Origin of the sequence: Mesorhizobium sp. WSM4308, from assembly GCF_002294905.1 — a bacterium.
Classification (GTDB): domain Bacteria; phylum Pseudomonadota; class Alphaproteobacteria; order Rhizobiales; family Rhizobiaceae; genus Mesorhizobium.
The window spans coordinates 1-48,027 of record NZ_NSFW01000029.1 but is presented as its reverse complement, the minus strand read 5'-3'; the positions used below and the strand labels follow the sequence as shown (position 1 = coordinate 48,027).

Here is a 48,027-nt window from a genome sequence, read left to right as displayed (position 1 = left end):
GGGCAGGTTACTGCGTGGCTATTCGACAACAAAATGGGCTTTTGCTTGTGCGTATGAGTGAAAACTCGGCAATTTTCAAGCTTTCGTATGACATATTCAAGCTTTCGTATAATATATTTTAGAAAAGTAGAGCTCATTTTGCCCGGAAATTTGGAACTTTTACCCAAATCCTGCCGTTACGCCCTTGATCGTTGCTTAGACGATCACAAAGCAACAGGGAAGGATCCTATCATGAAAATCAAGATGATCTGCCTTGGCGCCATAGCGCTTTCGATGGTCGCCGGCTCGGCTCTCGCCGCATCGGGCGGCAGCGGCACGCCCGCTCTCGACGATCCGGCCAAGATGCAGCCCTTCTACACGGACTCCACCATGAAGAAGATGCGCAGCGATGACGAGTTCACCAAGGCCTGGAAAGCACTGACACCCGAAGACCAGAAGATGATGATGACGGCCTGCGCCGACGAGGTCAAGAACGCCAACCCCACCAACACCCATCCGGAATTCTGCAGCAACGTGAAAAAGATCGGCGGCAGCAAGTAGACGATGCCTCCATGCCGTTGAAAAGCAGCCCCGTTCGCGGGGCTGTTTTGTGGACGGCGGATTTGAGCGGTCGCCGCCGCAAACCCTTGCCGCCTCAACGCCCCCTCGGCGATAATCCGCCATCTCGCGGAGAACACCGATGTCGCTCAGCCCTTTATTCAACGCCTCGCCCGTCATCCAGCTCCACGCGCTGATCGCCATCGCCGCATTGCTGCTCGGCGCCGCGCAGCTCTGGCGCACCAAGGGCGACCGGCTGCACCGCGCGCTTGGCCGCGTCTGGGTGGCGCTGATGGCGACGGTCGCCGGCTCCGGCCTGTTCATCTGGACGATCCGGCTGTGGGGGCCGTTCAGCCCGATCCACCTTCTGTCGCTGCTGGTGCTGGTGATGCTGTGGCGTGGCGTGCGCGCGGCGCGCGGCGGCAACATTGCCGCCCACCGCCGCATCATGCAGGGCACCTACATTTTCGGCCTCATCATCACCGGGCTTTTGACCTTCATTCCCGGCCGCACCATGTATGCCGTCGCCTTCGGCCCGCAGGGCGCGACAGCACAGAAGCTGGCGATTTTCTCCGCTTTGGTTATCCTCGCGGCAGCGGCAGGCCTCTACGCCGCGCGCAGAGCGCGGGTGCCGGGCTGAGTGTCGGTCGGCGAAGCCGCCGTCCTCTCCAATCCTTTCCTTGTTCTGGCCATGTTGCACTGCGAAAAGCATATTGCATTGCGATATCGGCCGACCAGGGCCGCGATGCGGGGCGGGCTTGAAGTAACGAAGGAGCTGTCGTGGCGGCATCGTTTCGGCCTGATATACAAGGATTGCGCGCGCTGGCGGTCGGCGGCGTCGTGGCCTATCATTTCGGCCTCTCGGCCCTCCCCGGCGGCTTTGCCGGCGTCGACATCTTCTTCGTCATCTCCGGCTGGCTGATCACCACGCACCTTATGGGCGAGATCACCGAGACCGGCCGGCTTGACCTCTGGCGCTTCTATGCGCGGCGCGCCCGGCGTCTCTTGCCGGCGGCCCTGTTCGTGATCCTAGCGACGCTTGGCCTCGGTTATTTCATCCTGGCGCCGCAGGAGCAGGCGCTCTATTCGCGCGGCGCCATGTTCGCCTCGGCCTATGCCATCAACCTGTGGCTGCTGCGCTGGTCGTTCGATTATTTCGCCGCGGACGCCTTGAGCAACCCCTTCATCCACTTCTGGTCGCTGTCGGTGGAAGAGCAGTTCTATCTCGTCTGGCCGGCGCTGCTGCTGTTGGCCGCCTGGCTGCGCCCGGGTCGGCGCATGGCTGTCGTGGTGATCGGCGTCGCCGGCCTCGCCTCCTTCGCCGCCTGCCTGTGGCTGACCAGCCTGTCGCCGGCCTGGGCCTTCTACTTCTCGCCGCTGCGCGCCTGGGAGTTCGCCGCCGGCGGCCTGGCGACGCTGGCCCCGGCGGCCTTGTGGCAACGGCGGCCATGGCTGCGAACAGCGCAGGGCTGGCTCGGCCTGGCGCTGATCGCGACGGCCTATCTCTGCTTGAGCGAAGACCTGCCCTTCCCCGGCTGGTACGCGCTGCTGCCGGTCGTTGGCACGGTGCTGGTGCTGCTGAGCGGCGCGGGCGACAAACACGACCAGCAGGCAGCGGGCCCGGCCCGTTGGCAGTCCCTGACGCCCGCCTCCGCGCTGTCGCTGCCGCCTCTGCAATGGGTCGGCACGCTCTCCTATTCGCTCTATCTCTGGCACTGGCCGGTCATCGTCTATGCCGGCATGTTGGTGCCGGATCTCAGCGTCGTCCAGCGCCTCGGCTGCGGCGCGCTGTCATTGGCGCTGGCATTCCTCACCTATCATTTGATCGAGAACCCGGCGCGGCGCGGCGGCTGGCTGCCGGCGGGCGCGCGTGCGGTTCGTTTTGCCGCAATTCCCCAGGGAAAACCGCTTCACACTTTTCCCGGAATTGCTCTGGTTCCCGCGCTGGCGCTGACCGGCGTGGGCGTGGCGGCGGCCTATGCCAATGCGCATCTGGCGACGCGCAACATCGACCCCGCCCAGCGCGGCATCGAACAGGCCGCCGAACAGCCCTCCATCGCGCGTGCCGTGGACAAGAACTGCCTGCTCGACTTCCACACGGTGAAGCCGAAACCCTGCACCTTCGGCCCGGCCGACGCCGCCCACACCATCGTGCTGTTCGGCGATTCGCACGCCGACCATTGGTCGACCCCGCTGGTCGAGGCTGCCAGGCGCAACGACACCAAGGTGGTCACCTATCTCAAATCCTCGTGCCGCGCCTCGCGTCTGTCGACCTTCAACACCGTGCTGAAGCGCGACTACACCGAATGCGACGCCTGGCGCGAACAGGCCATCGCCGACATCATCCGCCGCAAGCCGCGCCTTGTGGTGATCTCGGAATTCTCGATCGGCAATCTGACGCGCGACATGCCCGCCGCCGGCCGCAAGGCCGAGACGGCGCGCTGGCAGGCCGGCCTGCGCTCCACACTGCATGCCTTCAGCCAGGCCGGCGTCGAGACCGCCGTCATCCGCGACACGCCGATCGGCGACAGTTTCGCCGATTCCTGCGTGGCGCGCGCCCTGTGGTGGCGCGAGGCGCCCTCGCGCTGCGACACGCCGCGGGCGCAAGCCGCCAATGACGGCGCGGCGGCGCAAGAGCGCGCCGTGGTCAAGAGCGTGCCCGACACGCGCTATGTCGACCTCACCGACCGCTTCTGCGGCCCCACACAGTGCCACGTGTTCATATCAGGCAAACTGGCATTTCGTGACCGGCATCATCTGGCGACGGCCTTTGCCGAGACCTTGGAGGGGCCGCTGGAGAAGGCGCTGTTCTAGAGCAATTCTCCGTTCGGAATTTCAAGAAAAACAAAGAGATAGAGCGGGTAGGCCTTTCCATGAACGATAACCCGCTCCAATGCATGTCGTGCAAAAGTGGATCCAGCTTCAACGCGGCGCGCCTTAGGTTTGAGGTCGAGACAGCGGCGTCTGACCGCAACAGCCCGACGATTTGGCCCGGCAGCGCATTGACGAGGCGGCGGTCGAAGCCTTAAGCCCGCGCTCACCCGGCCCCGCGCAGAAGAGAAAGACATGACAGACCCGATCGTGAGAGACAGCAACGGCAGCCAGTTGAACGAGGGGGACTCCGTGACCCTGATCAAGGACCTGAAGGTCAAGGGCACATCGGAGACGATCAAGCGGGGCACGCTGGTGAAGAACATCCGCCTCACCGGCAATCCAGGCGAGATCGAATGCAACACCAAGCAGGTGAAGGGCCTGGTGCTGAAAACCGAATTCCTGAAAAAGGCGTGAGCCGCCGCGTTGCGAGGGCGCGCTAAGTCGGCGCCCTCGCAGACCCCGATTGGCCTTGCGGCCCCAAGGGCGGGACCTGCCCGTTGGCCAGCCTATCCCGACGACGCGCTCGATCCTGCGCATTCCCCCGCCTGTCGCCGTCACCGTGAGAAACATTGGTTTACCGGCTTCATTGGAACAGGGCTGCGCCGGCGGCGTTTATTAGGCAGACCTTGAAGAGGAGGTTGTCATGAAGAAACTCTTGCTCGCATCCGTGATCGCGATTGCGTCGGCCGTGTCGGTGATTGCACCGGCGAATGCCGCCAGCATCACGCTTGGCATCGGCAACGGCTATGACGACGACTATTACGTTCCCAGATATCGTTATCATCATCGCGACTACAACGACGACGGCTACTATGGCCGATACAGTATGTATGACGACGAAGGCTACCGGCCGCGTTACTACGGCATGTACCATCACCGTTACTACGGCATGTACCATCGCCGCTGTCACACCGAGGTGATCAGGCACTGGCGTCACCACCATCGCGTCATCGAAACAGTCCGCGTCTGCAGGAACTGACTTGCGAATTGATCCGGCTGGCACCATGCCGGCCGGATTGCCCTTTGACATTCGCTTGCGCATCGCTCCCGGATGACGGCGCCGCTATCCGCGCCCCATCATCATCCCATAATGCACCGCCAGCAGGTCGAGCCCCACCTTCAACAGCTTCGTCACCACATCGCGCCCCTCGCCCGTCTGCTCCGCCAGGCTCTTGATCGAGCCGCCCGCGCAGCAGACTTGCCGCACCACCGCCACGACCTCCCAATGCCCCAGCGCCCTTGTGGCGGCGGCATGCGCGCGGCCGGCGTCGAGCACGCTGTCGGCGATGCCGCCGCCATGGCGGCCGCTATCGACGCGCTCGCTCCAGCGCATCGGCTTCACGCTCGCCTGCTGGCTGCACTGGAAATCCTCGCGGTAGCGCTGGCCGGCCTCGCGCTGCTGGCGCGACAGCGAGGTGATGCCGACGAGCGGGTCGACATTGCGCACCCGCACGATGCCGCCGGTGGACGTGTAGCCGTCATTCGACACCTCGTAGACGCGCCGCGCCTCAGCCGTGCCGGCGGCCAGCCGCTTGCGGCCGAAGGCGTCGTCGCTAAGCGCGAAATCATGGCCGAGCTCGCGACGTATGCGCACTTGCTCTGCCTCGCCCTTCGGCAATTTCGGCGCCTGCGGTTTGGCGGCTTTGGCTTTTTTGGGCATGGAGTGGCTCCTTGGGTTTGGGGTGTGGTGTTTTTGGAAAGGTCGGCGGGGCAGCGCCCCCCTCTGCCCTGCCAGGCATCTCCCCACGAGGGGGGAGATCAGATGTCGTGTCGGCTTTCGCCAATCATCAGCGTTGCAGGAAAGGCGGCGCAGGCGACGCTGCCAACCTCCCCACCCGTGGGGGAGATGGCCGGCAGGCCAGAGGGGGGCGCTGTCCCACCGACCTGTCTGATCATCCCGTCACCAGATTCGCGGGCGCTTGCGCCGCCCGCCGCGCCATCAACTCGCGCATCGTTTTCCGCTCCCGCACTTCGATGCAGAGCTGCGCGCTGGACGGGCAGAACTGAGCGTTGCCGCTCCTCACCTCGCCGCGCACGAAGCGCTGGATGGCGGCCTGCAGATCGGCAAGCTCGGCGTCGCGCACCGCGCCGAGATAGCCGCGCATCTGCATCTCGACGTCAGTCAGGGCGGATTGCGGGAAGCATGAGAACATCGCCGCCAGCGCCTTCGTCGCCTGCTGCAGTTCGGCTGCGGTCATGGCTGCGGATCTCCTCGATGATGGCGTTGGCGGCGTCGGCATGGGTTCTCGGCCGCTGCCAGCCGGGCGGTTTCTTGGAACTGGCCGCGCGCGATGAAGAACGCTGCGCACCGTCGCGACAGAACGGCTCTCGTTGTCCTTGCGCCGAAACATGCCTGTTGTTTTCGCCTGAAAAAGCGGAAGCTTTTTCACTCTGGTTTCTGGAGTCTGGAGAATGCCGCGGCAAAGCGCCGGCACTTGCCGCCCCATGCGCCTTTGTTTTCAAGGCGGTGACGGCACCGCCGCGTGCGCCGGCGGCGGCCCTCGCCTCGCTTTTGACCTGCGCCTTGTGCAATTCCCTGGTCAGCCTCTTGTGGCCGATCTCGCCCGCCTGGCGCTCGAAGAAACCCAACAGATCGGCGCTGATGGCGCGCCATCTTTTCAGGGAAAGGCGCGCGACCCGCGCGAGCTTGGCGTCGTCATCGGGCAGCCGGCCGCCGGCGTTCCACATCGCCATCAGGATGAGCATGTAGGCACCGATCTGCTCGGTGGAGAGTTGCAAGGTGTCGCCGACGAAATCGGAGACGTAGAGCTGCATGAAGGGCCGCTCGCTCATACCATGCCTGCACGCAAGCTAATGGAACCAGCCGCCGGCCCGCACGTTATGACGCGTCGATGCAAAGGGGAGGTTTGCCGATGACGGCGTTCATGCCGATTACGCTGCGCTTTTGCAACAACAAGACCATGCTGGTCGGCTCGGTGGCCGACGCCGAAACGGCATTGCGACAGCAATGGCCCGACAAGACCGCACCCGCGTACATCGAAGCCGCAAGGCTGGTCCGCCTGGCGGTCGAGGGCAGTTGCTGCCCGCGCACCGCCTTCGAGGCCTTCAGCAAGGCCGCCAGGCAACAGGGCATCTTGGTGGTGAAGCCGAGAAGCCGCGCGCATGACTGGCTCGACGCCGCCGCCGGCCAGTGACGCCGGGGCGATGCAACCGCGTGGCGGCCTTGCGCGTTTATAAGCGCGGGCTTTATAGTCTCGCTGAGATCGAAGGTGAACGCCGTGGGTACGCTGAAAACCGGAGTGCCGCTCAAAGTAAGCCTGGAAGGACATGTCGAGGAGATCGACAGCGCCAGCGATGCCGCCGATTTCCTGCAGCGCTGGCCGATCGAGCGGCGCGGTCACGTCTACCGCAGCGCGCTCAACGCCTGCAGTGCCGCGATCGCCGCTCAGATCTCCGAATCCGACGCGATTAAGGTGTTCACCGGCTTTGCCCGCGTCTCCGGCATCCTGGTTGCCGAAGGCGGCCCGGCCATGCGGCTCGAGGCACGCAGCGTGCAAAGCCGCATGCCCAAGCAGGGCCGGCAGATACCGAAATAAGCTCACTGGCAAACCCGCCGCTGAAACCGCGCCTGGTGGTAGCCGCAGTAGCTTTTCTGCGCTTTCGTTCGCATGCCGCAGCACAGCATGTCGGCGCCGGGCCGGCCGCCCGGCGCCTCGTTCTCCGGATCCTCTTCCAGCGTGAGATCGAGCGGCGCGCGGCAGCGGTCGAACAGGCAGTCGATGAAGCGCATCGCCACGCCATGCGGCTGGCGCCCGATCGGTCCACGCTGCGGCGCCGGCACCTGTAGACGGTAGGCCTCGCCATCGGCGATCAGCACGCCCACCTCGCGCACGAACAGGCGCGGCGGCAGCCACGCCGGCGAGGAATCGCGCCTGGTCCGCGTCTTGTTCCTGCGCGCGCCCCCGGCGGCATGGACGCCGGCGCGTTGTTGCGCCACTGCCTTGCCGCTGGGCTTGCCATTTGCCTGCTTTGCGGCCGCCGGCTTGCATATTGCCTGCTCGCCGGCGGCTTGTCTCGCGGCCGGCGGCATCCCACGGCCATTGGCAAAGCCGATCGCGCCCAGCATGGCGTTGCGGTGGACGATGCCGATGATGGCGTTGCGTGACACCGGGCTGCCGCGCAGCGCGCTGAACGCCGCCGCGATCCTCGAGGCCGAAAGCCCCTCCTGCAGCCAGCGGGCGATCTCTTGCAGTTCGGCGTCGCTGTAGCTTGCCATCTCCAGGCTCCATCCAGGGGTCCGCCTTCGGCAGCGAGAGCGCGCCGTCGGCCAGGCGTCAGGGTTCGGGCCCGATCCGGGCCACGGTCAGGGTGTTCGGTGCGAAAGCCGGCTCGCGGGCCGGATCAGCCGGGGCGGATCGCGTGCCCGGCGGCCAGGCGCGCCAGTCGCGCCTCGGCGGTCTTCCTGTCGGGAGCGGAAACCGCCCTGCCCGTCATCGGTTCGAGCAGGATGACGGTGCCGTCCTGCGTGCTGATGCAGGAGCGCGCATAAGGACCGGCGGACAAAACGGGCCGGTCGAATTGGGGGCCGGAGCCGAGGGGAGCGGCGGCTCCGGCCGTTCCGGCCGCCGGGGACGGGCGGGCCGGACCCGAGGCATCAAGGCGCTCGGGCTTCGCCTCGGCCGGGGAGGAGGACGGCCGGGACGGAAGGGCGGCGACATCGGTCGCCTTGTTTGCCTCGCGTGAGGCCGGCGCTACCGCGCCATGAAAGCTGGACAGGTTTTGCATGGCCGGATATAAGCATAACTCAAAAATATATGCAAGCCATTCTTTCATAGACGAGGGCCGCTTTCATCGCTCACATGGGTGCCATGGCCAAAACGGAACTGTCGATCAAGGTCGGGGCGGCGATACGCCAGGCGCGCAAGCAGCGCGGCCTGGTCATGCGCCACATTGCCGAGCACAACGACACCGATGTCGCTGCCGTCGGCAATTGGGAAACCGGCCGCAACCTGCCCAAGACCGAGAACCTTCTGAAGACCGCCGCCTTCCTGCGCGTCGACCCCGTCGCGCTCGGCCAAGGGCAGGTCGTCTTTCTCGACGATGCCGGCCCGGTGGCCGACGCCGAGATCGTCACCGATGCCGGCCCGATGCCCGCCGGCTCAATGGATATCGAGGTGCTGGGCGCCGCGGTCGGCGGCGATGACGGCGACTTCACCTTCAACGGCGAGCCCGCCGGCTATGTCCAGCGCCCGCCGGGCGTGCGCAACCTGCCGAAAGTCTTCGCGCTGCATGTGCTGAGCGACTCCATGGTGCCACGCTACGAACCCGGCGACCTCATCTATTGCGGCGGCCGCGACGCGATCCCCGGCGACCATGTGGTGATCGAGACGTTCCCGGAAGAAAACGAGCGCAACGGCAAGGCCTTCATCAAGAAACTGGTCAAGCGCACGGCGGGCGAGCTGGTGGTCGAGCAGTACAATCCGCCCAAGACGCTGACCTTCAACCGCTATGCGATCAAGCATGTCTGGCGGGTCATCCCGCTGAAGGAATTGCTGGGATATTAGGCCCTTTTTCCTTCTCCCCTTGTGGGAGAAGGAAGAACCAGCCCCCTCAAGCCCGCTTCGCCCCCTCCACCAGCACCTCGCGCTCGCTCAGCATCTGCGCTTCGCTGCGCACGCGCTGGCGCTCGTCGAGGAAGGCCGCCTGGATCGAGATCGCCGTGCCCGGCAGCCCGTCGGCGCGGCAGGCCGAGCAGACGATGCGGCCAGAAAGCTCCGCCAGCGGCGTGCTGCCCGTCACCCCGAAACGCCGGAGTTCATCCGGTTTCCACCATCTGTTGCGGCCGCAATCGGCGCACTCGACCGATATCGAGACGACATGCGCGATGACTGGTTTCCTGCCGGGCAATGCCATTGCCACTCCACCCCATTTGTTCCTGATTTGTTCGCATAATCCTGCGTTTCAGCCCTGAAGTCGAGTCGCAGTTTTAACACTTTCCCAAAAGTTTCCCTTTTTATCAATTTTTGAGTTACGCTTCCAAAAACTCACAAATGTGAGTCGCCTGCCGCACCAGACCCGGAGCAATGATGGATGCCGCCGATTTCGCCCGCGCCTGCGGTTACACCGGCGACAGCCCTGCTCTGCTTGAAGCCTTCGAGGCGATCCGCCGCAACGGCATCGCGCAGGCCCGCCAGGAGCATTTCCGGCGCAAGGCCGTCATCGACGAGTTGAAACAATCCGAATCGCTGTTCCTGGCGGCGATCGGCCCGGCGCTGTCGGCGCAGGAGGCCATCGAGGACACTGCCCGTTTCATCGCCTGCTGGCGCAACATGCCGCGCTGGCGCCAGGAACGGCGCCTGCCCGACCTCGTCCGGGCGAGGCAGCAGCGTCTGGTGGCCCGCTTCTTCCGCCGCCACGGCCATCGCCTGTGGGCGCGCGAAGCGGCCTGAAGACCGGCCATGTTGGACCAGCCATTTGCGGGTTCCAATCGGTTCTGTTTCTTTCTAGATTGTGCGTGGGTGGCTGTTCGACGTGCATGATTTGGAATGTTCAGGACTGCCCGCTCAAAAGTTCAAACCTGGATCACGGCCGGCGCGGGGACCATCGCGGCGCTGTTCGTCGCCGGTCTGATGGGCGCTTTCGGCGCCCTGCCCGCCCACGCTCCGCCGCAATTGCCGCTTGATGCCGCCATCGATGCCGGGCGCTGGCGCGTCCAGCCGGTGCGCGCCTATGTCAGCCACGCCAGAACCTATGGCGTGCTCTTGAAGCCCGGCCAGAAGGCGCTGGTGCTGGAGGCCGACATGACCAACCGCACCGCGCAATCCGATAAGGCCTATTTCGATGTCTTCAAGCCGGACGGCATCACCTTGCCCGACCCCATGCCGACGATCGCGCTAATCCGTGATTCGACGCTGACGCCGGAACTGCATCCCGGCATGACCGAGCGCATGGCCTATGTCTGGCCGCTGGCCGGCGACGCCGCTGTCCCGGCCAGCTTGAGCTTCGGCGTCACCGCCGAGATCTTCAAGCCGCGCGACAACCTCTACGGCATGCCCGGCTGGTTCAATCCCTACCGGCTCGGCACCATCACCTTGCCGGTCGCCGACGTGCCGGCGCCGGGAACCGGCTCATGAGAATCCGCATCCTCGGCAATCTCGTCATCCTCGCCAGCACCGTAGCGCTGAGCTACGGCATGCAGGTGTCGAAACCACATTATGCCGACCTCACCGCGCCGATCCCGGTCGATGGCGCCATGCGCGACACCGTGCGCGCGCGCAGCTTCGATGTCCGGCTCGACAAGGTCGTCTTTGCCCGCGCCCTGAAAACCGACCAGTTCGGCCAGGAAAGGTCTTTGACCACCAGCGGCCTTTGGGCGGTGGTGTCGACCAATCTCACCGCCACCGCCGCCTCCACAACGGTTGCCGAGGGCACCTGGCAAGGCCCGACCGGGCTGCGCTACCACCAGACGGAGCGGCTCGGCTACCGCCAGGACATGCCGCCGCATGGCGTCGATCCGGGCCTGGAGAAGCGCGGCCTGTTCGTGTTCGAAATACCGCCCGACCAGATCCGCGGCGCCAGCCTGCTGATAGCAGCGCGCCAGTTCGCCCCGCTCGACGCCCAGGCGCGCATCAGCCTCGATGGGGTGCCGACAAGCGCCGACGGCCAGCCGGCGGACGTGCTGCCGGAATATGACCTCGACGCCCCGCAGGCCCGGACACCTCAAGGCAAGTCATGAGCGCCGTTTCTACCGGACCGATCGCCGGCGAAGACCGGCAGCCCGAGAAAAAATGGCGGCGGCGCAGCCTTGTGGCGCTTGCCATCCTGCTGCCGCTGACGCTGGCCGAGACCAGCTATGACAGCCTGCGCGAATGGCTGCATGGCGAGGACCTCATCGCCCGGGATGTCGATTTCGGCCAGGCCGTGCCGTTCGGCGGCAGCGACTGGAAACTGGCCGATCTGCGCGGCGGCAAGGCCGGCCGCCTGCCCGACCACGCCTTCGCCGTCATCGCCACGTTCTCGGTCAAGATAGGTGACCCCGACCTGCAAAAGCAGTGGCTGGGCTGCAAGCTGATGCTGACCGACGCCGCCGGGCGCCGCTGGCTGCCGGATGCCATCAGCGGCGTCAGCCTGCCGGCGGGTGTGATGAGCTGCACCTCGGCGATCTTCTCCAGCGCCAGGAAGGGCGACACCATCACCATCGGCGACACTTTTATTGTGCCGGAGGATGCGGTGAAAACCATCCGCCCGGCGGTCGGGTTGGGCAGCGAGCGGCCCTGGTTTCTGCACTTCCAGCGCCCGCCGAAATAGCTACTTTCTCCCCGTCACTATACGGGGAGTTGAGAAGCGGTCCGCGAAGCGGACGAAAAGCCAATTGCTTGGCTTTTCGAGTGACGAACGCCCGGCAGGGCAATGAGGGGCAGCGCCAACGCTCCGGTAAGTGGCTGATTTGCCCAACGTCGCGTCAGCACCGGCTTTGCGTATCCAAGCCCAATTCTCTCACGTCAGCGCCGCCCTTCATCCGCCTGTCGGCACCTTCTCCCCGTGAACGGGGCGAAGGGAACTCAGCGAAAACGCCGTCTCCAGCACGGCGGCCAGAAAACATATCCTGATCGGCTCGATCAAAATGCCGGTCGAGGAATCCTGGAACGGGCTGCCGAACAGCAGCGTCACCCCGTGCGAGAAAATCTGCCAGACATCGAGTTCGTGCGGGCCGATCAGCCGCGTCGCGCCGAGCCACAGCCAGGCCGCGCCCCAGTCGATGAGGCGATAGCCGACGATCAGCGTGCACAGAAGCAGCAGGCTGGAACTCACCGTCAGCCGCACGCCATTGGCGATCGGCAGATAGCGCGAGCGGTAGCCGGCGATGAAATGCTCGACGAAGTCGCGCAGGAATTTCGGCAGGCCGGCATAGCGCGCGCCGAAGCGCTCCACCCGATCGTGCACGCGCATCAGGGCAGCATCTTCGCGCACGTCATAGCCGTAGATCAGCGCCGCCATGACCAGCCAGATCAGCGGCAGGAGCATGTAGAAGAACAGGTTGACGGCCACCGTCGAGGGCGCGATCGAAGTGATCTCGACCGGCACCATCGGGGCCGCATTCGCCACCGGCACCGCGCTCGCCAGCCCGTCGGCGGCGGCCTGCAGCGCCGACCAGAAGGAGCGGCTCATCAGCCATTGCAGCGCCGTGTCCTTCCAGCGGCTGATCACATAGAGACCGACGAAGATCCAGTTGGTCTCGCAGATCACCACCACGATCTGCCAGAACGAGGCGGTCTTGGTTTTCGTCTGCATGAACTTGGCCAGCCGGCGGATCAGCCAGGACACCGCCACCGAGATCAGCAGCCAGCGCGAATCCAGCACGTCGAGCACATTTCCGGCCTGGCCGAAATCGGCCTGGTCGAGCGTGGCGCGCGAATATTGCCGCACGATATCGCCGAGAAACCCCCAGGCCGCGTAATAGGCGAAGAAAGGCAGCAGCGCGATGGTGATCATGCGCACCAGCCGCGAGCCGCGCCGGTCGGCAGTGTCCTGTTGCTTCGCGGCCTTGTCGGCGCCGCGCTGCGCGGCCAAGAGATGCGGCAGGCCGGGGCGCAGCACATGGAACATCGCCACCGTCACCACCAGCTGCGCCAGCGCCACCAGCGTCAGCATGGCGAGCCCGGCGAAATGATTGGCGAGCGCCACTTTCGCCGCCAGCTGCAGCAGGAGATCGCCGGCCAGCACCCCGGCCAGCACCAGCGCGACAAGCTGCGGCCAGAAGCGCCGCAGCAGCGAAAAACTCAAGCTGATCGGCCTGATGATATCGGCAAACATGAGGTCTCTCACGATGCCACCCCGCCCCAGGCCTTTCTAGCAAGGCCCGATCGTTTTGCAACCGGGCCGGGAAATGGATGGTCGTGCTGCGGTTTGATCAGGCCAGGCAGTTGGTGCCGGGTTCGGAGCGGATTATCGAGGAGCAGTTGCCGGGGTGAAAGTGCTGGTGCGAGGCGCCCCCTCTGTCCGGCAGGACAGAGGGGGTGAGCGCAGACCTCTTGCCCTTACCGCCGCACCCGCGACTTCAGCCACCGGTCAAACGCCACCGCCAGGATCAGGATGAGCCCGATCACGATGCTTTGCGTGTAGGACGAGACATTGTTGAACTGCAGCCCGTTCTGCAGCACACCGATGAGCGCCGCGCCCACCACCGTACCGCCGACCGAGCCGATGCCGCCGAACAGCGAGGTGCCGCCGATGACGACGGCGGAGATGACCGTCAGCTCGTAGCCGATGCCGGCGACCGCTTCCGAGGAATTGAGCCGCGCCGACAGCACGAAGGCGGCGAGCCCGGCGAAGAAGCCGACGATGACATAGACCGAGACAAGGATGCGGTCGACGCGCAGGCCCGAGAGCCGTGCCGCCTCGGCATTGCCGCCGACGGCGTAGACCGCGCGTCCGTAGCGCGTGTAGCGCAGCACGATGTGGCACAGGATCGCGGCGATGGCGAAGATGATGGCCGGCACCGGCACCGGGCCGATCAGCCCCGTGCCGAACCAGCGCATCGAGGCGTCGAAACCGGAGATCGGGCCGCCATTGGAGATGGTCAGCGTCAGCCCGCGAAACACCGTCAGCCCGCCCAGCGTGACGACGAAGGGCGGCACTTTCAGTCGGGTGATGGCAAGCCCCTGCACGCCGCCGGCGGCGGCGCCGACGATGACGGCGGCGAGCAGCGCCGCGAACCAGCCATAGCCCTGCGTGCCTGAGGTCGACAGCGACAGCGTGTTGGCCGCACCGCCCTTGGCGACGACGGCGGCGACCATGCCGCAGAAGGCCAGCAGCGAGCCGACCGACAGGTCGATGCCGGCGGTGAGGATGACGAAGGTCATGCCGAGCGCGATCAGCCCGGTGATCGAGATCTGCCGCGTGATGTTGAACAGATTGATCGGGTCGATGAAGCTCGGCTTCAAAACGGTGAAGACGACGACCAGCGCCGCCAGGAACAGCAGCGGCCCGAAACTCATCAGCAGCCGCGCGATCGTCGCGCCGCCGCGCTGGCTCTGCTCTTCGGCGATGCTCATCGTGCCTGATCCTCCGCATCCTGCCCAAGCGCATCTTGGCTGTCGAGCGCCATCAGTTCCATCAGTTTTTCCTCGTTTGCCTCGACGCCCGGCATCTCACCGGTGATGCGGCCCCGGCGCATGGTGACGATGCGGTCCGACACCGCCAGCACTTCGGGCAGCTCGGACGAGATCATCATCACCGCGATGCCGCGCGCCGCCAGTTGCACCAGGATCTGATGCACCTCCGCCTTGGCGCCGACATCGACGCCGCGCGTCGGCTCGTCGACGATCAGCACTTTCGGGTCACGCGCCAGCCAGCGCGCCAGGATGACCTTTTGCTGGTTGCCGCCCGACAGGCCCTCGATCGCCTGCTCGGCCGAGGCCATGCGGATCGACAGCATTTTCCTGAAGCCCGACAGCGCGTCGCGCTCGCGCCGCTCGGCCATGAAGCCGAAGCCGTTGCTGAACGTGCCGAGCGAAGCGACGGAGAAATTGGGCAGGATGCCGAGTGCGGCAAAGATCGCCTGGTGCTTGCGGTCCTCCGGCACCAGGCCGATGCCGAGCGCGATGGCATCCGCCGGTGAGGCCGGCGCGATCTGTTTGCCGTCGAGCATGATGGTTCCGGCGGCGATACGGTCGGCGCCGAAAATGGCGCGCGCCAGCTCCGTGCGGCCCGAGCCGACAAGCCCGGCGACGCCGAGGATTTCGCCGGCCTTGACGTCGATGTCGACGCCGTCGAGCACGATGGCGTGCGGCGCCTCGGGATCGCGCACGGTGCGCAGGCCGCGCACCGACAGCACGACATCGCCGGCCACCGCGCGCTGCACCGGCCGTGCATAGAGTTCGGAAGCGGCGCGGCCGACCATCTTCTCGATGATCCGCGGCAACTGGATCGGTCGTCCCTTGTCGCGGTCGAGATGCCCGGCCAGCCGGCCGTCGCGCAGCACCGTCATGCGGTCGCAGATGGCGGAAGCCTCCTCCAGCCGGTGGGTGACGAACATGATGGCGACCTTCTCCTGGCGCAGCCGGCCCATGATCGACAACAGCCGCTGCACCTCGGTCTCGGTCAGCGCCGAGGTCGGCTCGTCCATGATGATCAGCCGGCTTTTGAGCGACAGCGCGCGGGCGATCTCGACCAGCTGCTGCTCGGCCACCGACAGCGCCGAGACCGGCGTCATCGGATCGATGGAAAGGCCGACGCGGGCGATGATGTCGCGGGAATCCTGTTCCATGCGCCGCCAGCTCACCAGCCCCAGTGGCCCGACAGGCGCGCGGCCGATGAAAATATTCTCCGCCACGGTCAGCGTCGGGATCAGGCTGAGTTCCTGGTAGATGGTGACGATGCCGAGCCGCTTGGCATCCTGCGGGCTGGACGGCGCGTATTCGGCGCCGTCGAAAATGATGCGCCCGCTGGACGGCGGCATGACGCCCGACAGGATTTTGAGCAGCGTCGATTTTCCCGCGCCGTTCTCGCCGAGCAGGCCGAGGATTTCGCCGGGGCGGATGTCGAGCGAGACGTCGCTCAGCGCGGTCACGCCGGCGAAATGCTTGGTGACGCCCTCGACGGCAAGCAGGACAGGCGCGGCTTCAGCTGGCAAGGGTTGCTCCCGTATTGCGGTAAGTGGCGGGAGCGCGCCCGCCTTCGGCGCGCTGTCCCGCCAGCCTTGCCAATGAGCCTGTCTCCGCCAAGTTCTACTTCGTCTCGCTCAACCTCTCGGCCTTGTCGAGATTGTCCTTGCCGATGACGATCGGCGTCAAAAGCACCAGCTTCTCCTTCGGCTCGGTCTTGTTCTTGGCGTAGGCGACAGCGATCTGCACTGCGGTGCGCGACTGCTGGCCGGGGAACTGTTCGACCGTGCCGGCGAGCTTGCCGTCGCGCACGGCAACCAGCGCTTCCGGCAGCGCGTCGAAGCCGTAGATCTTGACGTCGGTGAAGTTGCGCGCCGCGCAGGCTTCGAGCGCACCGAGCGCCATGTCGTCATTGGCGCAGATGATGGCGTCCGGCTTGCCATTGGCGGCGAGACCGGCTTCCGTCACCGACAGCGCCTCGGCGCGGGCGAAGTTGGCGGTCTGCTCGAAGATGATCTGGTACTTGTCCTTCAAGGGATCGAGCACATTGTGCACGCCCTTGTTGCGGTCGATCGCCGGACCGGCACCCGGCTGGCCCTGCAGATGGAACAGCTTGGCGCCGTTGGGGAACGCCGCCACCATGGCCTGCGCCTCCGCCTCGCCGCCCTTGACGTTGTCGGCGCCGACATGGGCGAGAATGCCCTGGACACCGTCGACGCGGCGGTCGATCGTCACCACGGGAACACCAGCCTTGACCGCTTCCTCGATGGCCGGCGCCAGCGCGTTGACGTCGAGCGGCGAAATCACGATGGCGTTGACCTTCTGCACCAGCGCCGCCTCGATGTCGGCGGTCTGCTTGGTGGCCGAATTCTGTCCGTCGCTTTCGGTCAGGTTGACGCCTTGCGCCTGCGCTTCGGCCTTGATCTCGTTCAGCATGTGCACGAAGAACGGAAAGCCGAGATTGGGCACCGAACCCAGTATGGTCAGCTTATCCTCGGCGAACGCCGAACGTGCGGCCAGCATCATGGCGCCCGCGGCCACGGACGTCATCAGGAATTCACGTCTGTTCATGGTTGATCTCCTCCACAAGAACGCACGCCCCGGAAACCGGGACGGTTTCAGGAAGGATCATGCGTCGGTTCAAAGTGTTGGAGCATCCTCCTTGCGCGGGACAGCGCATGCCGCTCCAGCTGATCGCCGTGCAAAAACTGCCTCCCATCGACATCAGCCAGGGGATGCTAACCCAGGGTCAACCATTTGTGCAACATCGATATAACAGCCCTGGCGGCGAATTATCGGAATTGTCGGAATTTTGGCCAAACCGACCTGCCCGGTTTCCATTCCGGGGCCGCGGCCCTAGTTTGACCCCCGAACCATTCCTGAAGCTCAGTCCTTCCCGAAAACCAGTCCATCCCTGGAGAAACCATGAAGCCGCACGTCATCTGCCATATGCTCGCCTCGCTCGACGGCGGTCTTCATCCGAGCCGCTACACCGCGAGCCCCGACGGAACCCGCGCCGAGTGGTCAGGCCTCTATGAGCAGATCCACGGCGATCTCCAGGGCGACGCCTGGATCGTCGGCCGCGTCACCATGGCCGAGATGAGCAAGGCCGGCGCGCACCCGCCGGCGCAGATCGGCAAGGTCGAGCGGCCGCATCATTTCGCGCAACGCGACGCGGGCACCTATGCCGTGGCGCTCGATGCCTCCGGCAGGCTCCATTTCGCCAGGCCGGATGTCGGCGGCGACCATGTCGTGGTGCTGCTTGGGCGTGACGTCTCCGACAGCCATCTGGCCGAGCTCGCCGCCGACGGCGTGTCCTATATCGTGTCGGAAACGGCCGAGATCGATCTCGCCGCCATGCTCGAAGTGCTCGGGCGGGAACTCGCAATCCGCCGGCTGCTGCTCGAAGGCGGCGCCGGCATCAACGGTTCCTTCTTCGCGGCAGGGCTTGTCGATGAACTCAGCCTTCTGGTCGCGCCCGCGTTCGATGCGCGGGCGGGAAACCAGGGTTTTGTGGAATTCGGCGAAAGCGGCCTCGCCGGCAAGATGCAGCTGTCGCTGAGAAGCTGCGAAACCCTGGCGCATGGGCTCATCCACTTGCGCTACGCCGTCAGCCCTGGCTGAGGCTGCAGCCCCTCAATACCGCATGGCATCCAGATCGGCGATCAGCGTCGGGCCGGTCGGGTGCCAGCCGAGCCGTGCCTGGGTCAGCGCGCTGGAGGCCGGCAGGTCCATGGGGGCGAACATTCCCATCCAGCCGAAATGCTCCGCCGCCTTTTCCGGCGCGATCGAGACGACCGGCAATTTCAGGCCCCGGCCAAGCGCCTCGGCGATGGCGCGCACCTCGACGCCTTCCTCGCCGACCGCGTGATAGCGCGCACCCGGCTGGCGCTTTTCGACGGCAAGCCGGTAGAGCCGCGCGGCGTCGGAGAGATGCCCCGCCGAATAGCGGTTGCGACCTTCGCCGACATAGGCCGACGCGCCCTTTTGGCGCGCGATCTCGATGAGCGGCGAGATCAGCCCCTGCTTGACCGGATTGTGGACCTGCGGCAGGCGCACGACCGACAAATTGATGCCGGCCTCCAGCAAGGCATTGCCGGCGAGTTCGGAGGCGATGCGCGGATTGGGGTGGCTGGCGTTGAAGACGTCCTCGACCGCCAGCTGGCCATGTCCGGGGCTGCCCATGCCGACGCCCGAGGTGATGACCAGCGGCCGGTCGGATCCGGCGAGCGCCTCGCCGAGCGCCGCGATGACTCGGGCGTCCTTTTCGCAATTCTCGGCAAAGCGCGAAAAATCATGGTCGAAGGCGGTGTGGATCACGGCATCCGCCTTTGCCGCGCCGCTGCGCAGGCTCGCCGGTTCCTCGAGGGTTCCGCGATGCACTTCGGCGCCCGCGGCCGCCAGCGCGTCGGCGCCGGCATCGGAGCGGGTGACGCCGATCACCTGATGGCCGGCCTGGATGAGTTCGGGAACGAGCGCCGAGCCGATGAAACCGGTGGCGCCGGTCAAAAAGATACGCATGCAAAATCTCCTGCACAGTTGCCCGCGCAGTATCTCCGGTCTATTATTCCATTAAAGTAGTGATCTTATCATGGTATAATGGCTAACAGGATGCCCACCCCCGGTTCGCTCGCTGCCTTCCTGAAAGACCGCCGCACCCGGCTCGATCCCGCTTCGTTCGGCTTCTCCGGGCGCCGGCGCACGCCGGGGCTGCGCCGCGAAGAGGTCGCCCAGCGCGCCAACATCAGCCCGACCTGGTACACATGGCTGGAACAGGGCCGTGGCGGCGCGCCTTCGGCCGATGTGCTGAACCGTATCGCCAAGGGGCTGCTTTTGACCGAGGCGGAGCGCGAACATCTCTTCATGCTTGGGCTCGGCCGTCCGCCCGAGGTCCGCTACCGGGGCGACGAGGGCGTCAGCCCCCGGCTGCAGCGCCTCATCGACACGCTCGAGGCCAGCCCCGCTTTGGTCAAGACTGCCACCTGGGATGTCGTCGCCTGGAATCGCGCCGCCGAGATCGTGCTGACCGACTACGGCACCATCCCAGCCGGCCGGCGCAACATATTGCGCTTCATGTTCCTCACGCCCCACATCCGCGCCAAGCAGCATGATTGGGAAAACCTTGCCCGTTTCGTGGTCGGCGCGTTTCGGGCCGATGCGGCGCGCGCCGGCGCGGTCTCCGAGGTCACCCTCCTGGTGGACGAACTGTGCAGCGGCAGCGCCGAGTTCGCCACGCTGTGGCAGGAGAACGACGTGCTCGCGCATGGCGACGGGACAAAGCGCCTGAAGCACCCGGAACTGGGTGATATCGAGCTGGAATATTCATCCTTCGCGGTCGATGGCCGGCCGGACTTGAACCTGACCGTCTACAACCCGGTCGACGGCAAGGTCGCCGACCGCATCCGGGCTTTGGCCAAGCGCCCGAGGTAACGATCGGCGCCGCTGCGATGGCGCCCTCTTCAACGCCGCTCGCACACCGCCTTCAGGATCTGCAAGGTCGGACCCCAGTAGAGATTGGCGTGCGGACGGATCGCCGGTTCGGCGAAGTCGCTGAGCGTCAGCGTCAGCAGTGTTCCCCCTTCCGCCGGCGCCAGGGCGAAACTGACCAGCGTGTGGTTTTCCGGCACGTCCGCCAGGCGCGAGGCCGACAGCGTGCTCCAGTAGCTGTAGGCAAACAGCCGCTCCGGCTCGAACGCGCGGACAATGCCACGGTTCTCGAACGCCATGCCATGCAGCAGCCCGCCTATCACGATCGCGCCGCCGGCATGCCCCTCCAGGCTGACGGTCAGCTCCTCGTCGGACATCCATTGCGGGATCATTCCGGGCGTCGTCAGCACGCGCCAGACCCTGGCCGGTTCGGCGGCTATGGCGACGGCCTTGACGATCGGCGCGGAGGGATCGGTCATCCCTGCATTTACCGCGACTGCCGGGGGAAAGTGTAGCGCAATATCGGTTGCCACTTCCGCGCAATGTCAGCCGGCAGCAATCTGTGCCTTGGCGGGAACGGCGCCTGCCGGATCAATCCTTGCCGGTCTGAATAATCGTGCTTCCACAAATTGATCACCGGCCGGCCACCGCGACTGATATGCTGGACGGTGTCACCAAAAGTGAGGGCCGGCCCGATGGAAAAAGAGGCATCGCAGCTGCACTGGAACGCAGCATATGAATCGAAGGGCGAGGACGGCGTCAGTTGGTTCCAAGATAATCCCGAGCCCTCGCTTTCGTTGATCAAAGAGATTGCCGAGCGCAGCTCTGCCATCGTTGACGTTGGCGGCGGCGCCTCTCGGCTGGTGGATAATCTTCAAGAACAACGGTTTGAGGACGTCACTGTCCTGGACCTGTCTGCTACGGCGATCACGGCGGCTCGCGATCGGCTGGCTGGGACAGGCGGGCACATCGATTGGATTGTTGCCGACATTCGCACGTGGTCGCCGAGGCGGCTTTACGATGTCTGGCATGACAGGGCTGCCTTCCATTTCATGGTCGAAGAAGCCGATCGTGAGGCTTACCTCGTCACACTCAGGCGGACACTCGCACCAAATGGCTACGCGATTATCGCGACGTTCGCGCTCGACGGGCCGGAGAAGTGCAGCGGCCTGCCCGTTCAACGATACGATGCAAGCAAGCTCGCCCAAGTCCTTGGATCCGGCTTTGCACTTGTTCGCACACTCGACCATCTGCACCTGACGCCATGGGGCTCCTCTCAGTCCTTTCAGTTCAGCGTTTTCAGACGAGCACCTGACAAGTAATCCGGCGCTGCTGTAAAACTGTCCGCGCCCGGCGTAGCCGCATCGGCCATGCCGCCCTTTTCACCCTTGCGCGACTGCCGGCTGATCAGCGCGACGGCGGCGAAGGCGGCGATGCCGAACAGGCCGACCACGACGTTGAGCCACAAGGCCGGGAAGACGCCGAGGCCCGATATCATCAGGGTCAGGCCGAACGGGGCGAAGGCGGAGCTGAACTGGCGCGCTGCCGTGATCCAGCCGACATAGGAGCCGTAGCGTTCCTGGCCGAACAATTCGAGCGGCAGCGTGCCGCCGACAATGCTCATCAGGCCCGAGCCGAAGCCGAAAAGCACGGCAAACAGCATGGCGCCGGAAACGGAGGGCGCCACCATGAGCAGCACCGCAAGACCGCCGGCCAGTGCGGCGGTCGCGCCGAGCGCCAGCGATGTCTGCGACAGGCCGCGGCCGAACAGCATGTTGACCAGCCGGCTCGCCACTTGCGACGGGCCGAACAGGCTGGCGACCAGCACCGAGGCGCCGCCGAGGCCGACCAAAGTGAGCAGCGGCACCATCTGCACGAGGATTGCCGAGAGCATGAAGCCCTCTATGGCAAAGCCGGCCAGCACCAGGACGAACAGGAGCGACCATCGCCGGCCGGGCGCTGACCCCGACAGGCTCGCCGTGACCGGAACGATCCTCTCCCGCGCCTTGCCGATACGGCTGGAAAGCCGGGCCAGCCACCAATGGATCGGCAGGCAGACAAAGGCGTTGAGCGCGGCAAACAGAGCGAGAACCTCGCGCCAGCCGAGGTGCTGGTGCAGCAGCGTCGTCAGCGGCCAGAACAGGGTCGAGGCGAAGCCGGCGATCAAGGTGAGATGGGTGATGCCGCGCCGCGCACCGCCGAGCTGTACGATGGCGACGAAGGCCGTGCTGTAGAGGACGAAGCAGGAGGCGAGTTCCATGGCCAGCACGCCTATGGCAAAGCCGGCGCGCCCCGGCGCCAACGCACACAACAGCAAGGCGCCCGCCGCCGCCAGCGAACCCGGCACCATCAGGCGCCCCGCCCCGACCCGGTCCGCCAGGCTGCCCGCGAACGGCGCCAGGATGGCGCTTGCCAACAGCGACACCGACAGCACGGCGAACACCCATTGCTGCGACCAGGCGAGTTCCGCCGCCACCGCCGGCGCCAGGATGCTGTAGCTGTAGTAGAGCGTGCCGTAGCCGACGATCTGAGTGGTGCCCAGCGCCCAGATGGCGGAGGCAGGAATCTTGGCGTCGCTCACTCGGCGGCTTCCATCTTGCCGGCGCAGCCGCAACCGCTTTTGCCGGCGGCCTTGGCGTCGGCATCCGCCACGCAGCAGGCATCGGTCGCCGCCGGCGCCGGTCCGCCGCAACAGCCCCGCGAAGCGCCGCCCGCCGGCACCGTGCAGACGCCGGTTTCGGGCAGTACCAGTTGCACCGCGTCGGCCGCCGTGATGTCGCCGGCGAGCGCCGCCGCGACCGAGCGCACCTGTTCGTAGCCGGTCAACAGCAGGAAGGTCGGCGCACGGCCATAGCTCTTGATGCCGACCGTGTAGAAGCCCGGCTCCGGATGGCTGAGTTCGCGGTGGCCGTGCGGCGGCACGTCGCCGCAGGAATGCTCGTTGGGATCGATGAGCGGACCGAGCGCCTTGACGCCTTCCAGCCACGGATCGAGATCGAGCCTGAGTTCCCGGGTCAGCGACAGGTCCGGACGCTGACCGGTCGCGGCGATGATGCGGTCGACGGGGCCGAGTTGAGCCAGGCCATCCCCGCTTTGCCCCTCGACGATCAGCCTTCCGTCATGCTCGCGGATCGCAAGCGTGGCAAAGCCCGTCACCAGCTGGACGCGGCCGCTTTCGGCGAGGTCGCGGATATCGGCGCCGAGTTCGCCGCGCGCCGGCAACTGGTCGGCGTCGCCGCCGCCATAGATGCGCACGAGGTCGGTTCCGCGCACCGCCCAGATGAAGGCCGTGCCGGGCGCGGCCTCCGCCAGCCTGGCCAGGTCGAGCAAGGCATTGGCCGCCGAGTGGCCGGAACCGGCGACCAGCGTCGTGCGGCCGGCATAGAGCGCGCGGTCGCGGCCAAGAATGTCGGGAATTCCATACGCGATACGGTCGGCAAACTCCGCCTCGCCCTCCGCAGCGATGCCGCCGGCACCGAGCGGGTTGGGCGTGCGCCATGTCCCCGAGGCGTCGATGACCGCGCGGGCGCTGTCGCGCCTTGTCCCATCGGCGGTTTCGACGACGAGCATGAAGGGCCGCGTCCCGCGCTCGCTGCCGCGCACCTTGTCGGCGCCCCAGCGCGATATGGCCACGACACGCGCCTTGGTCTCGATCGCCGGCGCCAGTTCCGGCAGGTTGGCGAGCGGCTCGAGATAGTGCGCGACGAGTTCATCGGCAGTGGGAAAGGCTTCCGCGTCCGGCCTCCGCCAGCCGTGGCCTTCGAGCAGCTTCCTGGCCGCCTCATCGACGCAATAGCGCCAGGGGGTGAACACCCGGACATGGCCCCAATCCCGCAAATTGGCGGCGACACCATCGCCAGCTTCATAGACCTTTACCGGCAGGCCCCTGGCGATGAGATGAATGGCGGCGGCCAGGCCGACCGGACCGGCGCCGATGACGGCGATGGGCAGATCGTTTTGCATCAGCTTCTATCCTTCCGGTATTATCGAAATAACAGGCAAAAATTCAGGCAGCCGCGTCTTCAGCTGCCGGATTGCAGGCGGCATCGGCGCAGCATTCGTCGGCCAGGAAGCCGATGAGATCGTTCATCATGGGATAGTTGGCGCGACAGATCAGCGTCGTCGCCTGCCGCTCCTGGCTGACCAGCCCGGTCAGGATCAGGCGGTGCAGATGGTGCGACAGCGTCGAGGCGGCGATGCCGAGGCTCTCCTGCAGGAAGCCGACCGGCCGGCCCGCTTCGCCAGCCCGCACCAGGATACGATAGAGGTTCAGCCGCGTCGGATTGCCTAGCGCTTCCAGTTGCTTCGCTGCTTGTTCGAGTTTCATGGAAATAGCATGCGGCCGGCGACAGAAATCGTCAAGTCCTATTTCGAAGAATATCGAAATAGGCTTCAGACGACCCGCTTGCCGCTTGCGTCGACAACGACCTCGCCGTCCTCCTTGGTGAACGGGCCGATATCCGGATTGGGCAGGATATCGAGCACCTTTTCGGACGGCCGGGCCAGCACGACGCCGAGTGGTGTCACCACGATCGGCCGGTTGATCAGGATCGGATGCGCCAGCATGAAATCGAGGATCTCGTCGTCGCTCCATTTGGGATCGCCAAGGCCGAGTTCGGCATAGGGCGTGCCCTTCTCGCGCAGCAACTGGCGCGGCGTCATCGCCATCGCCTCGATCAGTTCGACGAGCCTTTCGCGCGACGGCGGCGCCTTCAGATATTCGATCACCCGCGGCTCCTCGCCGGACTGGCGGATGATCGCCAGCGTGTTGCGCGACGTGCCGCAGGCCGGGTTGTGATAGATGGTGATGGTCATTGCACGGCTTTCATCTCAGTGACGGTCTTGTCGGTGAAGGTCTTGGGTTCGGCCAGCAGCCATCCGGCCAAGGCCAGAGCCAGCAGCGCGCCCGCCAGTTCCGCTGCCATGAAGGCCGGCACATCGGAGGGCCGGATGCCGGCAAACGTGTTGGAGAAGGCACGCGCAATGGCCACCGCCGGATTGGCGAAGGAGGTCGAGGCGGTGAACCAGTAGGCCGATGTGATGTGGAGCCCGACCAGCCAGGGGATGGCATCGCCCCGGAAGCGCAAGCCGGCAAGGATGGTGAAGACCAGGCCGAAACTCGCGACCAGTTCGGCCAGCCACTGCCCGTGCCCGCTGCGCACCGTCGCCGACACCTCGAGCAAGGGCAGGTCGAACATGGCATGCGCGACCAGCGTGCCGGCAAGGCCGCCGAGAATCTGGACGGTGATGTAGCCCAGCACGGCCAGCCAGCCGATGTCGCGCCGCAGCCCGAAAACCAGCGTCACGGCCGGATTGAAATGGGCGCCGGAGACCGGCCCCAGCGTGGTGATCAGCACCACCAGAATGGCGCCGGTGGGAATGGTGTTGCCGAGCAGGGAAAGTGCGACATCCCCGGTCAGCCGGCTGGCCATGATGCCCGAGCCGACCACCGTGGCAACCAGCATGGCGGTGCCCAGCGCTTCGGCTGCGAGGCGGCGTCGAAGGTCGGCCATGTCAAGCTCAACATTTGCAGGTCACGGCCTGGAGGATCGGCTGGCAAAGCTCCGGCGCGCCATTGCAGCAATCCTCCATCAGATAGGCGAGCAGATCGCGAAACCCGGTCATGTCGGCGGTATAGCGGATGCTGCGCCCGTCGCGCTCGGCACGCACCAGCCCGGCCTGGCCGAGGATCTTCAGATGCGCCGACATGGTGTTCTGCACCGCACCCAGCCGCGTCGCGATCTCGCCCGCCGGCACGCCCTCGGTCCCGGCCCGCACCAGCAGCCGGAACACCTCCAGCCTGGTTTCCTGGCCGAGCCCGGCGAGCGCCTGCAATGCTGTTGCCTTGTCCATCAATCCACATATCCAGATTTATGGATTAGTGGCAGTAGACCATGACAGTGGTGTGACGGCGATGGCTCACGCTTTGCGCCGGGAACCCGTCGTGCGTGGTTCGCTCAGATGCGGGCGCCAGCCATGCACGCGATCCCGCCCGGCGGCCTTGGCGCCATAGAGGGCCTCGTCGGCGCGCCGCAGCAGATCGGCGATCTCGATCTCGGCACTCCCGTCGAAAGTGGCGACCCCGATGCTGACGGTGACGGTGCCCTTTTCGCTGCCGGCATGCGCAAGCCGAAGGTCGCGCACCTTGCCTCTAAGGGTCTCGGCGATGACGAAGGCGCCTCTGGCGTCGGTCTCGGGCAGGACGAGCGCGAACTCCTCGCCGCCATAGCGGGCCGCCGCGTCGGCCGGCCGCCGCGCCGTCGCCTCGATGCAGCGGCTGACGGCGCGCAGGCATTCGTCGCCCGCCGGGTGGCCATAATGGTCGTTGAACCGCTTGAACCAGTCGACATCGATGATGAGCAGGCTGAGGGGTATGGCGTTGCGCCTGCCGCGGGCGAATTCACGCGCCAGCGCATCGTCGAAGGCCCGCCGCGTCAGCAGTTCGGTCAGCCCGTCGCGATGCGCCAGGAGGTTCAGCTTCTCGTTGGCGGCCAGCAATTCCGCCTCGACCTGCTTGGCCTCGGTGATGTCGGAAAACACGCTCAGGCTGCCGCCATCGCCCGTCGGCCGGGTCCGCACGTCGAGCCAGCGCCCGTCGGCGAGCTGTATCTGGCGGTGGCTGGCATGCGTTTGCGTGACCATGATCTCGGCAATCCAGCCCTCGACGGCGTCGGGCGGCGTGATGCTTTCGCCGCGAGCGACCGAGGCACGCAATATATCGCGATAGTCGGTGCCGGGCACCCTGATGTCGGCCGTCTTCGGAAACATCGCGCGATACTGGGCGTTGCACAGAATGAGCTTTCCGGCGGGATCGAACATCACCAGGCCGTCGGCCATATGCGTGAGCGCGTCTCCCAGCCTTGCCTGGCTTTCCGCCAGCTCGGTTTCCAGCCGCTTGCGTTCGGTGATATCGCGATTGTGCGTGATCAGGCCGATGACGGCTCCGGTCTTGTCGCGAAACGGCGCCTTCAGCGTTGCCAGCCAGCCATCTGTGCCGTCCTCATGGTGAAGATGCTGCTCGATGGTGGAGGCGACGCCGGACGCCAGGACGGCGAGCTCGTCCTCGCGGAATTCCCGCGCCGTTTCGCTGGGGTAAAAATCGAAATCCGTCTTGCCGATCAGCGCCTTCGCGTTGGCCGCGTGCATCAATTCGGCGGTCGCCGGATTGGCGGCGATGAAGCGTCCGTCGAGATCCTTGACATTGAGGCAGTCGGGCAAGGTCTCGACCACGGTCTTGAAAATGCGCCTCGATTGCAGCGCCTCGAGGCGACGCCGCTCCTGGTGGAGCGCCAGCCCCGACATCGCCACGGAGACAAAGATGAGCAGGCTGGAGGGAAACACCACCTGCGGCAGAACCGTCTGTACGACCGACCGCGGCAGGACGCTGAGGCCAAGCAGCGAGCCGCACGCGGCCGCGGCGCCCAGGATCATGATGTCGGCCATGCTGGGCCGGCGGCCCCTGAGCGCAAGATTGCCGGCAATGCCGACCAGCATGGTGGCCGCGATCCCGACCGCGCCGGCGAAGGCGCCGATGCCGCCCTCGAAGGTCCGGAAGGCACCGGCCATGACGCCGGCGACGATACCGGCGACGGGACCGCCGAAGAAGCCGGCAATGGCGATCATCGTCGCCCTGAGATCGACCAGCACGCCCGGCTGCAACTGCATGGGAGTCAGCATCAGGACGATGGCGCCGGCGCCCATCAGCAAGCCGAAGGCCGCGGCCTTTACCGGGGCCGGCCTGCGATCCAGCCACACATGCGTGTGGATCCAGACCGAAACGAACATCGCAACGACCGCGAGATTGGCCAGCAATTCGGACCAGGGCGAACCCATGCTTCACGCGTCCATGATGCGTCGGCCAAGCGCGACGCGGCCTCCTGTGGATATGCCGGGCATGGAAACAAACCGTTACAGATCGCGTTTAGATTGTTCGAAAATCGGCTTCCAGAGGTTGCTGGACCTGTCAACGGACCTCATTTGGGTGTGCCATTAGACATCATCGCTATTTCATTACGGGTGGAGCGCAGTCTGGATCGGTGCCCCCTTCACTGACACCGGATTTTCTCATCCACTCGAGAACATCGATCCTGCCGATCAGCGTATATATCCCGCCAGAGCCACAATCGCCGTGCCGCGGAAAAAATTGCTGGACAGGCAACGCGCGGGAAACGATCCCAACAGGGATCAGATTACCCTCAACGACGGCAAAGGCCGGCCCGCCACTGTCACCTGCACATGTATCTCTGACCATCCCATCTGTGGGTACAGCGCCGGCGACAAACTCCTTGAATGGCTTGCACATGAAATGCCGAGCTATGGGATCCGCACAGGCAAACGAGTTTACATCGACGATGGTTTCTCTCTGCAGGCCAATCGAACTCTCCTCGTCGCCTTCGAAGCCGTAACCGGCAACCGTAACGCGACGTGGGAAATTAGGGTAAAAATCGCCAGCACGCTTGATATCACTAAGCAAACCATAAGAACCGCAAATGGGTTCTCGGGCCGAATTGAGGAAAAGATCGATCTCCTTATCAATCACCACCAGCGCCAGATCATCACCCCTTGGTGGGTATGCGTTACAATCGTAGTTGCCAAAACGAGAAACGAACTTGCCGTGGACCCAACGATCCTCAGAAAAAGGGCTATTGGTGATGTCGAAATCACGATCTCCACAAGTGCAATGCGCAGCCGTAAGGACAAATTTTTTCGATACGAGCAGGCCACTGCAAGCACTAAGCTGACCTTTTTGGTAGAATCTCAATCCAACCACCTGGCGGCGGCTGCTCGGCCAGCCTCCAGCTACTTCGATGCCCGTATTGGTCCTATCTGGCGGCGTCACTTTTACGCCGGCAGGCCACTTACCGGGCATAAGCGGACCTTCTCGAGCCGACATCATGGACGTCGAACACAGAAGAACCAGCGCAATCAGCAGAAGCCTAAAGTAAGCTTTCATCAGTGGTTCTCTTGCGCATAACACCGATCACGGGCCAACGGCCAGTATTTGTTACAGTAGGCTATGTCGGCTGTGGTGAGGGCTGCATCCCTGGACCCGTTGCCGCCACTTAGCAGTGCTTGCTTGTATGCCTCCGCATCAGCTGACCCTTCCGAACTTGCGAGCTTCGCGGCAGCAACATTCGCGAGATTGGCCTGGCTGTTCGACTTGGCGGCATCCGCATTTAGAGAGGCGGATTTTGCTCCGGCCGTGCCGGCTGTCGCGGAATCGACGACGGCGCTCACAATGGCAAGCGGGAGTTTTACGGCGGCCAACACCTCGGACGGCTTGTCCACCATCACGCTGATGAGTGCGCCGTCCTCGAATTTTATCTCTGTGGAGCGTGTTACGAAAGCAGATCGGTTTATGTCGATCCTATATATTGGCTCGTCATTCGCGAAATCACGCGGGACAAGCATCACTGTTTTCCCATTAAGGACAACATGAACCATCCGAGATGCCGCTCTACGGTAATATATTCCAGGCATAACGCTCTTCGGCAGTCTATAAAGTTGAACAGGAGATCCAGTTGACTTTCCTAAAGATAATAAATCGCACCCTGGGCTCCAGACTCCCGGCCGAAGCTCTACTTCGACACATGATTTACTGCCTTTCAGTATATCGTTGCTTTTTTTGGCGGCCACAGGATCGAATGGGTCAAACGCAACCTCTTGGAGCAATGGTTTGTCCGCTGGTGCAGCGCGGAAATGTGCGGCGATTTTGGCCAGTTCGACGAGTATGTCACCTGTCCTGTCCGTCAACGTAGCCGAGACCGATGCCAGCAGGCCAGTTTTATCGAACGTGACAGTAATCTTGTCGTCCGAGAGGCCGGAGAGAGACAGACCCGTCTCAAGAGCGAGGGCGGAATCCCGAACAGCGATAGGGTCAACAGTAACATTCTCGGCTTTGCCTTCACCAAAGATTTTAACATCCAGAAGGTGTTTTGGAAGGTAGTAAGTGCCCGCTCTTTGTTGCGTGTGCTCTATTTCGTTTCCGCCAACTTTGTAGCTTTGAACAGCAGAGCACGCGCTAAGGCATAACAAAAATCCGGCAAAGCCGGACACCGGACCGTTATTCAGCTTCATTTTTTGGCACCCCCATAGCCAATGGTGGTCAGCCTATTATAAAATCCTTGCCCGTGGCAAGATAGCGCCAAATAAATTTCGACCGTCAACGCTGGTGCGATAAATGAAGCTCAAGGTGCAAATGGCGTGTTTATCTCTTATCAACTTGTTGTACCTGAGCGAGCAGAGCTTTGGTCAGGACGCGCGATCCGATCCCGGTTCAAGCGCTTGGCAACAGCTAGGCGGCGCGGCCGATCACTATACGCTGCCTAGTCGACCAACAATATCCCTCAATCCGCTTGCAACAAACGGATTTGGTTCAGCAGACTCGTTACGGTTGAAAATCACAAACTTTTCGCTACCCGGTGCTCTCGACCAGCGTCTCCCGGCTGGTCCTGATGCAGTAGATATCTCCCGATCGGATGCGGCGATCGGTGGAACGCTTGCGGCACCCGACCGGAATGTCACAATACAGGAACAGGCCAATAGCGTTTTGGATCAATTGACAGGCCTCGCGCAGGCCAGCGTCTTTGCTTCGAAATGGCAAAGAAAGTTTGGCAAGCCAATGCCGGCCAAGATGATGGATTTTTTCGACAACCCCACATTGAAAATCCCAGACTTCTTGCCGAGCGACGATGTGGGCCGCAACACGTTCATCAGCCTGCATGGCCCGTCTCAGCTTGAAGTAGAGCCCGACGTGGCATCTGATCGTATCCTTAAGGGCTACGGGAATCTTGAAACGCCAACTTTGGTGGTCAACAACCTGTCGACACCATCCGCGAAGTCTTCGGCCGCAGACTGTGGCGAAGCTGTCCGGACCTTGCGGCGGGAGGTATCTTATGGTGGAATTTCGAAAAATCTCATCGACGGTTTTAGCGAGATATGCCTATTCGGCGGCCAGAAAGATGACCTCACGGCGCAACAGATGAAACTGGCAAAACGGTGCGCGGAAACCTACAACGCGTACATATCAAGTTGTTTCGGAACGGTTGCCGACGATATCACTCAAACGATCAACGAACACGTTGGGGTTATTTACGCTTTTGACACCTCGCAACCGCAGAGACAAAGAATCCTCTGCTCTGGTGCTGCCATAACCAACGCTCGCGTCCTTACCGCGAAACATTGCTTGGCCGGGCTCAGTGGCCTCGGGGCGAATGTGCGGTTAGGTTACATACCCATGTCGATGACCACGCCCGCCTTCGCGGTCAAAAGACTGGAACTGTCGGTCGCCGGCGGCGGATGGGACGCTGTACAGATGGGAGACTTGCCAAGATTCCTGAGCGGCAACCCCGATCTGGACGACTTGGATACCGATGCCTTGGTATTGGTTCTTGACACCGAGAACGATCCGAAATCTCGAATTGAACTGGCAGCGCCCAAGGATTTCGACCATGTTGTTCTTGCCGGCTTTCAGCGATTGGCGGTCAACGCAATACAACTGAAGGCGCGGCTTGAAAACAAGCCAATTCCCTATGACCATGAGCTCATCGAAACCGGGACTTGGCGCCAGGCCTTTCGTTTTGATGGATCGCCCACCTGTCTGGTGATCCATTATACTGACACGGACGCGGCTTTGTTTAAACTTGGGAAACGTTCGATCGGACATTTTTGCCAGTCGCTCGGCAACGCAAGTGGAAGCGCTCTATTCAAACCGGCCGATACCAGCACCCCGATGGAGGTCGTGGCCGTACACTCAAGAGCACTTTATCAGAGCGATCTACCGGGCGGAGATGTACTCGAATCGATGCGTCCGAAGAATGCGGCTTTGGCCGTCGACGCCCCGTTGAGGACTGCTAAGGTCTTCGACAATTGATCATGCCAGGTGAGCCACCGTTCATCTCGGCGGGGCTTCCGCCAGCCATCTTCGCTCTTTCGCCCAAATTGTGCGTGAAGCGTGGGATGTATTCCCATCAGCCCCAGCGCATCGTGCCGACAAAGTCGATGAACGCCCTGAGCGGTGCCGGCGTCAGCCGCCGGCCGGGATAGTAGAGGAACGGGCCTGAGAATTCCTGCCACCAGGGCTCCAGCACCGGCTCAAGCCGGCCATCGTCGAAATAGGGGCGCAGCCAGTCCTCGAACAGCGAGACGATGCCGCCGCCGGCCACCGCCACCTCGAGCGCAAGCGCCATGGCCGTGCCGGTGCTGACCAGCAGCGGGCCGGTCGGCTCGACGCTCACCACCTCGCCGTCGCGTTCGAACTCCCAGGGCGGCGTCAGGCCGCTGGCGAAGCGGCCGCGCAGGCAGGCGTGACGGAGCAGGTCGCGCGGATGCTCGGGCCGGCCGTGCCGGTCGAGATAGGCCGGTGCGGCGGCGGTGGCGTAGTGCTGCCGGCGCGGGCCGATCGGCACGGCGATCATGTCCTGCTCCAGCCGCTCTTCATAGCGGATGCCGGCATCGCAGCCGCTCGCCAGTATGTCGACGAAACTGTCCTCGGCGGTCACTTCCACGCGAATGTCGGGATAGGCGGCGAGGAAAGGCGGCAACAGGCGCGGCAGCACCAGTTTCGCCGCGACGACCGGCACGTTGAGCCGCAGCGTGCCGGCGGGGCGGCCGCGAAAGCCGTTGACCACGTCGAGCGCCGCCTCGACTTCGCCGAGCGCCGGACCCAGCCGCTCGAGCAGGCGCGCGCCGGCCTCGGTGGGCGCGACGCTGCGCGTGGTGCGGTTGAGCAGCCGCACGCCGAGCCCGGTCTCCAGCCGCCGCACCGTCTCCGAGAGGCTGGAGGCGCTGACATTGCCCACCCGTGCCGCCTCGCGAAAACCGCCGGCGCGCGCCACCGCCATGAACGCTTGTAGGTCGCCGAGATCCGCTGCCATTGTTCGCCTTTTCGCACAGGTTGTGCCGATTGCACCATATTATCGCGCATGCGCGCTTTGTCTACATTGGGCCGATCCACAGGAGATGAGACCATGACCGACATCAGCAAGGCCGGAACCTTCAAACTCGGCGACCGCACCGTAAAGCGCCTCGGCTACGGCGCCATGCAACTGGCGGGACCCGGCGTCTTCGGCCCGCCCAAGGATCGCGACGCAGCCCTTGCCGTGCTGCGCGAGGCGATCGCCAGTGGCGTCGACCACATCGACACATCCGATTTCTATGGCCCGCACATCACCAACCAGATCATCCGCGAAGCGCTGCACCCCTACCCCGCCAACCTCACCATCGTCACCAAGGTCAGCGCCCGGCGCGGCGCCGATGCGTCCTGGCTTCCCGCAATGTCGCCCAAGGAGTTGACCGAGGCCGTGCACGATAATCTGCGCAATCTCGGGCTTGATGTGATCGAGGTCGTCAACCTGCGCTCCATGCATGGCATCCACGGCCCCGCCGAAGGATCGCTCGAGCCGCAGTTGAACACGCTCGCCGAATTGCAGCGCCAGGGCCTCATCCGCCATATCGGCATGAGCAACGTCACAGGGACCCAGATCGCCCAGGGGCGCGGCATCGCCGAGATCGTCTGCGTGCAGAACCAGTACAACATCGCGCACCGCGACGACGACGCGCTGATCGATGCGCTTGCCGCCGACGGCATAGCCTATGTGCCGTTCTTCCCGCTCGGCGGCTTCACGCCGCTGCAGTCGGACACGCTGGCCAATGTCGCCAGGAAACTCGGCGCGACACCGATGCAGGTGGCGCTCGCCTGGCTGTTGCGCCGCGCGCCCAACATCCTGCTCATCCCCGGCACTTCCTCGGTCGGCCATCTCCGCGAAAACCTGGCGGCGGCCGAACTCGACCTGCCGGCCGATGCGCTCAAAGTGCTGAACGGCATCGGCGGTGAAGCCGAGCAAGCGGCATAAGGCATTCCCGCTGTCGGCCGGCAGACTACCGGCTGCCGACCCTGGCGATCCGTGTCTGCGGATCGCAATAGATGCCGTAGAGCGTCTGCAGGATTCGCTCGACCTCCAGCGAAGCCAACCGGTAGTAGACCTGCTGGGCGTCGCGCCTCGTATCCACGAGCTTGAGCGCGCGCAACTTTGAAAGCTGCTGCGACAGCGCCGACTGGTTCATCGCAACCAGTTCGGCCAGCTCGTTCACGCTCGTCTCGCCGTCCAGCAGATGGCACAGGATCATCAGCCGGTTTTCATTTGCCATCGCGGCGAGCAGTTCGGACGCTTCGCGCGCCTGCTTGTCCAGTTCGGCTATTTTTATATTGCGCATATGAACACATTATCATATTAAGAGTTACGAATAATATTAGTCTGGCACGGCTGCCTGTCAAGTCGATGGATCGATGCCGATGCTTCGCACCGTCAAGGTGCTTGATCAGCGTCAAGTCGCAGCCTGTCGCAATGGCGCAAAATCAGCCAATCCCGCGCGGGATCAGCAGTGTTGGCGTTGCGCCAAAGCGACGCCGCAACGGAGGAAGAACATGGCGCATATAGTCGTCCTGGGTGCCGGGCTGGGAGGCACCATCATGGCCTACGAGCTTCGCGACGGACTGGCCGGGGAACACCAGGTTTCCGTCGTCAACAATGGCAGCCACTATTCATTCGTACCGTCCAACCCTTGGGTCGCCGTCGGCTGGCGCGACAGGCAAGCGGTGGAAATAGACCTTGCTCCGGTGCTGGCACGGCGCAAGATCGGTTTTCATCCGCAGGGAGCCAGGCGCGTCCACCCGGTCGAGCGCACGGTGGAACTCAAAGACGGCTCATCTGTCTCCTACGACTATCTGGTCATCGCCACCGGTCCCGAACTCGCTTTCGACGAGATCGAGGGCCTCGGGCCGGAGCACAACACCCAGTCAGTCTGCCACATCGATCACGCGCTCAAGGCCAGGACCGCCTTCGACGCGCTCGTCGCCAAGCCAGGCCCGGTCGTCATCGGCGCGGTCCAGGGCGCGTCCTGCTTCGGGCCGGCTTACGAATTCACCTTCATCCTCGACAAGGCGCTGCGCGACGCCAGGGTGCGCGACCGCGTGCCCATGACCTTCGTTACCTCCGAACCCTATATCGGCCATCTCGGCCTCGACGGCGTCGGCGACACCAAGGGCCTGCTCGAGAGCGAGATGCGCCAGCATCACATCAAGTGGATCTGCAACGCCAAAGTCGACAAGGTCGAGCCCGGCAAGATGTTCATCCAGGAACTCGCCGACGACGGGTCGGTCAGGCAGGCGCATGAACTGCCGCACGCCTATGCCATGATGCTGCCGGCCTTTCGCGGCGTGGCGGCGGTGCGCGGCATCGAGGGCCTGACCAATCCGCGCGGCTTCATCCTTGTCGACAAGCACCAGCGCAACCCGGCGTTCCCCGAAATATTCGCGGTCGGCGTCTGCGTCGCCATCCCGCCGATCGGCAAGACACCGGTCCCCGTCGGCGTGCCCAAGACCGGCTTCATGATCGAATCCATGGTCACGGCAACGGCGCACAACATCGGCCGGCTGGTGGAGGGCAAGCAGCCCGACGCGCAGGGCACATGGAATGCGGTCTGCCTCGCCGATTTCGGCGATTCCGGCGTCGCCTTCGTGGCGCAGCCGCAGATCCCGCCGCGCAATGTCAACTGGTCGTCCTCCGGCAAATGGGTGCACACCGCCAAGGTCGGTTTCGAGAAGTATTTCCTGCACAAGATAAGGGCCGGCAAGTCCGAACCCTTCTATGAGCGCCTCGCATTGCAGGCGCTTGGGATCGACAAGCTCAAGCAGATCAAGGTCGAGGCATCGGCGGATGTGCCGGGAGCCTGACCGGCGCTAGCCGGCGGCGGGCGAGAGTTGCTGTCGCAAATTCGACGCCGCCTCTTGCGGTCGGTAGTTGTATTCTTATATTTAGATATCATCATATACAAATGGAGATGACAATGTCCCTCGACCGTTCCGTTCTCGCCTTCGCCGGCATCATGGTGCTGCTGTCCGTCGTGCTCACCGCCTTTGTCTCGCCGCTGTTCGTATGGCTGACGGTGTTCGTCGGCTTGAACATGCTGCAGTCGGCGTTCACCGGCTTCTGCCCCGCGGCGATGGTCTTCCGCAAGCTCGGCATCAAGCCGGGATGCGCGTTCTGAGGAAATCCGGATGCGCCTGCCTCTTTTGTTCGCCGCGCTGTTGGCGGCCTCTCCGACGCTTGCCGGCACGCTGACACTGGTGCCGACGACGGTGACCGAATGGAAAGCGGTCTATGGCCGTGTCGAGGCGCGCGACACCGTTCCGGCGCGCGCCCGTATCGGCGGCCTTGTCGTCGATCTGGCCGTCACGGAGGGCGAGCGGGTCAAGGCGGGGCAGAAGATCGCGACCGTCCAGGACGACAAGATCGCGTTTCAGGTCGCCGCTCTGGACGCCCAGCTTCGTGCCCTGCAGGCGCAGCTGGACACCGCGCAGTCCGAACTTGCCCGTGGCCAGACGCTGGTCGACAAGGGCGTCATGACCGCGCAGCGTCTCGATCAGCTGCGCACCGAGGTCGACGTCGCGCGCAACCAGCTTGCCGCGACCGAGGCGCAGCGATCGGTGATCGTGCAGCAGGGCGCCGAGGGCGACGTCTTTGCTCCCGGCGACGGCCGCGTGCTGACCGTGCCGGTGACGCGTGGCGCGGTCATCATGGCCGGTGAGGTCGTGGCCACCATTGGCGGCGGCGGGGTGTTCCTGCGGGTTGCCGTTCCGGAGCGTTACGCGGCGTCGCTGAAAGAGGGAGCCGCCATCCGTATCAATGCCGGCGGCAAGGAGATCCCCGGCCGCCTCGCCAAGATCTATCCGCAGATCGACAATGGCCGCGTCATCGCCGACGTCGAGGTCGATGATCTCGACACCAATTTCATCGACGCCCGTGTCCTGGTCGAGCTGCCGGTCGCCGAGCGTTCCGCGCTGCTGGTGCCGGCTTCGGCCATCCAGATCCGTTCGGGGATCGATTTCGTGCGCGTCGCCGCAGGCGGCGGCAGTGTCGAGCGCGCGGTGGTAACAGGCGAGCGGTCCCGGCGCGCCGACGGCGACTATGTCGAGATCCTGACCGGTCTTGCGGCCGGCGACGTCGTGGTCACGCCATGAAAGGTCCCGCCTCGTTCGGCATTGCCGGCGCGCTGACGCGGGCCTTCATCGCGTCGCCGCTGACGCCGCTATTCCTGGTCGCCGCCTTCGCCTTCGGGCTGGTGGCGCTGCTCACGCTGCCGCGCGAGGAGGAACCGCAGATCTCGGTGCCGATGGTCGACATCTTCGTGCGCGCCGACGGGCTGAAGGCCGACGACGCCGTCAAGCTGATCACCGAGCCGCTGGAGACGATCGTCAAGGGCATCGACGGCGTCGAGCATGTCTATTCGCAGACGCGAGACGACCAGGTGATGGTCACCGCCCGCTTCATCGTCGGCACCTCGTCGGACACTGCCGTGCTGCGCGTCCACGACAAGGTGCGCGCCAACATGGATCGCATTCCCGTCGGCGTGCCCGAGCCGCTGATCGTCGGCCGCGGCATCGACGACGTTGCCATAGTCACGCTGACGCTGTCGCCGAAGCCGCAGACAGCCGTGCGCATGACAGCCAACGACCTCACCCGCATCGCGCGCGAACTGCGCACCGAGATCGCCAAGATCGACAATGTCGGCCTGACCTATCTGGTCGGCGACACCGGTGAGATCATCCGCGTCAATCCGAACCCTGAAAAGCTCGCCCTTTACGGTGTCACCCTGCAGCAGCTCGCCGCCAAGGTGTCGGGCGCCAACAAGGCCTTTCCCGCCGGACGTGTGCGCGACAAGGGCGAGCAGATCGACATCGTCGCCGGCGAGACATTGGCCTCGCCCGACCAGATCGGCAACCTGCTCCTGACCTCGCGTGACAACCGCCCCGTCTATGTCCGCGACGTGGCCGGCGTCGCCTTCGCCGCCGACGCCGGTGATACGCTGGTGTCGACGGTCACCAGGGCCGGCGTTGGTGTCGAGCGCGTGCCGTCGGTCACGCTCGCCATCGCCAAGCGCGCGGGATCGAACGCGGTCGCCGTCGCCGACGCCATTCTGCACCGAGTCGCATTGCTCCAGGGCGGGCTGATATCCGGCGATATCTCGATCGACGTGACGCGCAATTACGGCGAGACCGCCAACGACAAGGCCAATGAGCTCCTCTACCACCTCGGCCTGGCGACGATCTCGATCATCGTGCTGGCCTGGGTCGCCATCGGCCGCCGCGAAGCGATGGTCGTGGCCGTCGTCATTCCGGTGACCATCCTGCTCACGCTGTTTGCCTCGCGCGTCATGGGCTACACGCTGAACCGCGTTTCGCTGTTCGCGCTGATCTTTTCCATAGGCATTCTCGTCGACGATGCCATCGTCGTGATCGAGAACATCTCCCGCCACTGGGCCATGGGCGGCGGCCGCGATCGCCGGCAGGCGGCAATCGAGGCGGTGGCGGAGGTCGGCAACCCGACCATCGTCGCCACCTTGACCGTGGTCGCCGCACTGCTGCCGATGCTGTTCGTCTCGGGAATGATGGGCCCCTATATGAGCCCGATTCCGGCCAATGCCTCGGCGGCGATGATCTTCTCCTTCTTCGTCGCGGTGATGGTGACGCCGTGGCTGATGCTCAAGCTTGCCGGGCGGGCGCCGGTGCATGCCCGTCAGGATCATGGCAATGGCGGCCCGCTCGGCCGCGCCTACACCGCCGTCGCCCGGCCGATCCTGGCCTCGAAGACGGCGAGCTGGGCCTTCCTGCTCGTCGTCGGCGTGCTGACCCTGGGCTCGCTCGCGCTGTTCTACACCGAGCATGTCACGGTCAAGCTCCTGCCCTTCGACAACAAGTCCGAACTGTCGGTGACGATCGACCTGCCGGAAGGGTCTTCCGTCGAAGCCACAGATGCGGTGGCGCAGGCCGTCGCCGCCAGGGTTCTCGAGTTGAAGGAGGTTCGATCGGTCCAGACACATGCCGCGACGGCGGCACCCTTCAACTTCAACGGCCTCGTCCGCCATGCCGTCCTGCGCACCGAGCCGCAGCAGGGCGACGTGGCGCTCAACCTGCTGCCGAAGGCGAACCGTGCCCGCTCCAGCCATGAGATCGCGCTGGACGTCCGCCAGCGCATCGCCACGATCCCCGCACCGCCAGGCACCAGCCTGAAGGTGGTCGAGCCACCGCCCGGCCCGCCGGTGATGGCGACGCTGCTGGCCGAGGTCTACGGACCGGATGGCGAGACCCGCCGCAAGGTCGCCGCCAGGATCGAAACGGCGTTCCGCTCCGTGCCCTTCATCGTCGACGTCGACAATTCCTGGGGACAGCCGGCACGCCGGCTGCGCGCCACGATTTCCACCGACGATGCGGAGTTCTTCCATGTCGAGGAAAGCGACGTCTTCGACACGCTTGCCATCCTCAATGGGGGCAGGACCGTCGGTTATTCGCATCGCGGCGGTGGCCGCCAGCCGATCCCGATCCGCATCGAGCGGCCGAAGGGCGAGAGGACGCTCGACGAGCGCTTCCTGACCACCTCCATTCCGGCCAATGTCCTGCCTGGCGACCGCGGCGTGGTCGAACTCGGCGATGTCGTGCGGGTGACGCCGGAGCGCGCTTCGTTCCCGGTGTTCAGGCACAATGGCCGCGCCGCCGAAATGGTGACGGCCGAGCTTGCCGGCAGCTTCGAGGCGCCGCTTTACGGCATGCTCGCCGTCAGCAAGGCCATCGACGCGCAGGACTGGACTGGACTGCAGAAGCCCGCAATCTCGCTGCATGGCCAGCCGGAGGATGAAAGCCGGCCGACGCTTTTGTGGGACGGCGAATGGGAAGTCACCTGGGTGACCTTCCGCGACATGGGGGCGGCCTTCGGCGTCGCGCTGCTCGGCATCTACATCCTCGTCGTCGCCCAGTTCGGCTCGTTCAAGGTTCCGCTGGTGATCCTGACGCCGATCCCGCTGACCTTCATCGGCATCCTCGGCGGGCACTGGCTGTTCGGGGCGCCGTTCACGGCGACCTCGATGATCGGCTTCATCGCGCTGGCCGGCATCATCGTGCGCAATTCGATCCTGCTGGTCGACTTCATCCGCCATGCGGCGTCGCCCGACAGACCGTTGAGCGAGGTGCTGATCGAGGCCGGCGCGATCAGATTCAAGCCGATCCTGCTTACGGCGCTTGCCGCCATGATCGGCGCGGCGGTGATCCTGACCGATCCGATCTTCCAGGGGCTGGCGATCTCGCTGCTGTTCGGCCTGGCCTCCTCGACGCTGCTGACGGTGCTGGTCATCCCCGCGATCTACCGGGTGCTGCGCACGTAAAAAGGCCGCCGCAGGGGAAAACCTGGCGGCGGCCGAACTGGAGTTGCCGGCCGACCCGCTCGACGTGCTGGACGACATTGCGGACGAAAGACGGGAGCCTGGGGTTTCAAGCTATATTTCCCCGAGCTCTCCCAGCCCCGTAAAGCGCGTTGACGGCTCAGGCAAAACCACATATAGAACCAACTAGTTCCAGAACTGATTGGTTCCGTAATGGCTCATCAAGTCTCGCTCGACGACACATTCGCCGCCCTCGCCGATCCCACGCGCCGGGCGATCCTGGCCCGGCTGCTCGACGGCGAAGCGTCGGTTGCCGAACTGGCGCAGCCTTTCGCGCTCACCGTGCGCGCGGTCTCCAAACATGTCGGCGTGCTGGAACAGGCCGGCCTCGTCACCCGCAGCCGGGCGGCGCAAAAGCATCTCAGCCGCATCGAACTCAAGCCGCTGCGCGACATCGACCGCTGGCTCGACGACTACAGAAAACTCTGGGAAGACCGCTTCGACCGGATGGAGCACCTGCTGCGGCACGGCGCGGACAGGCCGGAATGAGCGCGCCCGCGACCGCCGACCGCAGCTTTGCCATCGAGCGGATCTTCAACGCGCCGGTCGAACGCGTCTTCCGGCTGTGGACCGATCCGCTTCTGGTGGCGCAATGGTGGGGCATCAGGGACTGCACCGTCCCCTTTTGCGTGCTCGACGTGCGCGTCGGCGGCCGCTGGCGCATCGACATGCTGACCGCGGGCGGCGCGCTTTACCGCAACCAGGGCAGCTATCTCGAAGTCGTCGAGAACGTCAGGCTGAGTTATTGCGACGAACCCGATCCTGAAATCCGTGAATGGGCCGGCAAGCTGCCGGGTCGGAGCCGCCACACGGTGAACTTCACGCCCGACGGCGCGCGCACCCATGTCCATTTCGAGGTGACGCTGGCGACTGCCGCCGACCGCGAACGCCTGCTGGCGCTCGGCCTGCGCGGCGGCTGGATGCAGAGCTTCGACCGGCTGGAACAGCTGATAGGCAAGGGAGCCGACCATGCTGGCTGAGAACGCCAAACCGACCACGCAAGCCGTGCTGTCGCGGGATGGAACGCCAATCGCCTGTGAGCGGCGCGGCCAGGGTCATCCGCTCATCCTCGTCGACGGCGCGCTCTGCTCGCGCGCCATGGGTCCGAGCGGTCCGCTTGCCAAGGCGCTGGAAGGCGATTTCACCGTGTTTCGCTACGACCGCCGCGGCCGTGGCGACAGCGCCGACACCGCGCCCTACACGGTCGAGCGCGAGGTCGATGACATCGAGGCCGTGCTGCGGGCGGCAGGCGGTGAAGCCTATGTCTGGGGCATGTCTTCCGGCGCCATGCTGGCGCTGATGGCGGCAGCCCGCCTGCCCGGCATCGGGAGGCTTGCACTCTACGAAGCGCCGCTGATCGTCGACGACAGCCGCGCGACGACGCAAGGCGACTGGGCAGCGATCCGGCAAGCCATCGCCGACGACAGGCGCGGCGACGCGGTGAGCGCCTTCCTCAAATCGGTCGGCATGCCCGGCCTGCTGATCGCCGTCATGAAGCTGACGCCGATCTGGCGCAAGCTCAAGGCAGTGGCGCATACGCTGCCTTACGACGGCGCCATCGTCGCCGGCGACCAGCTCGGCAAGCCGCTGGACCCCGCCCGCTGGACCACGCTCGGCGTGCCGACATTGGTGACCGATGGCGGGAAAAGCCCGCCATGGATGCGCCATGGCAACAAGGCGTTGGCGCAGGCGCTGCCCAATGCCCGCCACCAGACGCTGGCAGGCCAGAACCACATGCTGAAACCCGCCGCGCATGCGCCGGTGCTGACGGCGTTCTTCAACGGGCGGCATTGAGCGCGCACGCCGCCCCGACGCGAACAACAGGGAATTTGACCATGCAGCTTCGGCATGTACTCGCCATCGCTTTGACAATGGCGGCCTTACCCGCAACCAGCAGGGTGCTCGCGCATGTGAACGGGGCCAGCACGGCCCGGCTCTGACCTGGATCAAAACCGGATTCCTGAAAAGCGGCTAGAAACGCCTGAACAGCGCCCGCCGCGTGGCGGCGAAGGCACAAGATCAGGAGAGAAGCATTGAGCCGGCTGCATATCGAAAACCACCAGGTGTCGCGCATCGGCTGGCTGCGCGCCGCCGTGCTGGGGGCCAATGACGGCATCGTCTCGACCGCGAGCCTGATCGTCGGCGTGGCGTCGGCCGCCGCGCCGGCTTCGCAGGTTCTGGTCGCCGGCATAGCCGGCCTGGTGGCGGGCGCCATGTCGATGGCGGCCGGGGAATATGTCTCGGTCAGTTCCCAGTCGGACACCGAGAATGCCGACCTCGCCCGCGAACGCCAGGAGCTCGAGACCCAGCCCGAATTCGAGCGTGAGGAGTTGGCGCAGATCTACGTCAAGCGCGGCCTGGCGACGGACCTCGCCCGCCAGGTCGCCGACCAGCTCATGGCCAGGGATGCGCTGGCCGCGCATGCCCATGACGAACTCGGCATTTCGGACATGACCACGGCGCGGCCGATCCAGGCGGCGCTGACCTCGGCGGCGACCTTCAGCGTGGGCGCGGCGATGCCGCTCATCATGGTGCTGGTGTCGCCGGGCTCGATGCTGGTGCTGGCGGTCTCTCTTGCGTCCCTGCTGTTCCTTGCCCTGCTGGGCGCCATCGGCGCCAAGGCGGGCGGCGCCAACATCCTTCGCGCAACGTTGCGCGTGACCTTCTGGGGCGCCTTCGCCATGGCGCTCACCGCCGGTATCGGCGCGCTGGTCGGCACCGCGGTGTAAGCGGCCGGCCACCTGCCCGGCCGCTTATGCCATCACCCGCCGACCGCGACCTGGATCCAGGACAAGGCCACCGCTTGCGATTGCCGCGCCTCCCATGCCATCTGTCCGATACAACGGATCGACCCGAAGCAGAATGGCAGCACGACCGACATCGCCCACAGCCAGGCCATCAGGCGTCAGCCTCAACCGCGCGCTGTCGAAACTCGGCCTGTGCTCGCGCACGCAGGCGCAGGTGCTGATCGCGGAAGGGCGCGTGCGCGTCGGCGGCAAGGTGGTCCGCGACGCCGCGCTGCGCGTCGACCTGAACCGCGACCGCATCGTCGTCGATGGCGCGCCCGTCATTGCCGAGCGCAAGGTCTATGTCATGCTCAACAAGCGACGCGGGCTGGTCACCACCCGCGACGACCCGCAGCAGCGCGACACCGTCTATGCCTGCCTCGAAGGGCTCGATTTGCCCTTCGTCTCGCCGGTCGGCCGCCTCGACAAGGCCAGCGAAGGCCTATTGCTGATGACCAACGACAGGCATTTCGCCAACCGGTTGATGGACCCGGCCTCGCATCTGCCCAAGACCTATCACGTCCAGGTCAGCACGGTGCTTGACGAAGCGATGCTGAAGGCGCTGCGCGCGGGCGTCACCGTCGATGGCGAGACCCTGACCGCCAATTCGATCGCGCTTTTGCGCAGCGGCGGCCGCACCGCCTGGCTGGAGATCGTGCTCGACGAGGGCCGCAACCGCCACATCCGCCGCCTGCTCGCCGCGCACGGCATCGAGGTCAAGCGCCTCATCCGCATCGCCATCGGGCGCTTGCCCCTGGGCGACCTCGCCAAGGGCGCGGCGCGGCATTTGACGCCGGACGAGTTGGCGTTGCTGGAAGGCTGAGTGCGTCCCGCCCGCCAGACCGCAAGCGGCCAGGTTCATTTTTTCGTCGGGAGTTTGCGCCAGAGCGAGGAGATGGACCGGCGGCCCATCACGCCTTGTTGGTGATCCACATGCTTGGCGCGCCGACCACGCCGGCGCTTGCCATCGCCTCTTTCAATTTTGGGTTCTTGATGAAGGCCTGTGCCTCGGCGACACTGGCGAAATCATGGGTCACGGTGACGTCGTTGGGGTTGTCCGCCGCCTGATAGACGGCCTCTCACGGTCGGTAGTCACTATTTGCACGGTATATTAGTAAATGTTAAATTAAAGACTGGAACCGCGATTGGTATGCGGCTCGCGACCATTCCGGCGATCGCTCGCCGCCGTGGAGAAACTGGTAACCAGAAACCGGAACACGGGAGGATGAAATGACTTTCAAGCATTGTCTGCTGGCCGTCGTTTTCACGTCACTCTGCATGGGATCTGCTCAGGCCCAGCCTGCGAAAGAAGCCATCGAAGCCGCTAATGCCGAGTTCGTGAAGGCGTACAACAGCAAGGATGCGGCCGGGGTTGCCTCGAAATACACGGATGATGCGGCCGCATTCCCGCCGGATATGGCGCGGGTCGACGGCCGCCAGAATATCCAGAAGCTATGGCAGGGCGCGATGGATATGGGCATATCGGAGCTCACGCTCACGACGCTTGATGTCCAGGAAAGCGGAGATTTTGCGTTCGAGTCCGGGAGTTTCTCCCTCAAGGCGCCGGGCAAGGATTCGAAGCTGGTGGATGCCGCCGGGAAGTATGTCGTGGTCTGGAGGAAGGGTCAGGACGGAGGCTGGAAGCTCTACCGGGACATATGGAACTCCGACCCCGGGAAATGAGTCCGCATGCAGCCATCTGGCTGTAGGCCTGAACGCGGGGAATAATGGCGATAAGGGTGATCGGAACGGGCTTTGGCCGGACAGGAACGGACTCGATGCGCGAGGCGCTGACGATCCTTGGCTTCGGCCCCTGTCACCACATGTCCGAAGTCATGGGCAATGAAGACCAGAAGCGGCTTTGGCGTGCGCTGGCGAAGGGCGCGGCGCCAGACTGGAACCAGCTGTTCGCGGGCTACGCGTCCTGCATCGACTGGCCCTCGGCGCACTATTGGCGTGATCTGATTGAGTTCTATCCGAATGCCCGGGTCATCCTGACATACCGATCTCCGGAAAGCTGGTGGGCAAGCTTCGAGAAAACGATCCTCGCGAGTATCAGCCAGAGCACGGATCAGGAATCGCTGGGTCTTGCCCTGATCTCCAGGCAAGTCTTCGACGGCCGGCCGCACGATCGCGCCAATGCCATAGCCGTCTACGAGGCCAACGTAAGGGCGGTCATTGCGACTGTGCCGCCTAGTCGGCTGCTGGTCCACAATCTCGGAGATGGGTGGAAGCCGCTCTGCCTGCATCTCGAAGTGCCGGTGCCGGACAAGCCCTATCCCAATCGCAACAGCACCAAGGACTTTCAGTCGGCTCTTGCACAGAACTAGTTGGCCGTCTGCAAGGAGCGCGTTAGCGGACGTTCCGTACGGCGACCACTGCACGTTTAATTAGCCACAATGTTCACGAATGAGAGCCGCCTGATCCGCGCCCGCGAAAGATTTTCGCCGCCCCACCGATGATTTCCACCCGCCCGCGCTGTCCTCATCCATAGGCGCCGGAATTGTCCGGGCCGGAACAGTGAGGTGATCCATGCGATCGTTGCAAGGTCAAAATGTCGTCGTGGTCGGAGGCAGCCGGGGTGTCGGCCGCTCGATCGTTGAAGCCGCGCTCGGCGAGGGCGCAGATGTGCTTGCCGTCGCCCGCGGCGCGGAAGCCCTGAAGGAGCTCGCCTGGGAAGCGTCCGGAGTCAGGACGCTGGCCGCCGACGCCACGCAGGACGCAGCGCCCGATAGGGTGTTCGCCGCGCTGCAGCCGGATGTGCTGGTGATCTGCGCCGGCGCCTTCGCGCCGTCAGCCTCCATCCAGGACCAGAGCTGGGACGATTTCTCGGCGAATTGGGAGACGGACGTCAAGGCATCGTTCCTGTTCTGCAGGGCAGCACTTCAGGGCCGGTTGAAGCCGGGCAGCCGCGTGGTGCTGATCTCCAGCGGCGCGGCATTCAGCGGCGGACCGCCGAACTCCGGCGGCTACTCCGGTGCCAAGCAGATGCAGATGTTCCTTGCCGCCCACAGCCAGAAGGAGGCCGACCGGCTTGGCCTTGGCCTGCGCTTCATGGCACTGGCGCCGCTGCGCATCATGGCCGGCACCGGCGTCGGCCAGCACGGCATTGCGAGCATCTCCGCCTATCTCGGCATCAGCCCGGCGGATTTCCTGGCCAGCCTGAGCGATGTGCAGACGCCCGCCGATGTCGGGCGCGCCGTGGTGGCGCTCGCCGGCGGCAAAGTGCCAGGCATCGCCTTCACGGTGAGCGGCAGCGGCCTTGCCGCGGCGGCATGAGGCGCGCAGGATGCGAGACGAACTCCGCATGGCAGGCTCGACATGACAGACGCTCCCGGCCCGCTTGAGCCGCTGAGCCCGACAGGCGGGCCGATCCTCGATCGGCCTGCCTTCGAACGCCTGACGATGGCCCACCGCCGGACGCTGAAGCTGCATTGCTACCGGATGATGGGCTCGCTGCACGAGGCCGACGATCTCGTCCAGGAGACGTTCCTCAAGGCCTGGCGCGGCCGCGCGCAATTCGACGGGCGCGGCTCGCCGCGCGGCTGGCTCTACACGATCGCCACCAACGCCTGCCTCAACGCCATCAAGGCGCGGTCGTCGGCCCACCACGTCCTCGAAATGCCCGCGCGGCCGCCGAGCGAAGGGCGCGCAGCCGCCGGGCCGGCGGTCGAACTCTCCTGGCTGGAGCCCTACCCCGACGCCGAACTGCCGGACCTTGTCGATGGCGAGCCCGGCCCGGATGCGCGCTACGAGACAAATGAGGCCGTGCGGCTGGCCTTCGTCGCCGCCATCCAACTACTGCCGCCGAGGCAACGCGCCTCCCTCCTGCTGTGCGACGTGCTGGGCTGGTCGGCGCTGGAGACCGCGCAATTGCTGGGCGGTTCGACCGCCTCGGTCAACAGCGCCCTGCAGCGGGCGCGCGCGACGCTTGGCGAGCGCTATCCCGGGGGACGGCCCGAGCAGCGATCGCAGCCCAACCGAGAGGAAGGTGCGCTGCTCGAACGCTATATCAGCGCCTGGCAGGCCGCCAATCTCGACGGCTTCATCGCGCTGCTGCGCGAGGACGCCACCTACCACATGCCGCCATGGCGCGACTGGTACCAGGGACATCAGGCAATCCTCGGTTTCTTCAAAACCGTGTGGGGCAATTTCGCCGGCTACCGCGCCGTGGCGACACGGGCCAACGGCCAGCCGGCGGTCGCGATCTATGCCCGGCGCCATCAGGAGTCCGAATGGCGCGCGCAATCGCTGCATGTCATCGAGCCGGCCGATGGCGCTATCGCCTCGCTGACGATCTATGTCGCCCCGCTCGGCCCTGCCCTGTTCGCCGCCTTCGGCCTGCCGCCGGTCTGGTCCGGACCGGAAGCGTAGCCGTCGCCTCCACTCCTGACGGAAAGCTGGCAGGAGGCCTGGCCTATAGAACGGCCGGGAGCCCGGCCGTGGCTTCAGCGATCAAGGAGCCCATAATGAATTTCGTCTCTGTCCGCATCATCACCTCGGACGTTCAGCGCCTCGTGCGCTTCTACGGCGAGATCACCGGCATGCCGCTGACGGTCTACACGGAGGATTTCGCCGAACTCGCGACACCTTCCGGCACGGTAGCGATCGGCAGCACGCGCACCTTGATGCTGTTCGGCGGTGACGTCGCCCGCCCCGCCGACAACCACACGGCCATCCTCGAATTCCGCGTCGGCGATGTCGATGCCGAATTCATCAGGCTGTCGGACTTCATCAGGGACATGACCGTGCAGAAGCCGACCACCATGCCCTGGGGCAACCGCTCGCTGCTGTTTCGCGACCCCGACGGCAATCTGGTGAATTTCTTCACGCCGGTGACGGCGGAAGCGATCCGGAAGTTCGATAAGTAGGAGGCGGACGCGCGGTTTGAGTTGGTTCAGCGCCTGGCATCGGGGATTGGCTGAAGCCACCCAACGCGTCGTCATCAACTCTGAGGAATGGCGGCGTCCCTGAGCCTAGCGTTTAAGGTGACGACGATCTTTCGCATGACGGCAGCGATGGCCACCATTGGCTTTTTGCCGTTGGTGATGAGGCGTTTGTAGAAG

Annotated in this window: 54 protein-coding genes and 2 pseudogenes; 31 read left to right on the top strand and 25 right to left on the bottom strand. The window is 64.8% G+C overall.

The genetic code is table 11. From position 1 onward, the window contains the following. Window positions 1-231 precede the first annotated feature (231 nt). The 5 genes from CK227_RS34665 (at window position 232) to CK227_RS34645 (ending at window position 4,390) form a co-directional block, all read left to right on the top strand. Window positions 232-540: a hypothetical protein gene (locus tag CK227_RS34665; protein ID WP_095776027.1), complete on the top strand. Its 309-nt coding sequence runs from the start codon at window positions 232-234 to the stop codon at window positions 538-540. Window positions 541-679: 139 nt separating this feature from the next. Continuing rightward, window positions 680-1,177 (top strand): DUF2306 domain-containing protein, encoded by a 498-nt coding sequence (locus tag CK227_RS34660; protein WP_095776028.1) that lies wholly within the window; start codon window positions 680-682, stop codon window positions 1,175-1,177. A gap of 140 nt (window positions 1,178-1,317) precedes the next feature. Further along, window positions 1,318-3,351, top strand: a complete 2,034-nt coding sequence (locus CK227_RS34655) for an acyltransferase family protein (RefSeq protein WP_095776029.1) — start codon at window positions 1,318-1,320, stop codon at window positions 3,349-3,351. 252 nt (window positions 3,352-3,603) lie between these two features. Continuing rightward, on the top strand, window positions 3,604-3,825 hold the full coding sequence (locus tag CK227_RS34650; protein ID WP_095776030.1) for an alkylphosphonate utilization protein: 222 nt from the start codon (window positions 3,604-3,606) through the stop codon (window positions 3,823-3,825). A gap of 229 nt (window positions 3,826-4,054) precedes the next feature. Continuing rightward, a complete protein-coding gene (locus CK227_RS34645; RefSeq protein WP_095776031.1) occupies window positions 4,055-4,390 on the top strand; it encodes a hypothetical protein in 336 nt (111 codons plus the stop codon). 84 nt (window positions 4,391-4,474) lie between these two features. Here CK227_RS34645 and CK227_RS34640 read toward each other — a convergent pair whose 3' ends face one another. The 3 genes from CK227_RS34640 to CK227_RS34630 form a co-directional block, all read right to left on the bottom strand. Next, a complete protein-coding gene (locus CK227_RS34640) occupies window positions 4,475-5,071 on the bottom strand; it encodes a DUF6456 domain-containing protein (protein ID WP_095776032.1) in 597 nt (198 codons plus the stop codon). 232 nt (window positions 5,072-5,303) lie between these two features. After that, a complete protein-coding gene (locus CK227_RS34635) occupies window positions 5,304-5,609 on the bottom strand; it encodes a hypothetical protein (protein ID WP_142878302.1) in 306 nt (101 codons plus the stop codon). Beyond that, window positions 5,530-6,204 (bottom strand): DUF1376 domain-containing protein, encoded by a 675-nt coding sequence (locus CK227_RS34630; protein WP_095776034.1) that lies wholly within the window; start codon window positions 6,202-6,204, stop codon window positions 5,530-5,532. Before CK227_RS34630 ends, CK227_RS34635 begins: the two co-directional genes overlap by 80 nt. An 80-nt stretch (window positions 6,205-6,284) precedes the next feature. Here CK227_RS34630 and CK227_RS34625 point away from each other — a divergent pair, with 80 nt between their 5' ends. Continuing rightward, window positions 6,285-6,566: a DUF982 domain-containing protein gene (locus CK227_RS34625; RefSeq protein ID WP_095776035.1), complete on the top strand. Its 282-nt coding sequence runs from the start codon at window positions 6,285-6,287 to the stop codon at window positions 6,564-6,566. Window positions 6,567-6,641: 75 nt separating this feature from the next. Next, window positions 6,642-6,968, top strand: a complete 327-nt coding sequence (locus CK227_RS34620; RefSeq protein WP_179296588.1) for a DUF982 domain-containing protein — start codon at window positions 6,642-6,644, stop codon at window positions 6,966-6,968. Between the two features lie 2 nt (window positions 6,969-6,970). Here the strand turns inward: CK227_RS34620 and CK227_RS34615 are convergent, their stop codons facing one another. Next, window positions 6,971-7,648, bottom strand: a complete 678-nt coding sequence (locus CK227_RS34615) for a GcrA family cell cycle regulator (RefSeq protein ID WP_095776037.1) — start codon at window positions 7,646-7,648, stop codon at window positions 6,971-6,973. Between the two features lie 125 nt (window positions 7,649-7,773). Beyond that, the gene (locus tag CK227_RS34610) at window positions 7,774-8,157 is read right to left on the bottom strand and encodes a hypothetical protein (RefSeq protein WP_245318406.1); all 384 of its coding nucleotides are present in this window, start codon (window positions 8,155-8,157) and stop codon (window positions 7,774-7,776) included. A gap of 74 nt (window positions 8,158-8,231) precedes the next feature. On the opposite strand from CK227_RS34610, the gene CK227_RS34605 reads away from it, so the two are divergent. Next, window positions 8,232-8,936 carry a helix-turn-helix transcriptional regulator gene (locus tag CK227_RS34605; RefSeq protein WP_095776039.1) on the top strand — a complete coding sequence of 235 codons (705 nt, stop codon included), beginning with the start codon at window positions 8,232-8,234 and terminating at the stop codon, window positions 8,934-8,936. A 46-nt stretch (window positions 8,937-8,982) separates the two neighbouring features. Here the strand turns inward: CK227_RS34605 and CK227_RS34600 are convergent, their stop codons facing one another. Next, window positions 8,983-9,285, bottom strand: coding sequence for a hypothetical protein (locus CK227_RS34600; RefSeq protein WP_095776040.1), 303 nt, complete (start codon window positions 9,283-9,285; stop codon window positions 8,983-8,985). A 173-nt stretch (window positions 9,286-9,458) separates the two neighbouring features. Between CK227_RS34600 and CK227_RS34595 the strand changes: the two genes are divergently transcribed. From CK227_RS34595 to CK227_RS34580, 4 genes are all read left to right on the top strand, one after another. Then, window positions 9,459-9,821 carry a hypothetical protein gene (locus CK227_RS34595; protein WP_095776079.1) on the top strand — a complete coding sequence of 121 codons (363 nt, stop codon included), beginning with the start codon at window positions 9,459-9,461 and terminating at the stop codon, window positions 9,819-9,821. A 96-nt stretch (window positions 9,822-9,917) separates the two neighbouring features. After that, window positions 9,918-10,505: a hypothetical protein gene (locus CK227_RS34590; RefSeq protein WP_095776041.1), complete on the top strand. Its 588-nt coding sequence runs from the start codon at window positions 9,918-9,920 to the stop codon at window positions 10,503-10,505. Continuing rightward, on the top strand, window positions 10,502-11,107 hold the full coding sequence (locus tag CK227_RS34585) for a hypothetical protein (RefSeq protein WP_095776042.1): 606 nt from the start codon (window positions 10,502-10,504) through the stop codon (window positions 11,105-11,107). The genes CK227_RS34590 and CK227_RS34585 overlap by 4 nt, the downstream gene beginning before the upstream one ends. Beyond that, on the top strand, window positions 11,104-11,679 hold the full coding sequence (locus CK227_RS34580) for a hypothetical protein (RefSeq protein WP_095776043.1): 576 nt from the start codon (window positions 11,104-11,106) through the stop codon (window positions 11,677-11,679). Before CK227_RS34585 ends, CK227_RS34580 begins: the two co-directional genes overlap by 4 nt. A gap of 207 nt (window positions 11,680-11,886) precedes the next feature. On the opposite strand, the gene CK227_RS34575 is transcribed toward CK227_RS34580, so the two are convergent. From CK227_RS34575 to CK227_RS34560, 4 genes are all read right to left on the bottom strand, one after another. Continuing rightward, window positions 11,887-13,185 (bottom strand): hypothetical protein, encoded by a 1,299-nt coding sequence (locus CK227_RS34575; RefSeq protein WP_095776044.1) that lies wholly within the window; start codon window positions 13,183-13,185, stop codon window positions 11,887-11,889. 224 nt (window positions 13,186-13,409) lie between these two features. Next, a complete protein-coding gene (locus CK227_RS34570) occupies window positions 13,410-14,426 on the bottom strand; it encodes an ABC transporter permease (RefSeq protein ID WP_038648308.1) in 1,017 nt (338 codons plus the stop codon). Next, window positions 14,423-16,006 (bottom strand): sugar ABC transporter ATP-binding protein, encoded by a 1,584-nt coding sequence (locus tag CK227_RS34565; protein ID WP_095776045.1) that lies wholly within the window; start codon window positions 16,004-16,006, stop codon window positions 14,423-14,425. The genes CK227_RS34570 and CK227_RS34565 overlap by 4 nt, the downstream gene beginning before the upstream one ends. A gap of 94 nt (window positions 16,007-16,100) precedes the next feature. Next, the gene (locus CK227_RS34560) at window positions 16,101-17,048 is read right to left on the bottom strand and encodes a substrate-binding domain-containing protein (protein WP_095776046.1); all 948 of its coding nucleotides are present in this window, start codon (window positions 17,046-17,048) and stop codon (window positions 16,101-16,103) included. A 354-nt stretch (window positions 17,049-17,402) separates the two neighbouring features. Here CK227_RS34560 and CK227_RS34555 point away from each other — a divergent pair, with 354 nt between their 5' ends. Then, a complete protein-coding gene (locus tag CK227_RS34555) occupies window positions 17,403-18,101 on the top strand; it encodes a RibD family protein (protein WP_095776047.1) in 699 nt (232 codons plus the stop codon). A 12-nt stretch (window positions 18,102-18,113) separates the two neighbouring features. Here the strand turns inward: CK227_RS34555 and CK227_RS34550 are convergent, their stop codons facing one another. Beyond that, window positions 18,114-18,998: an SDR family oxidoreductase gene (locus CK227_RS34550; RefSeq protein WP_095776048.1), complete on the bottom strand. Its 885-nt coding sequence runs from the start codon at window positions 18,996-18,998 to the stop codon at window positions 18,114-18,116. A gap of 78 nt (window positions 18,999-19,076) precedes the next feature. Between CK227_RS34550 and CK227_RS34545 the strand changes: the two genes are divergently transcribed. Then, window positions 19,077-19,907: a helix-turn-helix transcriptional regulator gene (locus CK227_RS34545; RefSeq protein WP_095776049.1), complete on the top strand. Its 831-nt coding sequence runs from the start codon at window positions 19,077-19,079 to the stop codon at window positions 19,905-19,907. Between the two features lie 29 nt (window positions 19,908-19,936). Here the strand turns inward: CK227_RS34545 and CK227_RS34540 are convergent, their stop codons facing one another. After that, the gene (locus tag CK227_RS34540) at window positions 19,937-20,383 is read right to left on the bottom strand and encodes an SRPBCC domain-containing protein (RefSeq protein WP_095776050.1); all 447 of its coding nucleotides are present in this window, start codon (window positions 20,381-20,383) and stop codon (window positions 19,937-19,939) included. A gap of 216 nt (window positions 20,384-20,599) precedes the next feature. Between CK227_RS34540 and CK227_RS34535 the strand changes: the two genes are divergently transcribed. Further along, a complete protein-coding gene (locus CK227_RS34535) occupies window positions 20,600-21,226 on the top strand; it encodes a class I SAM-dependent methyltransferase (RefSeq protein ID WP_095776051.1) in 627 nt (208 codons plus the stop codon). Here CK227_RS34535 and arsK read toward each other — a convergent pair. The 9 genes from arsK to CK227_RS36525 all read right to left on the bottom strand — a co-directional run bounded on the left by arsK (window position 21,190) and on the right by CK227_RS36525 (window position 29,981). Next, a complete protein-coding gene (arsK, locus tag CK227_RS34530; RefSeq protein WP_095776052.1) occupies window positions 21,190-22,485 on the bottom strand; it encodes an arsenite efflux MFS transporter ArsK in 1,296 nt (431 codons plus the stop codon). The two genes, CK227_RS34535 and arsK, sit on opposite strands and share 37 nt — an antisense overlap. Further along, window positions 22,482-23,867 carry an NAD(P)-binding protein gene (locus CK227_RS34525; RefSeq protein WP_095776053.1) on the bottom strand — a complete coding sequence of 462 codons (1,386 nt, stop codon included), beginning with the start codon at window positions 23,865-23,867 and terminating at the stop codon, window positions 22,482-22,484. Before CK227_RS34525 ends, arsK begins: the two co-directional genes overlap by 4 nt. A 43-nt stretch (window positions 23,868-23,910) precedes the next feature. Then, the gene (locus tag CK227_RS34520) at window positions 23,911-24,231 is read right to left on the bottom strand and encodes a metalloregulator ArsR/SmtB family transcription factor (protein WP_095776054.1); all 321 of its coding nucleotides are present in this window, start codon (window positions 24,229-24,231) and stop codon (window positions 23,911-23,913) included. A gap of 65 nt (window positions 24,232-24,296) precedes the next feature. Next, window positions 24,297-24,719: an arsenate reductase (glutaredoxin) gene (gene arsC, locus CK227_RS34515; RefSeq protein ID WP_095776055.1), complete on the bottom strand. Its 423-nt coding sequence runs from the start codon at window positions 24,717-24,719 to the stop codon at window positions 24,297-24,299. Next, a complete protein-coding gene (locus tag CK227_RS34510; protein WP_095776056.1) occupies window positions 24,716-25,417 on the bottom strand; it encodes an MIP/aquaporin family protein in 702 nt (233 codons plus the stop codon). Before CK227_RS34510 ends, arsC begins: the two co-directional genes overlap by 4 nt. A 7-nt stretch (window positions 25,418-25,424) precedes the next feature. After that, the gene (locus tag CK227_RS34505) at window positions 25,425-25,757 is read right to left on the bottom strand and encodes a helix-turn-helix transcriptional regulator (protein WP_095776057.1); all 333 of its coding nucleotides are present in this window, start codon (window positions 25,755-25,757) and stop codon (window positions 25,425-25,427) included. A gap of 66 nt (window positions 25,758-25,823) precedes the next feature. Next, the gene (locus CK227_RS34500; protein ID WP_095776058.1) at window positions 25,824-27,737 is read right to left on the bottom strand and encodes a diguanylate cyclase; all 1,914 of its coding nucleotides are present in this window, start codon (window positions 27,735-27,737) and stop codon (window positions 25,824-25,826) included. 169 nt (window positions 27,738-27,906) lie between these two features. Continuing rightward, window positions 27,907-28,857, bottom strand: coding sequence for a trypsin-like serine protease (locus CK227_RS34495; RefSeq protein WP_095776059.1), 951 nt, complete (start codon window positions 28,855-28,857; stop codon window positions 27,907-27,909). Beyond that, window positions 28,857-29,981: a hypothetical protein gene (locus tag CK227_RS36525; RefSeq protein WP_143750559.1), complete on the bottom strand. Its 1,125-nt coding sequence runs from the start codon at window positions 29,979-29,981 to the stop codon at window positions 28,857-28,859. The genes CK227_RS34495 and CK227_RS36525 overlap by 1 nt, the downstream gene beginning before the upstream one ends. A 103-nt stretch (window positions 29,982-30,084) precedes the next feature. Here CK227_RS36525 and CK227_RS34480 point away from each other — a divergent pair, with 103 nt between their 5' ends. After that, window positions 30,085-31,776, top strand: coding sequence for a hypothetical protein (locus tag CK227_RS34480; RefSeq protein WP_095804224.1), 1,692 nt, complete (start codon window positions 30,085-30,087; stop codon window positions 31,774-31,776). A gap of 97 nt (window positions 31,777-31,873) precedes the next feature. Here CK227_RS34480 and CK227_RS34475 read toward each other — a convergent pair whose 3' ends face one another. Then, on the bottom strand, window positions 31,874-32,779 hold the full coding sequence (locus tag CK227_RS34475; protein WP_095776063.1) for a LysR family transcriptional regulator: 906 nt from the start codon (window positions 32,777-32,779) through the stop codon (window positions 31,874-31,876). Between the two features lie 93 nt (window positions 32,780-32,872). Between CK227_RS34475 and CK227_RS34470 the strand changes: the two genes are divergently transcribed. Continuing rightward, complete coding sequence (locus CK227_RS34470) at window positions 32,873-33,757, top strand: aldo/keto reductase family oxidoreductase (RefSeq protein ID WP_095776064.1); 885 nt, start codon at window positions 32,873-32,875, stop codon at window positions 33,755-33,757. A gap of 25 nt (window positions 33,758-33,782) precedes the next feature. Here CK227_RS34470 and CK227_RS34465 read toward each other — a convergent pair whose 3' ends face one another. Then, window positions 33,783-34,118, bottom strand: coding sequence for a metalloregulator ArsR/SmtB family transcription factor (locus CK227_RS34465; RefSeq protein ID WP_095776065.1), 336 nt, complete (start codon window positions 34,116-34,118; stop codon window positions 33,783-33,785). A 211-nt stretch (window positions 34,119-34,329) separates the two neighbouring features. Between CK227_RS34465 and CK227_RS34460 the strand changes: the two genes are divergently transcribed. The 9 genes from CK227_RS34460 to CK227_RS34420 all read left to right on the top strand — a co-directional run bounded on the left by CK227_RS34460 (window position 34,330) and on the right by CK227_RS34420 (window position 43,784). After that, entirely contained in the window at window positions 34,330-35,637 is a 1,308-nt protein-coding gene (locus CK227_RS34460; protein ID WP_095776066.1) for an FAD/NAD(P)-binding oxidoreductase, read from the top strand. 113 nt (window positions 35,638-35,750) lie between these two features. Further along, complete coding sequence (locus tag CK227_RS34455; RefSeq protein WP_095776080.1) at window positions 35,751-35,951, top strand: DUF2892 domain-containing protein; 201 nt, start codon at window positions 35,751-35,753, stop codon at window positions 35,949-35,951. A gap of 10 nt (window positions 35,952-35,961) precedes the next feature. Continuing rightward, window positions 35,962-36,924 carry an efflux RND transporter periplasmic adaptor subunit gene (locus CK227_RS34450; protein WP_095776067.1) on the top strand — a complete coding sequence of 321 codons (963 nt, stop codon included), beginning with the start codon at window positions 35,962-35,964 and terminating at the stop codon, window positions 36,922-36,924. Further along, the gene (locus tag CK227_RS34445) at window positions 36,921-40,118 is read left to right on the top strand and encodes an efflux RND transporter permease subunit (protein WP_095776068.1); all 3,198 of its coding nucleotides are present in this window, start codon (window positions 36,921-36,923) and stop codon (window positions 40,116-40,118) included. The genes CK227_RS34450 and CK227_RS34445 overlap by 4 nt, the downstream gene beginning before the upstream one ends. A gap of 210 nt (window positions 40,119-40,328) precedes the next feature. Beyond that, window positions 40,329-40,664, top strand: coding sequence for a metalloregulator ArsR/SmtB family transcription factor (locus tag CK227_RS34440; RefSeq protein ID WP_095776069.1), 336 nt, complete (start codon window positions 40,329-40,331; stop codon window positions 40,662-40,664). Beyond that, complete coding sequence (locus CK227_RS34435) at window positions 40,661-41,155, top strand: SRPBCC domain-containing protein (RefSeq protein ID WP_095776070.1); 495 nt, start codon at window positions 40,661-40,663, stop codon at window positions 41,153-41,155. Before CK227_RS34440 ends, CK227_RS34435 begins: the two co-directional genes overlap by 4 nt. Continuing rightward, the gene (locus CK227_RS34430; RefSeq protein WP_095776071.1) at window positions 41,145-41,969 is read left to right on the top strand and encodes an alpha/beta hydrolase; all 825 of its coding nucleotides are present in this window, start codon (window positions 41,145-41,147) and stop codon (window positions 41,967-41,969) included. Before CK227_RS34435 ends, CK227_RS34430 begins: the two co-directional genes overlap by 11 nt. A 239-nt stretch (window positions 41,970-42,208) precedes the next feature. Next, a complete protein-coding gene (locus CK227_RS34425; RefSeq protein ID WP_095776072.1) occupies window positions 42,209-42,904 on the top strand; it encodes a VIT family protein in 696 nt (231 codons plus the stop codon). Between the two features lie 133 nt (window positions 42,905-43,037). Further along, window positions 43,038-43,784, top strand: a complete 747-nt coding sequence (locus CK227_RS34420; protein ID WP_095776073.1) for a pseudouridine synthase — start codon at window positions 43,038-43,040, stop codon at window positions 43,782-43,784. Between the two features lie 88 nt (window positions 43,785-43,872). On the opposite strand, the pseudogene CK227_RS37940 reads toward CK227_RS34420, so the two are convergent. Beyond that, a pseudogene (locus CK227_RS37940) lies at window positions 43,873-44,040 on the bottom strand (cyclase); the annotation flags it as partial. A gap of 151 nt (window positions 44,041-44,191) precedes the next feature. Here CK227_RS37940 and CK227_RS34410 point away from each other — a divergent pair. From CK227_RS34410 to CK227_RS34390, 5 genes are all read left to right on the top strand, one after another. Beyond that, window positions 44,192-44,644: a DUF4440 domain-containing protein gene (locus CK227_RS34410; protein WP_095776074.1), complete on the top strand. Its 453-nt coding sequence runs from the start codon at window positions 44,192-44,194 to the stop codon at window positions 44,642-44,644. A gap of 44 nt (window positions 44,645-44,688) precedes the next feature. After that, entirely contained in the window at window positions 44,689-45,291 is a 603-nt protein-coding gene (locus CK227_RS34405; RefSeq protein WP_095776075.1) for a sulfotransferase family protein, read from the top strand. 202 nt (window positions 45,292-45,493) lie between these two features. Continuing rightward, window positions 45,494-46,240 (top strand): SDR family NAD(P)-dependent oxidoreductase, encoded by a 747-nt coding sequence (locus tag CK227_RS34400; protein ID WP_095776076.1) that lies wholly within the window; start codon window positions 45,494-45,496, stop codon window positions 46,238-46,240. A gap of 42 nt (window positions 46,241-46,282) precedes the next feature. Then, window positions 46,283-47,335 carry a sigma-70 family RNA polymerase sigma factor gene (locus CK227_RS34395; RefSeq protein ID WP_095776077.1) on the top strand — a complete coding sequence of 351 codons (1,053 nt, stop codon included), beginning with the start codon at window positions 46,283-46,285 and terminating at the stop codon, window positions 47,333-47,335. Between the two features lie 95 nt (window positions 47,336-47,430). Continuing rightward, entirely contained in the window at window positions 47,431-47,832 is a 402-nt protein-coding gene (locus tag CK227_RS34390; protein WP_095776078.1) for a VOC family protein, read from the top strand. 74 nt (window positions 47,833-47,906) lie between these two features. On the opposite strand, the pseudogene CK227_RS37665 reads toward CK227_RS34390, so the two are convergent. Further along, a pseudogene (locus tag CK227_RS37665) lies at window positions 47,907-48,027 on the bottom strand (IS110 family transposase); the annotation flags it as partial.

What these genes read in the sequence shown, in the direction of transcription:
- CK227_RS34665 (WP_095776027.1), top strand. Translation starts at nt 232, where the DNA reads ATGAAAATCAAGATGATCTGCCTTGGCGCCATAGCGCTTTCGATGGTC.
- CK227_RS34660 (WP_095776028.1), top strand. Translation starts at nt 680, where the DNA reads ATGTCGCTCAGCCCTTTATTCAACGCCTCGCCCGTCATCCAGCTCCAC.
- CK227_RS34650 (WP_095776030.1), top strand. Translation starts at nt 3,604, where the DNA reads ATGACAGACCCGATCGTGAGAGACAGCAACGGCAGCCAGTTGAACGAG.
- CK227_RS34645 (WP_095776031.1), top strand. Translation starts at nt 4,055, where the DNA reads ATGAAGAAACTCTTGCTCGCATCCGTGATCGCGATTGCGTCGGCCGTG.
- CK227_RS34640 (WP_095776032.1), bottom strand. Translation starts at nt 5,071, where the DNA reads ATGCCCAAAAAAGCCAAAGCCGCCAAACCGCAGGCGCCGAAATTGCCG.
- CK227_RS34635 (WP_142878302.1), bottom strand. Translation starts at nt 5,609, where the DNA reads ATGACCGCAGCCGAACTGCAGCAGGCGACGAAGGCGCTGGCGGCGATG.
- CK227_RS34630 (WP_095776034.1), bottom strand. Translation starts at nt 6,204, where the DNA reads ATGAGCGAGCGGCCCTTCATGCAGCTCTACGTCTCCGATTTCGTCGGC.
- CK227_RS34625 (WP_095776035.1), top strand. Translation starts at nt 6,285, where the DNA reads ATGACGGCGTTCATGCCGATTACGCTGCGCTTTTGCAACAACAAGACC.
- CK227_RS34615 (WP_095776037.1), bottom strand. Translation starts at nt 7,648, where the DNA reads ATGGCAAGCTACAGCGACGCCGAACTGCAAGAGATCGCCCGCTGGCTG.
- CK227_RS34610 (WP_245318406.1), bottom strand. Translation starts at nt 8,157, where the DNA reads ATGCAAAACCTGTCCAGCTTTCATGGCGCGGTAGCGCCGGCCTCACGC.
- CK227_RS34605 (WP_095776039.1), top strand. Translation starts at nt 8,232, where the DNA reads ATGGGTGCCATGGCCAAAACGGAACTGTCGATCAAGGTCGGGGCGGCG.
- CK227_RS34600 (WP_095776040.1), bottom strand. Translation starts at nt 9,285, where the DNA reads ATGGCATTGCCCGGCAGGAAACCAGTCATCGCGCATGTCGTCTCGATA.
- CK227_RS34595 (WP_095776079.1), top strand. Translation starts at nt 9,459, where the DNA reads ATGGATGCCGCCGATTTCGCCCGCGCCTGCGGTTACACCGGCGACAGC.
- CK227_RS34590 (WP_095776041.1), top strand. Translation starts at nt 9,918, where the DNA reads ATGTTCAGGACTGCCCGCTCAAAAGTTCAAACCTGGATCACGGCCGGC.
- CK227_RS34585 (WP_095776042.1), top strand. Translation starts at nt 10,502, where the DNA reads ATGAGAATCCGCATCCTCGGCAATCTCGTCATCCTCGCCAGCACCGTA.
- CK227_RS34580 (WP_095776043.1), top strand. Translation starts at nt 11,104, where the DNA reads ATGAGCGCCGTTTCTACCGGACCGATCGCCGGCGAAGACCGGCAGCCC.
- CK227_RS34575 (WP_095776044.1), bottom strand. Translation starts at nt 13,185, where the DNA reads ATGTTTGCCGATATCATCAGGCCGATCAGCTTGAGTTTTTCGCTGCTG.
- CK227_RS34570 (WP_038648308.1), bottom strand. Translation starts at nt 14,426, where the DNA reads ATGAGCATCGCCGAAGAGCAGAGCCAGCGCGGCGGCGCGACGATCGCG.
- CK227_RS34560 (WP_095776046.1), bottom strand. Translation starts at nt 17,048, where the DNA reads ATGAACAGACGTGAATTCCTGATGACGTCCGTGGCCGCGGGCGCCATG.
- CK227_RS34555 (WP_095776047.1), top strand. Translation starts at nt 17,403, where the DNA reads ATGAAGCCGCACGTCATCTGCCATATGCTCGCCTCGCTCGACGGCGGT.
- CK227_RS34550 (WP_095776048.1), bottom strand. Translation starts at nt 18,998, where the DNA reads ATGCGTATCTTTTTGACCGGCGCCACCGGTTTCATCGGCTCGGCGCTC.
- CK227_RS34545 (WP_095776049.1), top strand. Translation starts at nt 19,077, where the DNA reads ATGGCTAACAGGATGCCCACCCCCGGTTCGCTCGCTGCCTTCCTGAAA.
- CK227_RS34540 (WP_095776050.1), bottom strand. Translation starts at nt 20,383, where the DNA reads ATGACCGATCCCTCCGCGCCGATCGTCAAGGCCGTCGCCATAGCCGCC.
- CK227_RS34535 (WP_095776051.1), top strand. Translation starts at nt 20,600, where the DNA reads ATGGAAAAAGAGGCATCGCAGCTGCACTGGAACGCAGCATATGAATCG.
- CK227_RS34525 (WP_095776053.1), bottom strand. Translation starts at nt 23,867, where the DNA reads ATGCAAAACGATCTGCCCATCGCCGTCATCGGCGCCGGTCCGGTCGGC.
- CK227_RS34520 (WP_095776054.1), bottom strand. Translation starts at nt 24,231, where the DNA reads ATGAAACTCGAACAAGCAGCGAAGCAACTGGAAGCGCTAGGCAATCCG.
- arsC (WP_095776055.1), bottom strand. Translation starts at nt 24,719, where the DNA reads ATGACCATCACCATCTATCACAACCCGGCCTGCGGCACGTCGCGCAAC.
- CK227_RS34510 (WP_095776056.1), bottom strand. Translation starts at nt 25,417, where the DNA reads ATGGCCGACCTTCGACGCCGCCTCGCAGCCGAAGCGCTGGGCACCGCC.
- CK227_RS34505 (WP_095776057.1), bottom strand. Translation starts at nt 25,757, where the DNA reads ATGGACAAGGCAACAGCATTGCAGGCGCTCGCCGGGCTCGGCCAGGAA.
- CK227_RS34500 (WP_095776058.1), bottom strand. Translation starts at nt 27,737, where the DNA reads ATGGGTTCGCCCTGGTCCGAATTGCTGGCCAATCTCGCGGTCGTTGCG.
- CK227_RS34495 (WP_095776059.1), bottom strand. Translation starts at nt 28,857, where the DNA reads ATGAAAGCTTACTTTAGGCTTCTGCTGATTGCGCTGGTTCTTCTGTGT.
- CK227_RS36525 (WP_143750559.1), bottom strand. Translation starts at nt 29,981, where the DNA reads ATGAAGCTGAATAACGGTCCGGTGTCCGGCTTTGCCGGATTTTTGTTA.
- CK227_RS34480 (WP_095804224.1), top strand. Translation starts at nt 30,085, where the DNA reads ATGAAGCTCAAGGTGCAAATGGCGTGTTTATCTCTTATCAACTTGTTG.
- CK227_RS34475 (WP_095776063.1), bottom strand. Translation starts at nt 32,779, where the DNA reads ATGGCAGCGGATCTCGGCGACCTACAAGCGTTCATGGCGGTGGCGCGC.
- CK227_RS34470 (WP_095776064.1), top strand. Translation starts at nt 32,873, where the DNA reads ATGACCGACATCAGCAAGGCCGGAACCTTCAAACTCGGCGACCGCACC.
- CK227_RS34465 (WP_095776065.1), bottom strand. Translation starts at nt 34,118, where the DNA reads ATGCGCAATATAAAAATAGCCGAACTGGACAAGCAGGCGCGCGAAGCG.
- CK227_RS34460 (WP_095776066.1), top strand. Translation starts at nt 34,330, where the DNA reads ATGGCGCATATAGTCGTCCTGGGTGCCGGGCTGGGAGGCACCATCATG.
- CK227_RS34455 (WP_095776080.1), top strand. Translation starts at nt 35,751, where the DNA reads ATGTCCCTCGACCGTTCCGTTCTCGCCTTCGCCGGCATCATGGTGCTG.
- CK227_RS34450 (WP_095776067.1), top strand. Translation starts at nt 35,962, where the DNA reads ATGCGCCTGCCTCTTTTGTTCGCCGCGCTGTTGGCGGCCTCTCCGACG.
- CK227_RS34445 (WP_095776068.1), top strand. Translation starts at nt 36,921, where the DNA reads ATGAAAGGTCCCGCCTCGTTCGGCATTGCCGGCGCGCTGACGCGGGCC.
- CK227_RS34440 (WP_095776069.1), top strand. Translation starts at nt 40,329, where the DNA reads ATGGCTCATCAAGTCTCGCTCGACGACACATTCGCCGCCCTCGCCGAT.
- CK227_RS34435 (WP_095776070.1), top strand. Translation starts at nt 40,661, where the DNA reads ATGAGCGCGCCCGCGACCGCCGACCGCAGCTTTGCCATCGAGCGGATC.
- CK227_RS34430 (WP_095776071.1), top strand. Translation starts at nt 41,145, where the DNA reads ATGCTGGCTGAGAACGCCAAACCGACCACGCAAGCCGTGCTGTCGCGG.
- CK227_RS34420 (WP_095776073.1), top strand. Translation starts at nt 43,038, where the DNA reads ATGGCAGCACGACCGACATCGCCCACAGCCAGGCCATCAGGCGTCAGC.
- CK227_RS34410 (WP_095776074.1), top strand. Translation starts at nt 44,192, where the DNA reads ATGACTTTCAAGCATTGTCTGCTGGCCGTCGTTTTCACGTCACTCTGC.
- CK227_RS34405 (WP_095776075.1), top strand. Translation starts at nt 44,689, where the DNA reads ATGGCGATAAGGGTGATCGGAACGGGCTTTGGCCGGACAGGAACGGAC.
- CK227_RS34400 (WP_095776076.1), top strand. Translation starts at nt 45,494, where the DNA reads ATGCGATCGTTGCAAGGTCAAAATGTCGTCGTGGTCGGAGGCAGCCGG.
- CK227_RS34395 (WP_095776077.1), top strand. Translation starts at nt 46,283, where the DNA reads ATGACAGACGCTCCCGGCCCGCTTGAGCCGCTGAGCCCGACAGGCGGG.
- CK227_RS34390 (WP_095776078.1), top strand. Translation starts at nt 47,431, where the DNA reads ATGAATTTCGTCTCTGTCCGCATCATCACCTCGGACGTTCAGCGCCTC.